Raw genomic sequence first — 55793 nt, forward strand, 5'->3', positions numbered from 1 at the left:
CCCGTCCCCCTACCCCTCCATACACACCAAAGCTCGCCCCCCCCCCCCGGGGGGGGGGCCCCCCCCCCCCCCCCCCCACGACCGGCGTATAGCGCAGGATGATCGCATGCCGAATTCCGTCCTCGGATGCGTTGGGGGAAAGGTGGTTACGGCCGCACGCCCGCGCCGGCTACGACAGCGTTGGTGAGGCGGCCGGTGATGAGTTCCTCGGCCTCGCGGACCATGCGCGCGATGAGGTCGGCGCAGGTGGGGATGTCGTGGATCAGGCCTTGGCATTGGCCGGCGCTCCAGATGCCGGCGTCGAGGTCGCCGTCTTCGAAGACCTTGCGGCCGCGGGCGCCGGCGACGAGGTCGCGGACGTCGTCGAAAGTGCCGCCTGCGCGTTCGATTTCGACGACGCGGCGGCTGATCGCGTTGTCGGCGACGCGGGCGGTGTTGCCCATGGTGCGGAAGATGAGCTGGGTGTCGAGTTCGGAGTTGGCGACGATCTGCTCCTTCACCACCTGCGCGACCGGTGATTCGGCGGTGCACAGGAAGCGGGTGCCCATGTTGACGCCGTGCGCGCCGAGGGCGAGCGCCGCGACCAGGCCGCGGGCGTCGGCGAAACCGCCGGAGGCGATCATCGGAATCTCGATCTCGCGGGCCGCGGCCGGGATCAGGACCAGGCCGGGAGTGTCGTTCTCCCCGGGGTGGCCCGCGCATTCGAAGCCGTCGATGCTGATGCCGTCGACGCCGACCTGCTGCGCCTTGACCGCGTGTTTCACGCTGGTGCACTTGTGCAGCACCTTGATCCCGGCGTCCTTGAGATAGGGCAGGTGGGTGGCGGGATTGCCGCCCGCGATCTCCACGATCTTCACCCCGCCGTCGATGATGGCCTGCCGGTACTCGGCGTAGGGCGGCGGCGAAATCGACGGCAGGATGGTCAGATTCACGCCGAACGGCTTGTCGGTCAGGTCGCGGGTGCGGGCGATCTCCTCGCGCAGCGCGGCGGGGGTGGGCTGGGTCAGTCCGGTGACGATGCCGAGCCCGCCGGCCTGTGACACCGCGGCGGCGAGTTCGGCCCGCCCGGCCCACATCATTCCGCCCTGCACGATCGGATGTTCGACACCGAAGACCTCGGTGAATCGGGTGCGCAGCATGGGCCCTCCATCGGGTCGGGGCATGTCTTCCCGCTCGGCTGCCGGGGTTCCGGTACCTATGCAGCGGGGGAGAATCATGATTAACTTACCGAGAATGGAGATTAACTTAACGGCGCCTCGGCGAGCCTGTCAACGCCTGATATCGCGGATGTTCCGGCCCGCCCGGACGACTGCCGAGTCTCGTGCGGCCCGGCTGTCCGACAGGAACCGACAGTCACAGACGCCGACCCACAGAGCAGAGGAACCAGTGCATGGGCACCGAATTCACCCAGGAACAGCAGGACTTCGCGGCCGCGGTCACCGACTTCGCCAAGCGCGTGGCCGGCACCCGCGACCGGCGTGACGAACTCACCGATCACGATGAGCACCAGCACAATCCGGGCGTCTACGCCGCGATGGCCGAGCTCGGCTGGCTCGGCCTGACCGTCCCCGAGGAGTACGGCGGATCCGACGCCACCCTGGTCGACATGTGCATCCTGCTGGAGGAGAGCATGCGCGGCATGCTGCCGATCGGTGCCATCGGCCCGACCCTGATCACCGGCGGCGCCTACGCCAACTACGGCACCGCGGCCCAGCAGGAGACCGTGCTGCGCGGCATCGTTCGCGGTGCGTCGCAATCGATCTCGATGTCGGAACCCGAGGCCGGCTCGGACGTCGGCAACCTGTCGACCCGGGCGGAGCGGACCGCGGACGGCTGGCTGATCAACGGCCAGAAGACCTGGTGCTCCAACGCGCACATCTCCGAGAACATCCTGTTGGTCGCCCGTACCGACCGCAGCGGCGGAAAACACGAGGGGCTCACCATGTTCCACGTGCCCGCCGGCACTCCGGGCCTCACGATCAACCCGATCGAACTGATGGGCAATCAGCGCGAGACCAACGACCTGTTCTTCACCGACTGCCTGCTGCCCGCGGACGCGGTGGTCGGCGAGGTCGGCAACGGCTGGCGCCAGCTCATGACCGGCCTCAACTTCGAGCGCCTGATCCTGGCCGCCATGAGCCTGGGCGCCGCCGAGCGGGCCTTCGAAGATCTGCTCGGATTCGTCACGCAGCGCAAGCAGTTCGGCCGCGCCATCGGCACGTTCCAGGCGCTGCGGCACCGCATCGCCGACCTGGCCACCGAGATCGAGTGCACCAAACTGCTGGTCTACAGCGTCGCCCGGGAGGCGGACCGCAACCCCGGGCGGATGCTGCCGCGCGAGGCGTCGATGGCCAAGCTGAAGGCCACCGAGACCTCGAAGCGGGTGGCGCTGGAGGGGATGCAGATGATGGGCGGCTACGGCTACGCCCGCGAGTTCGACATGGAGAAGCACGTGCGAGGTGCGCTGGTATCCACCATCTTCGGCGGCACCAGCGAGATCCAGCGCGACATCATCGGCAAGACCTACGGGCTCTAGGGCCGGTATCGCGACAGCGGGCCGGAGCACCGAGGGGTCTCCGGCCCGCACGTCGCCTCCCGCTCAGGCGCGGGTGCTGCGACCGCCCTTCGACATCGTCACCATGCTCACCGGCACAGTGACTTTGGTGCTCATCTTCGCGACCGGGATCGGGCTGCCGGTCACGCTCTCCTTGTAGAACACCGCGGCCCGGCCCTTCAGATACCACCGCTTCGGGGTGTCGTCGGCGTTGGTGAACTGGACCACCGCGTCCGCGCGGCCCAGGCTGACCGGCTGATGGAAGTACCCGAACCGGAACGGCCGCACCGGCTTTCCGCGCAGTTCCCGGGTGATCGCCACGGCCGTGTAGGCGGCGGTGGGTATGCCGCTCTGGCAGGTGCCATGGATGCGGCCCCAGCCCATGGTGATCGCCGCCGCGTCGCCGACGGCGTGGACGTTCGGGTGCGACACCGAGCGCAACGTCGCGTCCGTGACGACGAGTCCCGCTGCGTCGGTGGCGATTCCGGCGTCGGCAGCCAGGGGGAAACCCGGACCCCGGTAGTCCACAGGGTGAGATCCGAGTCGACCAGTTCGCCGTTGTCGAGTTCGACCGCGTCGGGCAGCACCTTGGTGGCTCGCAGTCCGGTCCGCCGCACGATGCCGAGCCGGTCCAGGGCGGCGTTCAGGTGCGCGCGGGCCTTCTCGCCCATCATGGCGCCGATCTCGCCGGCGCTGATCATGGTGACCGTCAGCTCCGGGAAGCTCTCGGCGATCTCGGTCGCCGCCTCGATCCCGGTCAGCCCACCGCCGCAGACGGTCACCGTCCCGCCGCCGGCCGCGATCTCGGCGAGCCGCCCGGCGAGGCGATGGGCCGAGCGCGGATCGTTCAGCGTCCACGCGTGATGGTCGGCGCCGGGCACCGCGCTGGTGTCGGTGGTGCTGCCGAGCGCGTAGACGAGGGTGTCGTAACGCAGCGTCGTGCCGGAGTCGAGGGTGACCAGCTGGGCCTCGGGGTCGACGGACGTGGCCGCCGCCCGGTGGAATTCGACTCCGGTACCGGCGAGCAGCGCCGGAATGCGATGGTCGGCGAGCTCCCGGCCGGTCGCGATCTGGTGCATGCGCAGGCGCTCGGTGAAGCGGTCGGACGGGTTCACCAGGGTGATGCGGACCGGGAGCTTGCGGGTCCGGTGGGCGAGGCTCGCGGTGGCGATCATGCCGGTGTAACCCGCGCCGAGGACGACGATCTCGTGGATATCGGTGGTGTTCATCGGTACTTCCGTTCTGTGTGTCGAGCAGAGTGGTCGGTGGTGAGGTGGCCGCGCTCGGCCAGTCGCCGAGCGAAGCCGGGCCACACCGGGACGAAGGTGGACTGCGGTACCAGGTCGAGCACCCGGACCCACAGGCTGTAGGGAATGAGCGCGCGGTCGTGGTCGGGCGGATAGGGTTCGAGCCCGATCACCCCGACGGGGTTGCGATGCAAGCGCAGCTCGCGCAGCGCCGACGCGATGCCGTAGGCGTTACATCCGGTCCGGGTGTCCGCCCACGGAATCGCACCCGGGTTGTCGCGCAACGCGATCGGTGTGCCGACGCGCGGCAGCACTGTCACCGCGACGGCACCGCCGGTGAAGTAGGTGTCGCCGTAGACCAGTAACCCGTCGACGTTCTCGGCGTCCATGAGGTCGCGGCCCAGCGCGCGGCGGCGGTCCCGCTCGGCCCGGGTGTCACTGTCGTCGTTCACAGGGAGAACGCTATGGCGGCAGGCGATGTCGTCGCGTCGGACAAATGCCTTACATCTGCCGGACATCGGACACTGGCAGACCGGACGGTCGGCTATCTTCGTGGTCGTGTCGGCTCCACTCGAAGTACCCCGCCGCGCCGCCGCGATCTCGGCGGTCCTGTTCGTGCTGGACGTGGCGTTCGCCGCGTTCGGCCCGCTGTACCGTCGGGCGGCGAGACCGCCTGCGCGACAATCGAATCGGTACGCCACATCGAGCACCCCGGTGGGGTCGGCGTGCTGATCGGGCGCGACCGGGAACTGCGCGACATCGACGAACTGCTGCAGCTGGCCCGGACCGCGCGCAGCGGTGCGGTGCACCTGGTCGGCGATCCGGGCATCGGCAAGACGGCCCTGCTGGATTACGCTGCCGAGCACGCGGATTCGCTGCGGGTGCTACGCGCGTCCGGAGTGGAGAGCGAGGCCGAACTACCGTATGCCGGGCTGCAGATGCTGCTGTGGCCGCTGCAGGACCGCATCGACGAACTACCCGCACCGCAGGCCGCCGCAGTGCGGGCCGCGTTCGGCCAGGCGGCGGGCGAGGGAAGCGACCGGTTCCTGGTCGGTCTCGCGACCCTCACGCTCTTGGACGCCGCCGCCCCGGTGCTGTGTCTGATCGACGACGCGCACTGGCTCGACCAGGCCTCCGTCGACGCCCTGCTGTTCACCGCCCGCCGCCTGGCCGGTGAGGGGATCGCGATGGTCCTGGCCTCTCGACCCGAATTCACCGCTCCCGGACTGCGGCAGCGTCCGGTGGCTGCCCTGGACGCCGCGGCGGCCCGGCGGCTGCTCGACGAGCAGGCGGCGGATCTCACCGGTCCGGCGCGGGACCGCGTCCTCGCCGAGGCGGCGGGCAATCCGCTTGCGTTGCGCGAACTTCCGGCCGCACTCGACGATCCGCCGGCCACCGGCCTGCTGCCGCTGCCGCACCGGCTCGCCGAGGCCTACCATCGCCGGATCTCGGCACTGCCCGGCCCGGCGCGGACCCTGCTCCTGGTGGCGGCCGCCGAGGAGACCGGCAATCTGAGCGTGATCGGTGCGGCCGCCGCCCGACTGGACGTGCCGCTCGCGGCCGTCGGCGCGGCAGAGGCCGCGGGACTGGTCGACGTGGCCGCACCCATGCTGCGGTTCCGGCATCCGCTGATGACCGCCGCCGCCTATCACAGCATGACCTATGCCGAGCGGCTCGCGGTGCACGGCGCCCTGGCCGAGGTGCTCACCGACAGCGCGGACGCCGACCGTCGCGCCTGGCATCTGGGCTGTGCCGCAACCGGATTCGATCCGGAGGCGGCCGCGGCGCTGGAGGCCGCCGCCGACCGGGCCCGCCGCCGCACCGGTTACCGGGCGGCCGCGACCGCCCTGCTGCGGGCCGCGCAACTGACTCCGGAATCCGCCGATCGTGGTCGCCGGCTGATCGCCGCCGCCGAGGCCGCCGAGACCGGCGGACAGCGCGAATTCGCCGCCGATCTGGCCGACCAGGCTCGGCGGTTCGGCACCGACCTGCGGTCGACCCTGCTGCGCACCCGCCTGGCCTTCGACAGCGGCTCCCTGCGGGATGCATTCGAAACAGCTTTGGGCGCAATAGATTCCGATGATCCGGCCGCCGTGGCAACCCTGCTGGCCGAAGCCGCCCGGATCGCCTTCTACGCCGGGGAACTCGACTGGGCACGCCGCGTCCACGAACGCTTCACGGCCCTGGGGTTCGGCGACGACCATCCGGCCGCGCCGACCGTGACCGCGAGCTACCAGTGGCTCATTGGCGATACCCACCGTAGCCTGGCTCGCTGCCGGGCCTTCGTGGCCCGGGAACGGCACGCCGCAGACAGCCCGCTCGAGCTGCGCAGCAACGCCGCCTCGCAGGCGCTGCTGGCGGGAGACTTCGACACCTGCCGTGCCTTCGCCCTCGAGCTGACCGAGCGCTGCCGCATCGACGGCAGCATCGGCCGAATGCCGTTGCTGCTCATCACGCTGGCGGTGGCCGAAGTGTATCTGGGCCGCTTCCGGGACGGCGCGCTGGCGCTGACGGAAGGGGTCGCGATCGCGCAGGACACCGGTCAGTCGCACCGGCTCGCGCACCTGTACGGGGTGCAGGCCTGGCTCGCCGCGGCCGCGGGCGACGAGGAGCGCTGCCGCGAGCTGGCGGGCAGGAATCTGGCGCATTTCGCCGCCGATTCGGTCGCGACCAGCGGTGCGTGGGGCGAGTGGGCGCTGGCTCTGCTCGATCTCGGTTCCGGTCGCTGGCAGGCGGTGGTCGACCGTCTCGCCGCGATACCCGATCCGATTCGCCACCAGATCCACGCTGTCTGTTTCGCCCCCGATCACGTCGAGGCTGCCGTCTACCTCGGCGACAGCGCCGGGGCCGCGGCGCCGTTCGAGCGCTTCCGGAACTGGGCCGACGCCGCGCAGCAGCCGTGGGCGGACGCGGTGCTGCACCGCTGCCGGGCGCTGCTGACCTCGGACGAACAGCACTTCGCCGCCGCGCTCGCCTGCCCGGACCGTCCCTTCGAACAAGCCCGCAGCCACCTCGTCTACGGCGAATGGTTGCGCCGGGCCCACCGCCGCGTCGACGCCCGCACCCAGCTGCGCGCCGCCCAGGAGATCTTCGAACGGCTCGGCGCGGACCTGTGGGCCCGCCGGGCGGCGACCGAACTGCGCGCCACGGGTGAGACCCGCGGTGCCCGAGGACGATCCACCAGCGCGGTGGCCGCGTTGACGCCGCAGGAACTGCAGATCGTGCGGCTGGCCGCGACCGGCGCCACCAACAAGGACATCGCCGCGCGCCTGTTCCTGAGCCCGAAGACCGTGAGCCACCACCTGTATCGGGCCTTCCCGAAACTGGGTGTCACGGTCCGCACCGAACTGGCTCACCTCGATCTGGACTGACGGACGCGGCTGCGTGTGGTGAGCGGCTGCGGCCGAGCGGGCTGACGCCCCCGGCGGCCGGCATGGCCGAACCAGCTATCGCCGATCATTCGCTGTGGATGCAGGTTGCTTCTGCAGCAAACTCGGTGCAAACAGAGTGCTGGGTAGCGTTGCGCGAATACGGTTCGGCGCGTATCGATTTGCGTGGACGGACGCAGCACGGTCCGATCGGTGCGGGCGACACGCGATGGAATAGCTAAATGTTTGCCGCTTCCGGATCGGTTATCTACGTTTGCTGGCGACCCAGTCGGATCGGCAGCGAAGGATGTCGGCAGTGAGCTTTGGTGCTCGAGCGCGGATCGTGATCGTGGGAGCGGGATTCGGCGGATTGGCCATGGGATCGGCGTTACGCAGAGCCGGCATCGACGACTTCGTGATCGTCGAGAAAGGACAGGACGTCGGCGGCGTGTGGCGGGAGAACACCTACCCGGGCTGCTCGTGCGACGTCCCCTCGCACCTGTACTCCCTGTCGGCGCGCCCGTACCGCAACGCGCGTACCCGGCACCCCTCGCAAGCTGAAATCCTCGACTACCTACGCGATTTCACCGCTGCGGAGGGTTTGCGGCCGCACCTGCGGCTGGGCACGGCCCTGACCGGCGCTCACTACGACGACAGTTCCGGTACCTGGACGCTCACCGTCACCGGTGGTGGCGAATACCTCGCCGAGACGGTCGTTTTCGCGGTCGGTCAGCTGCATCGGCCGTTCCGGCCGGACATCCCCGGCCTGGACTCGTTCGGTGGGGCGGCGTTCCACTCCGCCCGATGGGACCACTCGGTACCGCTGGCCGGCCGCAAGGTGGCGGTGATCGGCACCGGATCCAGTGGCGCACAACTACTTCCGCACGTCGCGGCGGTCGCGGACCAGGTCACCGTCTATCAGCGGACCCCGCACTGGGTCCTGCCCAAACCGCGAGCGGAGTTCGGGCCGGTGCTCCGGCGCGCGCTCGCCGTGCCCGGAATGCACAGCGTGTACCGGAAAGCGCTGTACTACGGCGCGGATCTGACCCTGACCCCGCTGCTGCGCGGCGGCTGGTCCGCCGGCCTCGCCGAGCGCATCGCGCGCACGCACCTGCGCCGTGAGGTGCCCGATCCGGCGCTGCGTGCCGCACTCACCCCGGGGCATCCGATCGGCGCGAAACGGATCCTGTTCGACAGCACCATCTATCGCGCGCTCCAACGCGACAACGTCGAGCTGGTCACCGATCCACTGCGCCGGATCACCGCCGACGGCATCGAAACCGGGGGTGGCCGGCACCGGCCGCACGACGTGCTCGTCTTCGCCACCGGATTCCGGGCATCGGAGTTCCTCACGCCGATCACGGTGCGCGGGCGGGGCGGAGCGCTGCTCGGGGAACGGTGGCGGACCGCACCCGACGCCTACCTCGGGCTGGCGGTGCCGCAGTTCCCGAATCTGTTCCTCATCGCCGGACCGAACTCCTTCATCAGCACCGGCTCCAATCCCGAGATCAAGGAACGGCAGATCGCCTTCATCCTGAAATGCCTGCGCTGGCAGGAGGAATCGGGGCTGCGGGCGATCGAGATCAACCCCGTGGCAGCCTCCCGGTACCGGCAATGGTTGCAGGGCCGGCTGGATCGCACGGTGCTGGGCGCGGATGTGCCGAGCTGGTACAAGAACGCCGATGGCGCGGTGACGAACCCGTGGCCGGCGTCGGCGCGGCAATTCGCCCGGATGACGGCGACGCATCCGGCCGAATCCTTCCACGCGGTCCAGCTCAGCCGTTGTACCTGCGCTGGTTGAGCGCGTCCCACGAATCGGTCGGTGCGAGCGCCAGCTGCCGGACCCGGCGAATCTCCAGCGGACTGAATTGTCCCATCCGCTGGACGGTTTCCGCGCTGGCGCCGCACCGCAGGGCCTCCGCCGCGGCTTCGATCTTGCGGCGCGCGGCGTCGGCGTAATCGGGGTCTTCGGGCGGCATCAACTGCAGCGTCATCACCCACGATGCGAGAATTCGCAATGCCTCCGCGCGATGCACGACACTGTCCTTCCGGCTGTTGGGGAATTCTCGGCGAGGTGTTTCGTCAGGGTACCCCGTCGTGCCGTAGATCGTGTGCCATATGGAAGTATCGGGCCGATCCGGACTCGTCGGTCATGGTCAATCTTGTACTGTCGCAGGAAGGATCGCCGCACGACCACCGACCGTTCGCTTACCGGCAGCGCCCGTGAGACGGGTTGTATGAGGAGCCAGTATGTCCGCCGAGCCCAATACCGAAATACGCACCGACATCCCGCACTCCGCCAGAATCTGGAACTACTGGATGGGTGGCAGGGACAACTACGAAATCGACCGGGTGGTCGGTGACGCCAGCCTCGAGATCGACCCGGACATTGCCACCATGGCAATCGAGAGCCGCAAATATCTGATCCGGGCCGTCACCTACCTCGCCGAGTCCGCCGGAATCGCGCAGTTCCTCGATATCGGCACCGGGCTGCCCACACAGCGCAATACGCACGAGGCGGCGCAGGCGGTCGTTCCGGCCGCGCGGATCGTCTACGTCGACAACGATCCGCTGGTGCTCACCCACGCGCGGGCGCTGCTCAAGACCGACGCCGCCGCCAGCGGCGTCACCAAGTACGTCGAGGCCGACTACCACGAGCCCGAGAAGATCATCGCCGCCGCGCGCGAGGTGCTCGACTTCGAGCAGCCGATCGCGGTCATGTTCATGGGTGTGCTCGGGCACGCGCGGTCCTACGACGACCTGCTGCGGATCGTCCGCACGGTGCTGGCCGCGGTCCCCGCCGGCAGCTACCTCGTCTACTGGGACGGTACGGTCGACAGCGAGGCCTATGCCACCCTGTGCGCGGAATACGCCAAATCGGGTGGGGTGCCGTATGTTCCGCGCACCCAGAAGGAACTCGCCGCGGTCTTCGACGGCCTGGACCTGCTCGAGCCCGGCTTCGGCCCGATCGTGTCCTGGGGCATCCCGGCCGACCAGCAGGAGGGCCTGCCCGAGATCGCCGCCTACGGTGGGGTGGCGCGCAAGCCCTGACGCGCCCAGGTCGGCAGCCAGATCTCGGTGTCGGCGGCGATGTCTCGCGTCGAGCGGAGAAACGCGCGCAGGGTGGCCAGCGCGGGATGCGGATTGCCGGTGCGCCAGATGATCGACATCGGGTACACCGGTGCCGGGTCGCGGACCGGAATGCGCCGCAGGTCGTAGCGGTCCGGCCACAGATACCGGGTGCCCGCGCCGATCAGGGTTGCCAGCTCGGCGGATTCGGCGATCTCGTCCAGCAGCGACTCCTTGGCGAAAACGGGTCCGACGGTGTCGATGGTGAATCCGAAGGCCGAGGTGAGCGCCCGGTAGTAGTCGGCCACTTCGCCGCGCGCCGGCAGTCCGGGCATCCGGATCGGGTACCCGGCCAGCTCCGCCGGTGTGACCGCGGGGCGATCGGCCAACGGGTGCCGGGGACCGACGAGCAACTCGTGGTGTTCGTCGAACGCTCGTGCGGCACTCAGGGTGCCGGGCAGCCGATGGTGGGCCGGGACGGCGTGGAAGGTGGCGTCGATCGCGCCGGCGTCGACGGCGGCACCGGCCGCGTCCAGGTCGGCGTCCGACAGGGTGACGACGTCGAGTGCGATCCCGGGGTGCCGGCGATGGAAGTTCTGCAGCAGCACCGAGGTACCGATCCGCCGTGCGACCACGTCCACCCGCAGCGCGCGCCGACCGGGACGCACGGCGGCCGCGGCGCGATCCGCAACAGTTCCCGGGCATGGGGGAGGAACGCGTGCCCGTCGGCGGTGAGTTCGATCCCGCGGGGAGTCCGGACGAACAAGCGGACGTCGAGAGAGCTCTCCAGTGCCGCAATACGTTTGGAGACCGCCTGCTGGGTGACCGACAGCAGCGCGGCGGCCTCGGAGAACTGGCCTTCGTCGGCTGCGGCGACGAAGGTGCGCACGGCGACGAGGTCCACGCGGAACAGCCTACGGGTACAACCTAGGGTTGTGGCTCGCCGCCGAATCGGTTGTTCGACCGCGCTGCCCGCGCTCTGCTTCGATAACAGCCGATTCACCGTGGGCGAGCGAGGCGGAGGTACATGGTGGCGGAGGGCAGACGATCCCTGGGCCGGCGGTTCGGCTGGTTGTGGGCGGCCTACGCGGTCAGCGCCTACGGCTCCGGGCTCGGGTTCGGCGCCCTGCCGCTGATCGCCGTGCTGGCGCTGCACGCGGAGCCGGGACAGGTGGCCGCGCTGTCGGCGATCGGGCCGGCGGTCGGTGCGCTCGTCGCGGTGCCGCTCGGCCCGTGGGTGGAGTTCCGCGGTAAGCGGCCGGTGCTGATCGCCATGGATCTGGTGCGATTCGCGGCCATGCTGTCGATCCCGCTCGCGTACGCCTGCGGTCGGCTGGGATTCGTACAGCTGCTGGTGGTCTCGGCCGTGGTCGCGGCGGCGAAGATCGCGTTCAACGCGGCCAGTGGCGCTTACCTGAAAAGCCTTGTGCCCGAGGGTGATCTGCTCGTCGCGAACGCGCGGTTCGAGTCGACGACGTGGAGTTCGATCGCGATCGGCCCGCCGCTGGGCGGGGCGGCGATCGGTCTGTTCGGGCCGGTGGTCACCGTCGCGGCCGACGCGCTGAGCTACCTGCTCTCGGCAGCGGCGATATTCGCGATCCGCGGCGGGGAGCAGTCGCCGCGGCCCGCCGAACGGCGGCGGCTGCGCGTCCCGGACCTGTTCGACGGCTGGCGGTATCTGCTGGGCCACCCCGGACTGCGGGCCCTCTACCTCAACGCGCTGCTGGTGAACGGGCTGATCATGGCCACCGAGCCGCTGCTGGCCGTAGTGCTGCTGCGCGAACTCCGTTTCCCCCCATGGCAATACGGGCTCGCGTTCGCGGCGCCGTGCCTCGGCGGGCTGGCCGGATCCCGGCTGGCCCCGCGGGTGGTGGCCCGCTTCGGGACGCATCGGACGCTGCGGACGGTCGGCACGCTGCGGGTGATCCCGCTGCTGGGGCTCGCGTTCGTGCCACCGGGTATCGCCGGGCTGCTGACGGTGATCGTCGTCGAACTCGCGATCATCGTCAGTATGAGCCTGTACAACCCGGTTTCGGCTACCTATCGCCTCGAGCAGACCGCCACGGACCGGGTGGCCCGCACCCTGTCGGCATGGTCGATCGGCACCAGCGCCGCCATCGCCGCACTGAGCGCGCTCGGCGGGCTGCTGGCGGACGTGACCAGCCCCCGCACCGCGCTCGCGGTCGCCGGACTGCTCATCCTCGCCAGTCCGCTGCTGCTGCCGCGCCGCGCGACACCGGCAGCCGAACCCGAATTCGCCGCAGCGCGGCAGTGATCAGCCGATCGTGCGCTGCGCGCCACCGAGCGACATGGACGGCACCGTCCGGATCGAGCAACCCTCCGGCGCGGGCTGTCCCGCCGGGCGGTCATCGACCCGCCGCGTGGCCGCGGGGATAGCGGCGACCTCGAGACCGGGTTGTTCGCTGAGTTCGTCCCGCGGCAGACGGGGCGCGCCTACGGCAGTTGCCCGAACAGTGTGACGCCGAGCAGCTGCACCACCCGGGGCTGTGGGCAGATCCCGTCGTCGCCGAAGACCCGGCCCAGTCCGATGACCAGGCCGAACGCCGCGTGGACCAGAATGCGGGCCTGCCCGATCGTCAATTCGGGTCGGACCGCGACCACCAGCTTGGCCCACTCCGCCACCACCTGGTGCTGTAGGTGCCGCAGCGTCGCGCGGTCCTCGGGGTCGACGTGGCTGAATTCGGAGTAGTACACGTAGGTGAGCGCCCGGTCCTCGAACGACCCGGCGACATAGAGCTCGATCAGGGTGGACAGCGCGTCCGCGGGGGTCGACGCCGCGGCCACCGCGGGCCCGATCGCGCCCGACACCCGGTCGCCGGCCCGCCGGAACGCTGCCGCGAGCAGAGTGCTCTTGCTGCGGTAGTAGCGGTATACGGCGGACGCCGCCGACAGGTCCGCGGCGGACGCGATATCCTCCATGCTGACGTTCGCGTAGCCGCGATCCTTGAACAGGTCCACGGCTTTCTTCAGCAGCAGTTCGTGTTTGAACGATTCCGGGATCTCCACCGGCGGCGGTGGCTCGGGCGTCGAATCCACGGCGGGCAGATCGGTGCGGATCAGGGCCCAGCTCGTCGACTTCAGCAGCTGGGTCAGCGGTTTCGCCGGGATGGTGGTGTGGTGGTCACCGATGCTGCTGATCACGCTGAAGATCGCGACCGCGCGCACCGCGCGGTCGTGGCCGTCGAGTTCCGGGCGCAGTTCGCCGATCAGGCGGCGCAGCGCGGTGGTGGCGGCCGCGAACTGCTCGTCCATGGCCTTGCGGTCGGCGCGCTCGAGGTAGCGCTGCTCCCAGCGCGCCAGCGCGACCGTTGTCCGGTTGGCGAGCATGGTGGCGATTGTCGCGGACAGCACGTGGTCGATCCGCTGCTGCGGGGTCCAGGCGGCGGCCTCCTCGGGCAGCACCGTCGCCGCCAGATTCACCTCGGCCAGCCGCTGCAGTTCCTCCCGGAACAGCGCGTACTTGCTCGGATAGTGGCGGTACAGCGCGGCCGAACTGATGCCCAGGCGGCCGGCGATGTCCTCCATGCTGACCCCGTGATAGCCGGAGCTGCCGAAGGCCGCCGCGGCCTCCGCGGCGATCTGGGCCCGGCGGTTCTTGGGGCGGCGGCGGACCACGCGCTGCTCGCCGTTTGCCGGGGAGCGGCGCCGGCCCACGGTCCCCGCGCTGCGACCGCCCTCGACATCCATGTCTGTCATCGTAGCGACCTGGTGAAATGTGGCCGAATCGCTGCCGCGCTCACCGCTGGTTCAGCGCGGCCAACGGGGAGTCGACCTTGTTCACCAGCCACCGCCCACCGGCGCGCTGCAACCGCATCACCATCGACAGCTGACCGGGCTTGGGCTGGTTGTTCGTGCCGACGCTGGTGATGGTCTGCCCGATCACCACGATCGCCTCCGCCGAGTCGGTATCGCCGGTACGGACGGCGCACTGCACGTCGGTGACCTTCGACACCACCTGTCCGGCGGTCAGCACATCGCGCAGATCCTTACTGGTGGAATCGAACTGGGTCTTCCAGTCGCCGGTGGCGCCCGCCAGCACCGCGCCGAAATAGGCGTCGAGGTTCTTGGCGTCGTAGGTCGCCAGAGTCGGCGCGTACTTGCAGGCCGCGGCCTGGGCGTCGTCGTGCGCGGCCAGCAGGTCCCGATTGTGCTTGTTCTGCACGAACAGGATGACCGAGGTGCACAGTGCCGCGCCGAGCAGCAGGGCGACGGCGGCGCGGGCGGCCAGCGCACGGGACTTGGGGGAGCCCGGGAGCGTGAACCGGCGCGTCGACCCGGTTGCCGGACCGTCGGACGGGGCTGCCGGATCGTCCGCGACCGGGTCGGACTGCGCCGCGGTTTCGGCGCCGGAACTGGTCGCCCCGTCCGAGTTCGCCTGGTCGGCAACGGAATTCGGCTGCGCGGCGGCAACGCTCGCCGATCCGCCGGGTTCAACGGAGCCCGAATCGGGCTGGGCTACGGCGGCGGTCGAGCCGGTGGCGGCGGTGGCTTCGGCCGCATCGCTCACTGATCCGCCGGCGTCGGCGGACCCCGAATCGGGCTGGGCTACGGCGTCGGTCGAGGTAGGGTCGGCCGTTTCGCTCGCCGAGTTGCCTGGGGCGTCGGAACCCGGCGGCCGTCCACTCGCCGTCGGCGCCACGGAATCGGTCGTGGCGGAACGGGTCTCGGACGTGTCGGTGTCCGGATTCGCGGTGACGGTGCCGGCCGGGCTTGCGGTGTTGCTCATGGTGTTCGTTCCTATCGGGCGGGGACTGCGGGGACGGAGAGTTCGTTGCCGGTCACACCCGGTGGGGGACCGGCGCCGTCGTCCCCGGCGGGGCGCGGCGCGTTCGCGGAGCCACGCACCTGCAGGGCCGGATCGGTGGTGACGCAGTAGTTGTAGAGCCGCACCCGGGTGTCGGTGGTGGCCAGCGTCGGGACGACCGGAATGGTGTCGTAGTCGCAGGTCGGGCGCGGCCACGGGTCCACCATGGTGAAGAAGCCGCCGTCGTGCGCCGGGACACCGAGGGCCTTGGCGCCGTCGCGCAGCGCCGGGAACAGGGCCTCGATCCCCGCCTGGTGCAGCTTCGCCGATTTGGTGATCGCCACGAAGTCGGTCACCAGATCGGTGATCGGGTCCTGGTTCTGGGAAATGAAGGTGCCCACCGTGTTCAAGTCGCCGGGACCGGTTTCGAGCAGGTGGCGCACCTCCTGATCGGCGGCCGCGGCCTGCTGGAACAGCGTGCTGCCCGCCCGGGTGAGGGTGGACAGGTCGGGCTGGGCGTGCGAGGTGGTCTCCGAGATCACCTCGAGGTTCTCCAGCAGCTGCTTGGTCTGCGGCAGGACCCCGGTCAGGCCGGCCATCGCCCGGCTGATGCCGTCGATCAGGTCGCGCATCCGGTCCGGGCCGCCGCCCAGCGCCTTGTCCAGCTCGTCGATGATCACGTCCAGCCGCTGCGGATTCAGGCCGGAGAACATGGCACTGGTGTCGGCGAGCACGGCCTGGATCGTCACCGGCACGCTGGTGTGGGCCCGGTCGATCACCGCGCCGTCGCGCAGGTAGGGGCCGGTGTCGGAGTCCGGCCGGAAGTCCAGGTACTGCTCACCGGCCGCGGACAGCCGCCCGACGTGGACCGTGCCGCCGACGGGAATCCTGGTGCCGCTGTCGATCTCGGCGACCGCGACAATGCCGTCGCCGGACACCCGGACAGCCGAGACTTCACCGACCCGGCTGCCCCGGAAGGTCACGTCCCGGCCCGGCGACAGGCCGCCGGAGGCCGCCAGCTCGACGGTGACCGTGTAGCTGTGCCGGAACGGATTCCAGCGCAGTACAACGGTTCCCACATAGAGGCTGCCCGCCGCCAGCACCACCACCAGTCCGAGGTTGGCCACCACGATCCGGTGCCGCACCAGGCGCTGCCACAGCGGCGTCAGCAGCCGCAGCACCCGGTCGCCCGTGCCCAACAGATCGTCGGTGCGGCGTCGCAGTCGGTCCGTCATCGGTTCCCTCCTGATTGCTGCGGCGTGCCGTCGGGCGAATCCGGTTGCCGCGGTGGGCTGCCCAGCCGGCCCAGCACCTTGGCGATCACCTGGGCGAGGCTGCCCTGGAAGGCGCCCAGATCACCGAGGTCCGGCGGCCGGCTGCCCTTCGGGTCGGTGAGCGAACCCACGTCCAGATACGAGACGGTCGCCGCCACCGCCAGACTCGGGCCGCGCAGCGACGCCATCGCGCCCGGATAGACGGCGTCCAGGCCCTGCAGGGTGCCGGTCAGGTCGTCGCCCATGCCGGCGAATCCGGCCATCAGCTTCTGGATGCTGTCGAACAGGCCGACGAACTGCGGGCCCGTCGTGTCGGTGAAATCGCCGAGCGCCGTCATGGTCACCGCGATCTTGCGCAGCAGGTCGGCGATGCCCTGGTTGTTCTCGGCCAGCAGGCCGATCAGCTGCGGGAAATTGTCGGCGGCGGAGGCGAGTTCGGCCTTGTGCGCGGCGAGTTCGCCGGTCAGCGCGGACATCCCGCCCAGCGTGCGGTCGATATCGCCGGTGCGCTGGTTGAGCGCGGTGATCGCCTCGGTCAGCTCCTTCAGTAGGTCCTGGAACTGTGGGGCCCGCCCGGACAGCATCGAGTCCAGGTCCGAGGTGATCCGCCCGGCCTGCTCCAGCCCACCGCCGTTGAGCAACAACGACATCGACATCATCAGCTGCTCGACCGAGGCCGCGGTGGCGGTGTGGTCGGTGCCGATGGTGTCGCCGGCGCGCAGCGGCTCGCCCGCGTTCGCCTTCGACGGCAGGGTCATGGCCACGAACACATCGCCCAGTGGGGTGGCCTGCCGCAGTTCGGCGGTGGTGCCGCGCGGCAGCACGATGTCGTGCCGGATCTCCATGGTGATGTCGGCGACGAAGTCCGCGGAGCTGATCTCGGTGACCACCCCGATATCGGTGCCGCCGATCTTCACGTGCGCGCGCTCGGGCAGGTTGAGCGCGTCTCGGAACGCCGCGTGGATGGTGTAGCCGGGCCCGCCGATACCGGGCTCGGGCATCGGCAGATTGCTCGCGGTGACCGTGCAGCCGGAGACCGCCACCACCGCGACCGTCGAACCGAGGGCGGCGAGAAGCCTTGTGCAGCCGATCATTTCGTGATCCCGAGCAGTGCGGCGGTGAGCCCGAGGTCGGGTCCCAGGTCCGCGAGCTTGCCGGTGCGGCAGCCGTCGAGCCGCATCTGCACGCGTTCGCAGAACGTCGCCAGCGCCTCGCCGTCGAGCGCCGACTTGTCCAGCAGACCGTGCAGGCGGACCGCCTGTTCGTCGGTGCTGACCGCGTTCGACAGGTTCTGGAACATGAGCGGACCCACGTCCACGATCTCGGTCAGGCCGCGGGCGTTGGCCCGCATCTGCGCCGCGATCGCGTCGAACCGGGTCAGCGCGCCCGCCAGTTGGTCCTGGTTCTGTCCCACCAGGGCCGAGGTGTCGGTGACGAAGCTGTCCAGCTGGGCCAGCACCGCCTGCAGACCGGGGGACTGCTGACCCATCAGGTTCAGCAGATCGGTGAGGCTGCCGCTGAAATCGCGCACGGTCACGTCGTTGTCGGCGATCACCTGCGTGATCTCGTTGAGTTTCTCGATGGTGTCGGCGATCTGGTCCTTGTTCGCGAAGGTGACCTGGAACGCCGAGGACAGCGCGTCGAGGGTGGCGCGCAGCTTATCGCCGTTACCGTCCAGCAGCGGGAACAGCACCCGCGACGACAGCGGGCCGTCGCGGTCGTCACCCTGCAACGCCGCGCCGAGCTGGTCGAAGTTCTGCAGAATGCGGTCCAGTTCGACCGGAGTCCTGGTGTGCTCCAACGGAATATGCGCGCCGTCGGCGAGCGTGGGCCCGCTTCCGGTGTAGGCCGGGGCCAGCTCCACGTGCCGGTTGGTGATCAGCTGCGGCGAGATCAGTGCCGCGACCGCGCCGGCGGGAATCTTCACGCCCCGGTCGATCGACATCTCCACCCGGACGTAACTGCCCTCGGGCGTCACCTTGTCCACCGTGCCGACCGGCACGCCCAGCACCGCGACCTGGTTGCCCGCGTAGAGGCCGGCGACGTTCTCGAAGTCGGCGCTGATGTGCTGATGCGAGCCCACATAGTGCCCGGCCAGGGCGGAGACGCTGTCGGGCAGCAGAGTACAGCTCGACACCACGGACGCGGCCAGGCACACGATCGCGGTTCGCAGGAAGTCACGCAGTCGCATCAGTCACACCCCGGAACGGCCTGGGCGAAGCACAGCCAGTTGTCGGGAAAGACCCACGGCGCGTACACATCTCCGTACGGGCCGTTGCCGAGCGCATTGTCGAACTGGCGCAACGCCACCGGCATGATCTGGTAGAGCCGGTCGAGGTTGTCCTTGTTGCGGGTGAGCCCGTCGGACATGGTGTTCAGGTTCTGGATCAGCGGCCCGAGCTGGTTCTTGTTCTCCAACCCCATGTCCTGCAACAACTTCGACATGGCGGCCACATTGTCGAGCAGCTGCTTCAACAGGGTTTCCCGCTGCTGCACCGCGTTTCCGATCGCGGCACCGCGAGCGAGCAGCAGCAGCACGCTGTTCCGGTTGTCCGACACCAGATCCGACACCTGATCCATGCTTTTCAGCAACTGGTCCACCTGGTCGCGCCGGTCGTCGATCACTTTCGCCAGCGAGCCGATGCTGTCGAGCGCCTGCACGGTCAGGGCGGGGGAGTCGCCCATCTGCTGATCGAGGGTGTCGAGGGCCTGCCGCAGCTTGCCCGGGTCGATCCGCTCGATGTGCTCGAAGGAGGACTTGTAGGTGGGGTCGAGGATCACCTTGCTCAGGTTGTACGGCACCGAGGTCGCGGCGAGCGGAATCCGATTGCCGGGCAACCCTTTCCCGTTGCCCGGGGTCAGGTCGATATGCATCCGGCCCAGAATCGTCGACATCTTGATCGCGGCCGCGGCGTCGGGGCCCAGGCGCAGATCGTGCCGCACCCGCATCTCGACGACGACCTTGTCGTTGTCCAACGCCACCGAGCGCACCGCACCGACTTCGATCCCGGACACGTCGACCGTTGCGCCCGCGGCCAGACCCGCGGCCTGGGCGAACTCGGCCTGAATCGTTTTGTCGCCCACGTGCATTGCCGCGACCAGACTGGAGCCCGCCAGCAGCGCCGCGACCAGGACCGCGGTGATCAGCCCGAGCCGCAGATGCCGGTTGGCCAGCAACGGGCGCACCAGCGGCAGGTCCGGGACGCGCCGGACACCGGGGATCCGCCGCGGCGCGGGGAGCCGGATCCCGGATAGTCGTGTCCGGAAACTCATCTGCACACCTCCGATTGGGAATTGCCGCCGACCTGCGAGAACACGCCCGGTGGCAGCACGACGTTCCACAGCGACACGTCGAGCCGACAGATATAGGCGTTGCCGTAGGTGCCGTAGCTGGTGAACCGGGCCAGGCCGTTGAGGAAGTCGGGGAGCTGGACCGCGGCGCGGTCCAGGGCGGCACCGTTGGCCAGCAGCAGCTCCACGCCGGCGGTGGCGTTGTCCTGCGCGGTGGCCATGCCCGGCTTCACCTGTGCCAGTAGCGAAACCAGGGAGTCGGTCGAGGTCGCGACCCGGGTCACCGAGCTCTTCAGCGACTCGCCCTGGGCGTACAGCCCGTCCATCAGGGCGCGGGTCTGGGTGATCAGGGTTTCCAGATCGCCGCTGCGGTGGGCCAGGCCGGACACCACGCTGCCCAAATTGGTGAGCACGTCACCGAGGATCTTGTCCCGCTGGCCGAACGTGGACGCCAGCGTGGCCGCCTGGGTGATCAGATTCGACAGCGACACCTGATTGCCCTGCAACGCCTGGATCAGCGTCTCGGACAGATCGTTGATCTGTTGCGGCTGCAGCACGCTGAACAGCGGCTCGAAGCCCGACAGCAGCGCCGACACGTCGAACGACGGTTCGGTGCGCTGCACCGGGATCTGCGACCCGGCCGGCACCCGGTGCCCCGGATCGGCGCCCGCGACCAGCGCCACATACCGCTGGCCGATCAGATTCTGGTAGCGCACCAGGGCTTTGGTGGTGTCGGTGATGTGCTGGTCGGCCTCCATCCGGAAGTCGACGCGAGCCTGATAGCCGTCGGTGAAGTCGATGCCGTCGATCCGGCCCACCCGCACCCCGGCCATGCGGACGTCGTCGCCGACACGCAGCCCGAGCACGTCGGAGAAGATCGCCGAATAGCTCTGGGTGGGCCCGGCGACGGTGCGTTGCAGGGTCGACCACATGGTGTAGGTCAGCAGGACCGCGACGACGGTGAAGAGGCCGAATCCGGCCAGGGATCTGCCGACTTTCATTGTTGCGCATCACCTTCCGTGGTGTCCGGGACGACGGTGGCGTCGCCCACGACGGGCCCCAGCAACAGCAGCTGGGCGGTGTTCGGGGTGCCGCCGACCAGCGCGGCCACCGCACCGGGGCCGGTGAGCGGGTCCGGGGCGGTCGCCGCGGCCGGCTGGGCGGCGGGCGCGGGGCCGTGGTCGGCGGCGGGTGCGGTGATGCCGGGAACGGCCGGCAACCCGGGCAGCCCCGGCAGCCCGGGGATGCCCGGCACGTCGGCGCCGGGGACCGGCGCCGGGGCGGGCGCGGGACCAGCGGCATCGAGCCAGCGCGGCACCATCTGCGGCGGATACTGTTGGGGCGGAGCGCTGTCCGGCACGGTCGGGCCGCCGCAGCGCGGGCCGTAGAGATCGCCGTAGTGCGGGCAGTCCTTGGCGGTGTACTGCTGGAACGGTGTCGCCGAGACGATCATCTTCCAGGCCATCTGGTGGTGTGGGCCGAAGGTGAACACCTGCTGCAGCCGCCGCAGCGACGTATTGAGGTTGGCCGCGGTGTCGGCCAGCGCCTGCGGGTCGCGGGCGATGCCGCCGAACAGCTGGTCCAGCCCGGACACCAGCACCTTGCCCGAGTCCGGGTTGGCCGCGAAGAGGTTGTTCACCGAGTCGATCGTGGCGTTGCCGCCGGCCAGCAGCGCGATCACGTCGGTGCGGTGCTGGTTCAGTGTGCGGGCGGTGGTCACCGAATCCGCCAGCACCCCGACCAGATCGGGCGCGGATTCGCTGAGCGCCGTGGCCGCCAGGCCCAGATTGTGCAGCAGGTCCCCGATCCCGGGGATGTCGTGCACCTGGGTGATCCAGTTGTCGAGCCGCTCGATCGTCGAACCCGGTGCCCGCCCGGACGGGTCGAGCGCCGCGGACAGCGTCGCGAGCACCCGGCCCAGCTTCTCCGGTTCCATCGCGTTCAGCACGGTGCGCAGCGTGTTCAGTGTGGTCTGCAGCTGGACCGTGGCGTTGCCGGTGTCCTCGGGAATGACCGCACCCGCGGTCAGGGTGGCCGATGTCGGTGCCTGGTCGACCAATTCGATGGCGCTCACCCCGAACACGTTGCCCGGGATCACGCGTGCGGTGACGTTCGCCGGAATCGTGCCCGCCACAGCGGGATCCAGATCGATACTGGCGTGCTGTCGTTCGCCGGCCGCGACGACGTCGACCGCCGCCACCGAGCCGACCACCAGGCCGCGGAAGGTGACGTCGGCATGGCCGGGGAGTCCGTCCCCGGTACTGGTGAGCTCGGCCGACACCCGGACGTGGTGGTCGAAGTACCCGGTGTAGCGCAGGCCCAGCAGGCCCAACAGGGCGGCGACGGCCGTGGTGGTGGCCAGGCCGGCGACCGCGAGCCGCCGCGCGCTGGGCCCGCGGCCACTGGGATCGTGGATCATGCCGCCCCTATCCCGAGATCCGGAATCCGGGGTCGATGCCCCAGATGGCCAGGGTCAGACAGAGATTGGTGAAGACCATCACCACGATGACCACCTTGATCGCCCGGCCGGCCGCGACACCCACACCCTCGGGGCCACCGGTGGCCGCGTAGCCGTAGTAGCACTGGATGAACGTCGAGATCAGCACGAACACAACGACTTTGAGTAGCGAGAAGAACACGTCCGGGCCGAGCAGGAACTGGTAGAAGTAGTGCTCGTAGGTGCCGGCGGTCGTGCCGCCGAGCAGCAGCACCGCCACCTCGGTCGCCAGGTAGGCCACCGACAGCCCGATGGTGTAGAGCGGGATGATCGTCAGCGTGGCCGCGATCATGCGGGTCGACACCAGGTACGGCAGCGGCCGGATCGCGATCGACTCCAGTGCGTCGATCTCCTCGCAGATCCGCATCGAACCCAGCTGTGCGGTGAACCGGCAGCCGGACTGGATGGCGAACGCGAGGGCGCCCAGGATGGGCGCGAGCTCACGGGTGGTGGCGAATCCGGAGATGGCGCCGGTGAGCGGGCCCATGGTCAGCAGGTTCAGCGCCGTGAAGGACTCCATGCCGACCGTGATGCCGCCGAAGGCGCACAGGATGACCACGACCCCGACCGTGCCGCCGCCGACCACCAGCGACCCGTTTCCCCAGCCGACGTCGGCCACCAGCCGGGCCACTTCCTTGCGATAGTGCTTGAGCGCGAACGGAATCGCGAACAGTGCGTCCAGAAAGGTGAGCGCCTGGTGGCCCAGTTCCTGGTTCATGCGCAGGGGCACCGCGAGCGCGCGGCCCAGGGACCGCCAGGGCCGCACGAGCGGCGGAACGTAGCTGCTGCTCACCTCACACCACCTTCGAGGGGAAGAAGGTGTTGTACAGCTGGGTCAGCACGATGTTGGTGGCGAACAGCATCAGCGCCGAGCTGACCACCGCGGAGTTCACCGAGTTCGCGACCCCGCTCGGGCCGCCCTTGGTGTGCAATCCGGTATCGCAGGCGATGACGGCGGTGAGCAGCCCGAAGATCATGGCCTTGACCAGTGCGAGCAGCAGGTCGTCGGCCACCGCGAACGAGGCGAACGAGCCGATGAACGAGCCCGGCGTGCCGTGCTGGGCGAAGACGTTGAACGCGTACGCGGTGGCGAAGCCGACGAAGACCACGAAGCCGCACAGCAGCATGCTGACCAGGACCGCAGCCGCCAGCCGGGGCGCGACCAGCCGGCGGACCGGATCCACGCCCATCACCATCATGGCGTCGATCTCCTCACGGATGGTGCGGGAGCCCAGGTCGGCGCAGATGGCCGAGCCGACGGCGCCGGCGATCATCAGCGAGGTGACCAGCGGCGCGCCCTGCCGGATGATGCCCAGGCCGGCCACCGCGCCCACGAAGGTCGTCGCGCCCACCTGATTGACCAGGGCGCCGACCTGGATGGATACCACCACCGCGATCGGGATGGCCACGAATACCGTGGGCGCGGCCGAGACGCCGGTCATGAACGAGCACTGCCGGATGAATTCCCGGTAGGGGAAACGTCTCTGGAGCACCGCGAGGACCAGTTGGGTGATCGCCTCGCGTCCGAGCAGGACCTGGCGGCCCAGGGTCTCCAGGGAGCGCTGTGGGTGGTCGCGCCACAGGGCGGTGCCGGCGGTGACGACCCGGCGCACCTCGGTACCGGGTGCGTCGGGTGGTGGTGCCGGTTCGATCGCGGTCATCGCGCACCCCCGACCTGCCGGTGCGGTCCGGCCGCCGACCGGCGGTTCCCGGTCGCGTCGAGTGGGGAACTGCTGCGCTGGGCCTGCATGATGTGAATCCTTGTTCTCGTGCGATCGATCCACTTGGCGTTCGGTGCCGCTGGCCTGCCGGCGATCTGTCGGGCACGACCGTCCGGGCGGCTGAAGTGGTTGATCATTTCAGTACGGGGGCGAGCACGATCCAGACCGCGGCCACGCCCGCGACGACGGCGCCGAGCGTCGCGCCCCACAGGCCGAATTGGACTGTGGGATGGACCTTTCGGCGCCCGGACAGAATGTCCAGCGTGACCGTGCCGAGGTCTATGAGCCAGACCAGCAGCATCATCGGGCCGCGCACCCGTCGGCCGGGCCGGGCGCTGCGGTGGCCGGCGGGCGGTGCGGTGGTCTGTCGAGCCGGTGGAACATGGTGGAGCCGATCCTTCCGAGTGCGGTCGAGGTCGGTATGTTAATGCAGATTCTGCACACCTGCCGATCGAAGTGGGCGGAATTCGGAGAATTCGCGACCGGTGGTTTCGGTTCCGTCCGCTCGCCGGGCCGATCGGCCGGGTCCGCGATAAGTTACTGACCATTCTCGCGCTGTGCGGTGAATCGTGGCATCATCGCTCTGTCGAAAGAACGGGAGAGGCAATGACATCCGCAGCGAGCCGGCCCCGGGAACCGCTGACCACCGAGCAGACCCGGATCCACATCTCGGCCGAGCGCCGCATCGCACCGGGCCGGGAGGTCCGGCTCCGCGACGCCCTCGACTTCTGGCAGTTCGCCGGCGCCGCGGCCAATGTCGCCATGCAGATGGCCCGGCCGGGCGTGGGCTACGGCGTCGTCGAGAGCACCGTCGAATCCGGCTCGCTCATGGCACATCCCTGGAAGCGGGCCCGCACCACCACGCAGTACCTCGCCGTCGCCATCCTCGGCAGTGAGCAGGAGAAGCGGCGCTTCCGCGAGGCGGTCGACGTCGCCCACCGCCGGGTGCACTCGGCGCCGGGAGCGCCGGTGCGCTACAACGCCTTCGACCGCAACCTGCAACTGTGGGTCGCGTGCTGCCTCTACATCGGCTTCGAGGACGCCTACCAGCTGCTCAACGGGAAACTCGATGCCGCGCAGGCCGAACTCTTCTATCAGAGCTCGCCCGCGCTGGCGACCACCCTGCAGGTTCCGGCCGACCTGTGGCCCGCCACCCGCGCCGAGTTCCAGGACTACTTCAATTCCGCTGCCGCACTGGCCGTTCCGGACGAGATCGTCCGGAACTACGTCGACGACCTGCTGAACCTGCGGATGATCGCCTGGCCGCTGCGCGTGCTGTTCGGCGACCTGCTGAAGTTCCTCACGATCGGCTTCCTCGGCCCGTACTTCCGCGATCAGTACCGGGTCGAATGGCGGGCCATCGACCAGCGCCGGTTCGACAACCTGTTCCGCTTCGTCGGCTTCGTGAACCGGTTCATCCCGCGCTTCGTGCGCTTCGGGCCGACCCTGCTGCTCATGGCCGACCTGCGCCGCCGCATCCGGCGCAGTCGCCCGATCATCTGATCGATGGCGAAAACGGTTGTGGGGCGGCCCGATAGGGGCGGCCCACAACCCGAGTAACAGGGCGCCCCCCCAGCTACACGGTCACGACGACCGTCTTGAGTAGCTTGTCGGCGAACGTCTGCCGCTTCTCGTCCCACAGCGGCCAGAACCAGCCGAGATAGCAAGGGATGCTGTCGACGATGTGGGCGATCCGGCGCACGAAGGCCATCCCGAACCCCATCACCTGGCCGTCCTGTTCGCGGATCAGCTTGATCCCCAACAGTTTCTTGCCCCAGGTCTGGCCGGTGGTGCCCTCCAGGTAGGTCAGGTACAGCCCCAGGCCGATCGCGACGATGTACCCGAGCGTGATCAGTGTCAGGCCGGCGCCGTTGATCGTGGTGATGCAGTTGCCTTCCGAGTCCACCCGGGTGCAGTCGGTCGAGCTGCCGACTCCGAACCCGATGCCGTACAGGATGCCGCTCGGGATGGCGACGATCAGGAAGTCGACCAGGAACGCGCCGACCCGGGCGAACCAGGTCGCGTAGTTGCCCGCGCCGAAGCCGGGTTCGGGGTAGCCGTATCCGGCCGCCGAATAGCCGGGCTGCGGGTATCCGGGCTGCCCGCCGTACTCGGGCTGCTGCGCGTACCCCGGCTGCTGCCCGTACCCCGGCTGCTGGCCGTACCCCGGCTGCTGGCCGTACCCCGGCTGCTGGCCGTACCCCGGCTGCTGGCCGTACCCCGGCTGCTGGCCATATCCAGGTTGCTGTCCGTACCCCGGTTGTTGCCCGTATCCGGGCTGCTGTCCGTATCCCGGTTGTTGCCCGTATCCGGGCTGTTGGCCGTATCCAGGTTGCTGTCCGTATCCGGGCTGTTGGCCGTATCCAGGTTGTTGCCCGTATCCGGGCTGTTGGCCGTATCCAGGTTGTTGTCCGTACCCCGGCTGCTGTCCGTACCCGGGCTGCTGGCCTCCGGGCGGCTGCTGTCCCTGTCCCGGCTGTGGCTCGTCGTGTTGCGGCTGCTCTCCTGGCGGCGGCGGCGGATACCCGCCGGGCTCAGGTTGCTGCGGATCGTTCGGGTCCTCTGGGTTGCTCATGCGTAGCCTCCGGGTCGGTGGGGCGGCGAGTCGAGCGGGTGACCGATTGCTCACACTAGCGCGACCGGTGGCGGATTCCGGTCATGCTGGAACGTGCCGCAGCGCCGCGGCTACGCGCCCTTGCGGGCCTTGTGCGCCGTCTTCTTCGCCGGCGCCTTGGCGGCCTTCTTCGCGGGTGCCTTGGCCGTCTTCTTGGCGGCCTTCTCGGCCGTCTTCTTGGCGGGCACCTCCTTGCCCGCCGCCTCCAGGCTGCGCCGCAGCGCCGCGACCAGGTCGACCACCTCGGCATCGGCCTGGGCCGGGGCGGCCGCCTCGGCATGCTTGACCGTGCCGCCCGCCGCGATGGCCTCGTCGAGCAGGCGCTGCAGCTCGATCTGGTACTCGTCGGTGTACTCGTCGGGGTCGAAGTCGCCGGACATGCTGTCCACCAGCGTCTCCGCCATGGCGATCTCCTGCGGCTTGGGTGCGGTGGCGTCGTCGAGCACGGGGAATTCCGCCGCGCGGACCTCGTCGGGCCACAGCAGGGTCTGCAGGACCAGGACGCCGTCGCGCACCCGCAGCGCCGCCAGCCGGGTCTTCTGCCGCAGCGTGAAGTGCACCAGCGCGAGGCGGTCCACCTGCGCCAGCGTGGTGGCCAGCAGGACGTACGCCTTGGGGGTGTTCGAGTCCGGTTCCAGGTAGTAGCTCTTGTCGAACAGGATCGGCTCGATCTGCTCGCTCGGGACGAACTGCAGCACCGGGATCTCGTGTCGTTCGGCCGCGGGCAGCTTGGCGAAATCGGCGTCGGTGAGGATCACCACGTCACCGTCGGGTGATTCGTAAGCCTTGTCGATATCGGCGTAGGGGACCGATTCGCCGCAGACCGTGCATTTGCGGTCGTATCGGATGCGGCCACCGTCCGCGGCGTGGACCTGGTGGAACCGGATGTCGTGGTCCTCGGTGGCCGTGTAAACCTTGACCGGCACGTTGACCAGACCGAATGCGATGGAACCCTTCCAGATGGATCGCACCCCTCGATGGTAGGTGCCCGCGCAAGCGATACCAGGCAAAACGCCCCAGCAATGTCCGTTATGTCACGTTCGTGGACCCGGGGGCGGCCGGTCGGCTCGTCCCCTCCTGCCCGGCGAGCCGGCGAGCCGCTCCCCGGGCAGCCGGACGGTGCCGCCCCACTGCCCGGGGTCCGCGCCGTTCCAGGGAAGCTATCGTCGCTCGCCGCCGATCCGTTCCACCCGAGAGCGAATTCGGTCGCGGGACTACACAATCGGGCCCATAGCGGTCATCAGGGTTCGGCGCAGTCGCGGTGGGACCGTGCCGAACAGCGCGGCCATCGTGGCCGCGGTTCCGGGCAGGTCGGCGCGGCCGGACAGGTAGGCCCGCTGCCGCTGAGTGGGCAGCGCGAAGAACGCGTCGAAGAAGACCGGGACGTCGGCGGGGGACAGTCGCAGCAGAGCGCGCAGTCCGGCCAGGCGCAGCGCGTGCACCGCTCGGGTCGCCGGGGTCGCGGCGGGCGCACCGCCGGCGACGGCGTCGGCGGCCGCCAGCACGGGGCCGACGCTGTATCCGGTGGCGGGATGGATGTAGGCGCCGGCGGCCCCGAACCGGTTCGCGCCCGGACGCGCTCCCTGGACCGGGAAACGGACCTGCTCGACGGGAATATTGTTGTCCGGCACCGTGATTCCGCGCCGTTCCAGTCGGGCCAGCAGGCGTCGCCGTAGCTCGTTCGCGGACAGCGCGGGCCGCCCGGCCAGGCAGGTCTCCTCATAGAGCATGCGGCCGCCGCCGAGCGGGATCGCGTAGAGGAACGTCGGTGTCGTGTCCGGCGCGGCACCGTTGTCGGCCCGCCAGTCCATGAACAGCGCCTCGTCGTCGGCGGGCAGGCTCAATCCGTAGGCCGTCTGTTCGGCGCGGCCGGGTGCCCGCCCGAGTCCGCGGGCGTCGACGACCCGGGCGGCCGTCAGCTCCCGGCCGTCGTGCAACCGGACCGCCGCCGGCCGCCCGCGGCGCGCGGCGGTGATCCGGACGGCACGGCCGCGGATCGTGCCGGGCGCGGGAATCGTCAGCGCGTCCTGCAGTGCGCCGGTATCGAGCACGGCGTACGGCCGGTCGAGCACCGCGCGGCGGGTGCCCCACACCACCGGGCGGCCCACGGTCGCGGCGACCACGTGCCCGGGCAGCCAGTGCGGCAGATCATCTGTCCAGGTGGCGTACGTGGCCGCCCACCGCCGGTCCGGCCTGGGGTCGACGGCGATCACCCGCATCCCGTGCACAGCTGCGCGGTGTGCCAGTGCCCGCCCCGCCGGGCCGAGTCCGCACACCAGGAGATCGGCGATCATGACGGCGATTGCATCACAGTCCAGTTTCGGTAAGGTTCAGCTAGCCCGTGACGTGCCCGCATCGGGTGGGGAGCGGCCGGGTGATGGAAGGTAGCTAAGCAGATGACGTATCCGCCCGGCTTCGGGAGCGGCTCCGACGACCAGGGCGGTCAGCCACAACCCGATTGGAGCATGGCTCCCTCGAGCAACGGTGTGTGGGGCGCTCCCGTCGCGACCCTGGCCGACCCGGCGCCGCGCGCCGCCTGGGGTGAGCAGTCCGACCCGGACGGCTGGCCCGCGCATCTGCCCCCGCCCCCGCCGCAGCGGGTGGACTCCACCTGGAACGAGCCGAAGGCCGCGCCGGCCGCCGGAGCCGACGACCTCGGCGCGCCCCCGAAGGCGAAGCCCGCGGTCATCGCCGCGATGGTGGTGGGCCTGGTGGCCATGATGGCCGCCGCCACCGGTGTCGTCGTGGCCATCAGCCACAGCCACATTCGCGGCAACGCCGCCCAGTCCGCGGCGCCGACCACCACGGCACTGGTTCCGGCCACCTCGACCGTGGCGCCGGTACCGACCACCACCCCGGCGCCGCCCGCGCGGTTCAGCTTCACCGAGCAGGCCAAGGACTGGGACATCACCAAAGAGGACACCACGCTGCACGCGGAATGGGTGGAGGGCATCGACCACCCCGACTGCGGCGAGATCGACGCGAGCGGCAAGCTGGCGGCGCTGGGCTGTCAGTACGCGGCGGAGATGGTGTACCGCGGCGAGGGCGGCGACCTCATGATCACCGAGTTCGTGCTGGGCATGGGTACGCCGGAAGCGGCGACCGAAGCGGCGGCCCCCGGGCAGCTGGCCGATACGGACATCGTCCTGCGCCCCGAGAGCTACATCTCCGACTACGGCAACGGCGGCGCGAGCCGGTGGAAGGCCGACGCCCAGGGCAGTTTCGTGGTCTACACCGTCGTCACCGCCGACTCCTACGTCAGCGAGGACACCGTGGACAAGTACGAGCGCTTCCGCCACACGGACACGATGTCCTCGCTGATGGTGCGTTAGGCGCCGAGACCACCGGTTGCCAGCAGGCCGCCGTCGACGGACACCACCTCACCGGTGATCCAGCTCGCCCGGTCGCTCGCCAGGAAGGCGACCAGGGCGGCGACATCCTCGGGCGCGCCCAGGCGCTTCATCGGGTAGGCGGCGGCGATGGCCTCGTCGCCGGCCGAGTACAGCGCCTCGGCGAATTTCGTCTTCACCACCGCCGGGGCGACCGCGTTGACGCGGATGGCGGGGCCGAGCTGCCAGGCCAGTTCCGCCGTGAGCCGGATGACCGCGGCCTTGGACGCGCCGTACGCGCCGATCACGCCGGTCGAGCGGATACCCGCGACGCTGGCCACGTTGACCACCGCGCCGCCGTGGTCACGCATCCACCCGTGATAGGCCAGCTGCGTATAACCCAGTGCGGCAACGACATTGACGTCGAAGATCTTGCGCACGGCCGCCAGGTCGGCATCCATGAGCGAGCCGTACACCGGATTGATGCCCGTGTTGTTGATCAGAATGTCCAGCGCGCCGAATTCGCCGATGGCGGCGTTCACCTGGTCGGCGCGGGCCTGCTCGTCGCCGGCGTTGCCCGCCACCGCGACCACCCGGCCCGGATGCCCGAGGTCCCGCAGTGCGCGCGCGGCCTCCTCGAGCGGTTCGGGTTTGCGGGCCGTGATGAGCACGTTCGCGCCCTGTGCGAGTAGTTCCGCTGCGATCGCGGCGCCGATGCCCCGGCTCGCGCCGGACACCAGAGCGGATTTCCCTGTCAGTTCACCCATGCTCGAAAGCTACCCCAGGAGCGAGCTGAGCGAGCGGTAGATAGGTGAGGGTGTCCGGGCGAGATCGACGTGCTCGAGAGCACCCCGAGGCGGGGCGGGTGCGGGCTCGGTGAGCGGGTAAAATCGGCTTTTCGTGTGTGCCCATCGGGGTACACGACCCCCTGCCCACGAGGAGTTTGTCTGTGATCACCGCGACCGACCTGGAGGTCCGGGCCGGAATCCGTACCCTGCTCACCGCGCCCGGCTCGGCGCTGCGGGTGCAGGCCGGCGACCGGATCGGGCTGGTCGGGCGCAACGGCGCCGGCAAGACCACCACGCTGCGCATCCTCGCGGGCGAGGGCGAGCCCTACGCGGGCACGGTGACCCGGTCCGGTGACCTCGGCTATCTGCCGCAGGACCCCCGCGAGGGCAATCTCGACGTGCTGGGCAAGGACCGGGTGCTCTCGGCCCGCGGCCTGGACAGCCTGCTGCGCGAGATGGAGAAGGCGCAGGCGCTGATGGCCGAAGCGGTCGACGAGACGGTGCGTGACAAGGCCGTTCGCAAGTACGGTCAGCTCGAGGACCGGTTCGCCGCGCTCGGCGGTTACGTCGCCGAGAGCGAGGCGGCCCGCATCTGCAACAGCCTGGCCCTGCCCGAGCGCGCGCTGGAGCAGCCGCTGCGCACCCTGTCCGGCGGTCAGCGCCGGCGCATCGAGCTGGCCCGGATCCTGTTCTCCGCTTCCGACGGCAGCGGCGGCAAGTCCGACACCACGCTGCTGCTCGACGAGCCCACCAACCACCTCGACGCCGACTCGATCACCTGGCTGCGCGGCTTCCTGCAGAACCACGACGGCGGCCTGATCGTCATCTCCCACGATGTGGAGCTGCTCGAGGCCGTGGTGAACAAGGTGTGGTTCCTCGACGCGGTGCGCGGCGAGGCCGACATCTACAACATGGGCTGGAAGAAGTACCTCGACGCGCGTGCCACCGACGAACAGCGCCGCGTCCGTGAGCGCGCGAACGCCGAGAAGAAGGCGTCCGCGCTCAAGCAGCAGGCCGCCAAGCTCGGTGCGAAAGCGACGAAAGCCGCTGCGGCACACCAGATGGTGCGGCGTGCCGAGAAGCTGATGGCCGAGCTCGACGATGTGCGTGTGGCCGACAAGGTGGCGCGGATCCGGTTCCCCGAGCCCGCGCCGTGCAGCCGCACACCGTTGATGGTGAAGGACCTGACCAAGCTCTACGGCTCGCTGGAGATCTTCACCGGCGTGAACTTCGCGGTCGACAAGGGCAGCCGGGTCGTGGTGCTGGGGCTCAACGGTGCCGGTAAGACCACGATGCTGAAGCTGCTGGCCGGGGTGGAGACCCCGACCGCGGGCGGTGTCGAGCAGGGCCGCGGCCTCAAGGTCGGCTACTTCGCGCAGGAGCACGACACCCTCGACGATCAGGCCACGGTGTGGGAGAACATCCGGCACGCGTCGCCCGACGCCGGTGAGCAGGAACTGCGAAGTCTGTTGGGCGCCTTCATGTTCTCCGGTCCGCAGCTCGAGCAGCCGGCCGGCACGCTGTCCGGTGGTGAGAAGACCCGGCTCGCGCTGGCCGGACTGGTGTCCTCGGCGGCGAACGTGCTGCTGCTCGACGAGCCGACCAACAACCTCGATCCGGTCTCGCGCGAACAGGTGCTCGACGCGCTGCGCAGTTACGCCGGTGCCGTGGTGCTGGTGACGCACGACCCGGGTGCCGCCGAGGCGCTGAACCCGGAGCGGGTGATCATGCTCCCCGACGGTACCGAGGACCACTGGTCGCAGGACTACCTGGAGCTGATCCAGCTCGCCTGAGTGCGTCAGGGCCGGAGGCGGCAGCGAAGCGTAACCACGCAGGCCCAGCACTCGGGCGCGATGTCACTGCCCGAGTGCGTCAGTACGGTCGTGAGTGGTGCACTCCGAACCCTGCAGTGGACTCTTTCGTGATACGAATCACAACTGGGCGTTGATCACGAAGGTACGAGTGTCTAGCCTGGAATGAGGCTGCAGGGCAACCGGAGGAAGCCATGAGTGACAGGCCCGCACAAGGGAAGTCCACATTGACCAAGGGCACACGCGTCACGGGGAAGTCGAGAGACCGTCTCCAGACTCAGCTCAAGAAGCAATACGAGGCCGGCGCGAGCATTCGATCGCTCGCACGCGAAACCGGCCGTTCGTACGGGTTCATTCACAACGTGCTGGTGGAGTCGCACGTGCAACTCCGCAGCCGCGGTGGTGCGAATCGGCGCAAGGCCGCCCCGGCGAAATAGCGTCCGCCCTCACACTGTGGCGTCGCCGCAGACGAGGAAATTCGCCAGACTGGCGACGATGGGCAGTCCCGTCTTGATCTCCAGATACGCGAACTGGCCCTGCGGGTTCACCTCGAGGAAGTAGTGCTCGCCGTCCGCGCCGAGCCGGATGTCGACCACGCCGAAGGCCAATCCCAGCGTTCCCATCAGGGTGGACAGCGACCGGCTGACCGCGGCGGGCAGCCGGTCCGGTGCGAAGTCCACCGTGGTGTCCAGGCGGGAATCCACCCGCCCCGCACCCGATTGCGAATCGATTCGTACCGTCCACTCCGTGCCGTCGATCCAGACCACACGCAGATCGCAGGCAGCCTCGATGTAGTCCTGGAACGTGGTCGGAGTGCTGCGGATCGTGTCGAGCCGGTCGAGGTCGGGCTCGGAAACCACACGCGTTTCGGAGAATTCGGCACGACCGGTGCCGGTGCGCTTGTAGATCACCGCGCCGGACCGGGATTTCACGAACCGGCGGGCTTCCTCGGGATCGTTGGTGACCAGGGTCTCGGGGATGCGCAGGCCGGCGTGGACGGCCGCCTCGAGCTGGACCAGTTTGCGGGTCGCGGTGCGGTCGGCACCGGGGTCGTTGACCCACACCGCGGGCATCGACCAGAGCAGACCCTGCAGGAATCCGTCGCATTCGGCTTGCCGGAATTCGTTGTCGGCGCTGCGGATTCCGGTCGGCACCCGGCAGCGGTGCGGCCGCCGCCACCAGACCGCGCCGACGCCGTCGAGCCCGAGCACGTGGGACAGGGTGCGTTCGGAGCGGCTGGCACCGATGCGGAATGTGCCGCTCTCGGTGGGGAAGTCGCGCATGTCGAGCCGAATCGGGTCGATTCCGTGCCGGTCTCGCATGACGGCGGCGACCGCGTCGGCGTGCAGGTCGCCGGTTTCGGTGACGATCAGCACCGAGCCCGGCTGTCGTTGTGGCATCCGGGGGCCCTCAGTCGAGGCTGTCGCAGGCCGCGCCGTCGTCGCTGTGCGCGTACGAGCGGGTCTGCAGGAACGTCATGGTGGCGCCGGGGACGCCGGGCCGGGTGTCGAGTCGCATTCTGCGCAGCCAGGTTTCGGTGAGTCCGCGCAGCGCGTCGTCGCCGGGGGTGACCGAAGGCTGTGGTGCCAGCGTCATCGGGCGTTCGGTGAGTTCGACGCGCAGGCGCCGGGTGTAGTCGGCCATGGCGCCCGGGCGGATTCGCACCGACACCTCGCGGCCGCCGGTCCGGCGGGCGGGGTCGGTGTGCTCGCCGTCGGTGACGTCGAGGACGTCGGATCGGTCGAATGTCCAGGTGCCTTCGCCGACCCGCAGGCTGATCGCGGTATCGGTCTCGGCCACCAGATAGCCAGATAGTGGCGGTACGGCCCGATCGGTCTCTGGAACGCGATGGGGGGTGGTGATTGTCATGGTTGCTCCGATCTGCTCGGTGTTTGCCATGTAATCCGGGTGGAGTGGATCATAGCCCGCCTGGCGGCCGGAACGGTGAACATCGACAGATTTGCTGAGCGCGCAGATTGTCCGAATTGATCTAGCTATGAAGGGCTTTCGGGAACGATTCGGGCGCGACAGCATCCTCCGAGCTAATGATTGCTAAGAGGTTGCTGAAGTCGCGGACCAGAGCTGTTTCAGAATCGGCTCACAGCCGTTCGAGCAGTTGGGGATCATCACTGAGCCGCAGGAAAGCGGCGCGCGCGTCCGGGAGCAGTTTGCGGGCGGTGAGATCCATGACGCCGCAGACAACGCTGATCTCCGCGGAGAGCCGGCCGTCGGCCTTGCGGATCTCCTGCTCGAACCGAAAGACCTTGCCCTCGCCCCAGATCGGCGTGCACGTCACGGTGATCTCGTCGCCGATCCGCAGCTCACCGCGGTATTTGATGTTCTGCTCCAGCACGATCGGGGCCGTGCCACCGCCCACCACCGTCTGGTCGATCCCGATACTGCTCAGATATTCCCACCGGGCGTGTTCCGCGTACTTCGGGTACACCGACTGGTTCACGTGGCCGAGCGAATCGAGTTCGTAACCGCGCACGCGGATCTGGACAGAAAAGGTCATGCAACGTCCAACGACCTGGCGGAATGCCGAATTCCGGACCCGGTGGTGGGCTGCGACACATCAGCGCGCGGTGCGGACCGAGGCTTCGACCAGATCCAGTACGGCCTCCAGATTGTCCCCGGCGTGACCCGAGGCGATCCGCGCGATCAGCCCGTCCAGCACCAGATCCAGATAACCGAGCAGCACATCGGTGGGCACGTCGTCACGCAGTGCGCCGGCCGCCTTGCGGCGTTCCAGGCGGGCCAGTGTGGCAGCGGTCAATTCGGCTGACCGCTGCGTCCAACCGGCCGCGAACTCGGGGTCGGTGCGCAGCCGGCGCGCGATCTCGAGCCGGGTGCCCAGCCAGTTGTACTGGGCCGGATTGGCGAGCATCTCGCGCATCACCTGCACGATGCCCTGATTGGCCGCGACATCGGCCATCCGCTCGGCGTCCTCCTGGGCCAAGGCCAGGAACAGCGCGTCCTTGTCGCGGAAGTGATGGAAGATCGCCCCCCGGGACAGGCCGATGGCCTCCTCCAGGCGGCGCACGGTGGCGCCCTCGTAACCGAATTCGGCGAAACAGCGGCGCGCGCCGTCGAGGATCTGACTGCGCCGGGCGGCGAGATGGTCGTCACTGACCTTCGGCATGAATTCCTCCCACGGTAGATACGCCGACCCCCGCCCCGGTGTCGACACCGGAGCGGGGGCAGAGCGTTGTGCGAGCCGCGAAATCCCTTCCGGGACTTAGCCGGCGGCGATCATGTTCCGCAGCACATACTGCAGGATGCCGCCGTTGCGGTAGTAGTCCGCCTCACCGGGGGTGTCGATGCGCACGACCGCGTCGAAGACGACCTTCTCGCCGTTCTCCTTGGTCGCGGTGACCTTCATGGTCTCCGGCGTGACGCCCTCGTTCAGCTTGGTGATGCCCTCGATGTCGAAGACCTCGGTGCCGTCCAGACCCAGCGACGCGGCCGACTGGCCGGCCGGGAACTGCAGCGGCACAACGCCCATGCCGATCAGGTTCGAGCGGTGGATGCGCTCGAAGGACTCGGTGATGACGGCCTTCACACCCAGCAGGCGGGTGCCCTTGGCGGCCCAGTCACGCGAGGAACCCGAGCCGTACTCCTTACCACCCAGCACGACCAGCGGGATGCCCGCGGCCTGGTAGTTCAGCGAGGCGTCGTAGATGAACGCCTGCGGGCCACCGGGCTGGGTGAAGTCACGGGTGTAACCACCCGAGACGTCGTCGAGCAGCTGGTTGCGCAGCCGGATGTTGGCGAAGGTGCCACGAACCATGACCTCGTGGTTACCACGCCGCGAGCCCAGCGAGTTGTAGTCCTTGCGCTCCACGCCGTGGGCGTCGAGGTACTGCGCGGCCGGGGTGCCCGGCTTGATCGGACCGGCCGGGGAGATGTGGTCGGTGGTGACCGAGTCGCCCAGCAGCGCCAGCACGCGGGCGCCCTTGATGTCCTCGACCGGGGCCGGGGTCAGCGGCATGCCGTCGAAGTACGGCGCCTTGCGCACGTAGGTCGAGTCCTCGTTCCACGCGAAGGTGTTGCCCTCCGGGGTGTCCAGGTTCTTCCAGCGCTCGTCGCCGTCGAAGACGGTGGCGTAGGACTTGCGGAACATGTCCTGGCTGATCGCCGACTTGATGGTGTCGTCGATCTCCTGGGCCGAGGGCCAGATGTCCTTCAGGAACACCGGCTTGCCGTCGGTGTCGAAGCCCAGCGGCTCGGTCTCGAAGTCGAAGTCCATCGTGCCCGCGAGCGCGTACGCGATGACCAGCGGCGGCGAGGCCAGGTAGTTCATCTTGACGTCGGGGGAGATGCGGCCCTCGAAGTTACGGTTACCCGACAGCACCGCAGTCACCGCGAGGTCGTTGTCGTTGATGGCCGCGGAGATCTCCTCCGGCAGCGGGCCGGTGTTACCGATACAGGTGGTGCAACCGAAACCGCCCACGTAGAAGCCGAGCTTCTCCAGGTACGGCCACAGGCCGGCCTTCTCGTAGTAGTCGGCGACGACCTGCGAGCCGGGCGCCATGTTGGTCTTGACCCACGGCTTGCTCTCCAGGCCCTTCTCGACCGCGTTGCGGGCCAGCAGGGCCGCACCGATCATGACCGACGGGTTGGAGGTGTTGGTGCAGGAGGTGATGCCGGCGACCACCACGGCACCGTGGTCCAGCACGAACTCGCCGCGCTCGGACTTGACCTCGATCGGCTTGTGCGGGCGGCCGTTGGCGTCCGAGATGGCGGCCGAGTCCGACGCCGGGAAGGTCTCCTCCAGCGCCTCGTCCAGCGAGCCGTGGCCCTCGACGTAGTTCAGGATGTCCTTGCGGAACGCGGACTTCGAGTCGCTGAGCAGGATGCGGTCCTGCGGGCGCTTCGGGCCGGCGATCGAGGGGACCACGGTGCTCAGGTCGAGCTCCAGGTACTCCGAGTACTGCGGCTCGTGGTCGGCGTCGTGCCACATGCCCTGCTCCTTGGCGTACGCCTCGACGAGCGCGAGCTGCTCGTCGCTGCGGCCGGTGAGGCGCAGGTAGTTGATGGTCTCGCCGTCGATCGGGAAGATCGCTGCGGTGGAACCGAATTCGGGGCTCATGTTGCCCAGGGTGGCGCGGTTGGCCAGCGGCACCTCGGCGACGCCCTTGCCGTAGAACTCGACGAACTTGCCGACCACACCGTGCTTGCGCAGCATGTCGGTGACGGTGAGCACGACGTCGGTCGCGGTCACGCCCGGCTGGATCTCACCGGTGAGCTTGAAGCCGACGACGCGCGGGATCAGCATGGAGACCGGCTGGCCCAGCATGGCGGCCTCGGCCTCGATGCCACCGACACCCCAGCCCAGCACGCCCAGGCCGTTGACCATGGTGGTGTGCGAGTCGGTGCCGACGCAGGTGTCGGGGTAGGCCTGGCCGTTGCGGACCATGACGGTGGGGGCCAGGTACTCGATGTTGACCTGGTGCACGATGCCCATGCCCGGCGGGACGACCTTGAAGTCGTCGAAGGCGCCCTGGCCCCAGCGCAGGAACTGGTAGCGCTCGCCGTTGCGCTCGTACTCGAGCTCGACGTTGCGCTCCAGCGCGTCCGCGCGGCCGAAGACGTCCAGGATCACCGAGTGGTCGATGACCATGTCGGCGGGGGACAGCGGGTTGACCTTGTTCGGGTCGCCGCCGAGGGTGGCGACGGCCTCACGCATGGTGGCGAGGTCGACCACGCAGGGCACACCGGTGAAGTCCTGCATGATGACTCGGGCCGGGGTGAACTGGATCTCGATGCTCGGCTGGGCGGTGGGGTCCCAGTTGGCGATCGCTCGGATGTGGTCGGCGGTGATGTTGGCGCCGTCCTCGGTACGCAGCAGGTTCTCGGCGAGAACCTTCAGGGCGTAGGGCAGCTTCTCGGTGCCGGGCACGGCAGCGAGGCGGAAGATCTCGTAGGACTGATCTCCGACCTCGAGGGTGCCCTTGGCGCCGAAGGAGTCGATGCTCGTCATAAGTTCAGCTCCACTCGTCGTTGTCTGTTTGGCGAGGCCGGCCTGCGGCGGGGCTGTGCCGAGGAGGCCTGGTCGAGGGCGCAGTCTGGGCTGTGCGCCTCGTGATTCGAGCCTAACAGTACGCTTGTCCTGTGAAATACCCGGGGGACGTGGTGCGCGTGCCGTGCAAGTATCCCGCATCGGCGCGGCGACCGGCACCGCGCCCGGGAGCCGGGAACGAAGCCGCCGCCATGGTCCGGAGCGGCATCGCGGCTGTGGTCATGAGCGGGACCGCCGCTGTGGTCATGAGCGGCGCCGTCGCTGTGGTCATGAGCGGGACCGCTGCGGTGGTCGCGTAGAGTGCTCGCAGCCCCTCCCCGACGATCCGGATGGACGATGACCGCCTCGCACACCTCGGTTCTCCTGCCCTGCGCCGCAGAGTTCTACCGACCTTCGGCTGCGCCCCTGCTGGCCCAGTTCGTGCGCCCCGCGGCCACCGAGATCCCGCCGGACGTCCACATCACCGCGATTCTGGCGGAACTGGCCGAGGGCGACCATGTCGCGGCTCCGGCCGGCAAGAAGCACGACAAGCTGGTGGCCATCGCCGCCGACGCCCGCGAGCACGGCATCGACCTCAGTATCGTTGTGGTGCCGGGCAATCCGGCTCGCGACTCCGATCTGCGTGATGTCGCGACCACGGTCGGCCAGAGCGTGCACGGCACCGTGGCGGTGTTCAGCGACGACTGGGTCGGGACCTACAGCGATTCGATCTCGCGGGCCCGCCTGGAGTGGGCCGAGGACGGCGCCAAGTACACCGGCGGCCGCTCCGACGACGCCGCCCGGACCTTCGTCTCCCACCTCGAGCGTCCCGACCACATGTCGTGGCCGGCGGTGACGACGGTGCTGGTCGCCGGAACCGTGCTCGTGGCCGGCGGACTGCGCTGGGTCAAGGCGCGGCGGGCCGCGGCCCCCGCCTGACCCTTCCGCCTTTCGGTACACCGCGCTCGCGATGAGCGCGCGATCCGTCGGGCCTGCACCTGCCCGCCAGCGGCGCATTTCCGCGCCCGGCCGCAGCCAATTCGGACAGTACGTGACGACCGGTTCGTTTCTCTCGAGCAATTCCACACCGATATCCGGCAATTAGCCAGAAACGTACAAATTTCTCGCCTGTCGTGTCCGGAAAGGTGTTTTCCCAGCGACAAAAGTGCCGTACGGTCTGGAATGACACTCCTGGGGAAGGAGTGCCGAATGTGTCACCGGCGGATCTTGTTATCCATTGTTTCTGCTGGTGAGCATGAGGTGACGGCGAGCGGGCCAGCTTTCCCGTGGACGGGACGCCGGTGATTCCTCCCCCGGGGCGGCGACACGTCCTGGAGGTGTGAAGCGCATGTCCGTACGACGACCGGGGGGGTCGGTTCGGGTCGCTCTGGGGTTGCTGTTGTCGGGTCTGGTCACGGTCGTGGTGATGCCGTTGTCCGCCGCCGTGCCCCCGCCGCCCCCCAACCCCACTGACGGCGACATCGCCGCCGCCGGCGCCCAGGTACAGGCCTCGATCGGCCAGGTCGGCGACCTGATCAACCAGGTGGCCACCGCGCAGGCGCAACTGCAGCAGCTCGACGACGCGGTGGGCGCCCGCCGCGAGGCCGTGAACAAGGCGCTGGTCGACCTGCAGAACGCCCGCGCGGCCGCCGACGTCGCCGGTGCCGCCGCGGCGCAGACCCAGCAGGATCTCGCCGCCGCCGGCGACCGGGTCGACACCGTGCGCAAGGACTTCGACGCGGCCGCGCGCGAGTCCTATATGCGCCCCGGGACGCACTCGGTCCTGACCTATCTGTCCGGCGACGCCGCCGGATCCGATGTGGCACTGGACCGTTCGATGGTCATGAGCTCGGTCTCCAAGTCGCAGACCCAGGTCCTCGACGAGCTGCGGCGCGCCCAGCTCGACCAGGCCAACAAGGACTCCAGTGCCCGCGCCGCCAAAGAGGCCGCCGACTCCGCGGCCGCCGCGGCCGATGCCCAGCGGATCGCCGCGATCGCCGCGGTGAGCACCGCGCAGGCCGCCGCCGACCAGCAGGCGGCCAAGCGCAACGACCTCACCACCAAACGCGACTCCGCCCAGCAGCAGCTCGACGCCGCCCGCGACACGGTCTCGGGCCTGCAGGGCCAGCGCGACGCCTACCTGGCGTGGGACCGGCAGCGCCAAGCCGAGGAAGCGGCCGCCCGCGTCGCCGCCGCGCAGGCCGCGGCCCGAGTCGCCGCCGACCGCGCGGCCGCCGAGCGGGCCGCCCAGGCCGGATCCGGCCAGTACCCGCACACCCAGCTCGGCGCCGGCGGCGCGCACGGCAGCAAGACCGTGCCGACCCGGCCGTCCGGCAGCCGCAGCGACCTCATCGAAACGGTCGTCGACCGGGCCATGTCGCAGCTCGGGGTCACCTACTCCTGGGGTGGCGGCGACGAGGAGGGGCCGACCCTGGGCATCCACGACGGTGGCGTCGCCGACAGCTACGGCGACTACAACAAGGTCGGATTCGACTGTTCCGGCCTCATGGTCTACGCGTTCGCCGGTATCGGGGTGTCGCTACCGCACTACAGTGGGTACCAGTACCAGATGGGAACCCGGGTACCGGTCGGTGACCGCCAGCGCGGTGACATGCTGTTCTGGGGCTCCAACGGCAGCGAACACGTGGCCCTCTACCTTGGTGGCGGCCAGATGATCGAGGCGCCGGAATCCGGTGAGGTGGTTCGGGTGACGGCGGTGCGCGAAGGCGGCATCATGCCCTATGCGGTCCGCATCGTCACTTAGCGCGCAATCGAATTCGACGCCGTACGCGGGCCCGGAATCAGTGTTGTGCCGGGTCCGCTGCGGCAATTCTCAGCCACACCTGGAATAGTTGGGTCCAGCACGCACAGGACCAGAGCGAAAGCGGGGATTTTGGTGATTTCGACGGACGGTGTGAGCCCGGCGGCCACGGTGACCGACGCCGCGAAGCCGGCATCGGAAACACTCGAGCGCGACGTCGCCACCCTGGAACAGGCGATCTACGAAGTCAAGCGCGTCATCGTGGGCCAGGACCGCCTGGTCGAGCGCTTGCTGGTGGGTGTGCTTGCGCGCGGTCACGTGCTGCTCGAGGGTGTGCCCGGGATCGCGAAGACCCTCGCGGTCGAGACGTTCGCCCGTGTGGTCGGCGGGACGTTCTCCCGCGTCCAGTTCACCCCGGACCTCGTGCCCACCGACCTCGTCGGTACCCGCATCTACCGTCAGGGCCGCGAGGAGTTCGACACCGAACTCGGCCCGGTGGTCGCGAATTTCGTGCTCGCGGACGAGATCAACCGCGCGCCCGCCAAGGTGCAGTCCGCGCTGCTCGAGGTCATGGCCGAACGGCACGTCACCATCGGCGGCAAGACCTACCCGATGCCCGACCCGTTCCTGGTCATGGCCACGCAGAACCCGATCGAGAGCGAGGGCGTGTACCCGCTGCCCGAGGCGCAGCGCGACCGCTTCCTGTTCAAGGTGATCGTCGACTACCCCTCGGTGGAGGAGGAGCGCGAGATCATCTACCGCATGGGCGTCACCCCGCCCACCCCGCGCCGGATCCTGGAGCCCGCCGAGCTGAAGCGGCTGCAGGACGTGGCATCCGGGATCTTCGTGCACCACGCCCTGGTCGACTACGTGGTCCGGGTGATCGCCGCGACCCGCAACCCCGCCGAGTTCGGCCTGGCCGATGTGGCCGGCTGGGTCTCCTACGGCGCCTCGCCGCGTGCCAGCCTCGGCATCATCGCCGCGGCCCGCGCGGTGGCCCTGATCCGCGGCCGCGACTACGTGGTGCCGCAGGACGTCGTCGAGGTCATCCCGGACGTGCTGCGCCACCGGCTCGTGCTGTCCTACGACGCGCTCGCCGACGACATCAGCCCCGACGAGGTGATCCGCCGGGTGCTGCAGACCGTCGCCCTGCCGCAGGTCGCCGCCCAGGCCAATGCGCCTGCGCCGCAACCGGTTCCGGCCGCTCCCGCGGTGCCGGCCAACGGTCAGGCGGTCGCGGGCCCGGCCGGTCGGTGACCGCGGCGTCGAATCCGGGTGCACCGGTGACCACTGTGACCCACGCGCCGCCGTCGTTCCAGGCCGGGCAGCTGTCCGACCCGCGGCTGACCGCGGCGCTCAAGACACTCGAACTCACCGTGCGGCGCCGCCTCGAGGGCGTCCTGCACGGTGACCACCAAGGCCTGATCCCGGGACCGGGTTCCGAGCCCGGCGACGCCCGGCTCTATCAGCCCGGTGACGATGTGCGGCAAATGGATTGGTCGGTCACCGCCCGGACCACGCACCCGCACGTGCGGCAGATGATCGCCGACCGCGAGCTGGAGACCTGGCTGGTCGTCGACCTGTCGGCCAGTCTCGACTTCGGTTCGGCCGCGGTCGGCAAGCGCGATCTGGTGGTCGCCGCTGCCGCCGCGATCACCCATTTGACCAGCGGCGGCGGCAACCGGATCGGTGCCGTGATCGCCACCGGCGACCGGCTCTACCGGATCCCGGCACGCAGCGGCCGGATGCACGCCCAGACCCTGCTGCGCCGCATCGCCACCACGCCGCGCGCCGCCGACGGTGTGCGCGGCGACCTGCGCGGCGCCATCGAGTCGCTGCGCCGACCGCAGCGCAAACGTGGTCTGGCCGTAGTGATCTCGGACTTCCTCGGCGAGATCGACTGGCAGCGTTCGCTGCGCGCCATCTCCGGCCGCCACGACCTGCTGGCGGTGGAGATCCTCGACCCGCTGGACCTGGATCTGCCCGATGTCGGCGATGTGGTGCTGCACGACCCGGAGACCGGTCACACCCGCGAATTCACCGTGACCAACAGTCTGCGGGCGGATTTCGCGCAGGCCGCGGGCCTGCACCGGGTCGAGGTGGCGCAAGCGCTGCGGGGCTGCGGTGCCCCGGTGATGAACCTGCGGACCGACCGGGACTGGATCTCCGACGTCGTCCGATTCGTGTCCACCCGGCGCCACACCCTGGGCGCCACGAGCGGGCGGGTGCCCAGGCAGTGAGCACGCGACAGTGAGCATTTCCCACTTCACCAACGCGATCTGGCTGACCTTCCTGGTCGCCGTCGGGGCGATCGCGGTGCTGTACCTGGTGGTGCAGCGGCGGCGCAAGCGGCACATGCTGCGCTTCGCCAATATGGAGGTCCTGGAACGGGTCGCGCCGAAGGGGCCGAGCCCGTGGCGGCACGCGCCGGTCGCGTTGCTGCTGGCCGGGCTGATGCTGCTGACGGTCGCCGCGGCCGGGCCGCAGGCGGCCAAGCAGGTACCGCGCAATCGCGCCACCGTCATGTTGGTGATCGACGTGTCGCTGTCGATGGAGGCCACCGATGTGCCGCCGTCGCGGATCGATGTGGCGCGCAAGGCCGCCAGCCAGTTCGTCGACGGACTGACCCCCGGGATCAACCTGGGCCTGGTCACCTTCGCCGGGACCGCCTCGGTGCTGGTGTCGCCGACCACGAATCGGGAGGCGGTCAAGCACGCCATCCAGACGATGAAGCTGGCCGAGCGCACCGCGACCGGTGAGGGCATCTTCAGCGCCATGCAGGCCATCGACACCCTGGGTTCGGTGCTCGGTGGCGCGGAGACGCCGCCGCCGGCCCGGATCGTGCTGATGTCCGACGGCAAGCAGACGGTGCCCGACGACAAGGACACCGAGAATCCCCGGCACGGTTTCGTCGCCGCCCGGCTGGCCAAGGAGAAGGGCATCCCGGTCTCCACCATCTCGTTCGGCACGACCTGGGGGACGGTGAGCATTCCCGACCAGGACGGGAAGGGCACCCAGACCGTCCGGGTGCCGGTCGACGACGACGCGCTCAAGCACATCGCCGACCTCTCCGGCGGCGAGTTCTTCACCGCGTCCTCGCTGGAGGAACTGTCGAGTGTGTACGCGACGCTCGACAAGCAGATCGGCTACGAGATGCAGATGGGTGACGCGAGCCGGCCGTGGCTACTGCTGGGTCTGCTGGTCTCCGCTGCGGGCGTGGTGACCGGGTTGCTCTATCGTCAACGGCTGCCGTAACGCACGGTAATTCGGCACCCGGACGCGACCCACACCCACAACCAGATAGGTTTACGCGCATGTCGAACATCACATCCCGTTCTGTCCTCGTGACGGGCGGCAACCGGGGCATCGGCCTCGCGGTAGCCCAGCGCCTGCTCGCCGACGGCCACAAGGTCGCTGTCACGCACCGTGGTTCGGGTGCGCCGGAGGGCCTGTTCGGGGTCAAGTGCGATGTCACCGACACCGAGTCGGTCGACCGGGCCTTCACCGAGGTCGAGCAGCACCAGGGCCCGGTCGAGGTGCTGGTCGCCAATGCCGGTATCACCGACGACACCCTGCTGATGCGCATGACCGAGGAGCAGTTCACCAAGGTTCTCGACGCCAACCTCACCGGTGCGTTCCGCTGCGCCAAGCGCGCCAACCGGGCCATGCTGCGCGCCCGCTGGGGCCGGATGATCTTCCTGGGTTCGGTGGTCGGCATGGCCGGCCAGGCCGGTCAGATCAACTACGCGGCCTCGAAGGCCGGTGTCATCGGCCTGGCGCGCTCGGTCACCCGCGAGCTGGGTTCGCGCTCGATCACCGCCAACGTCGTGGCGCCCGGTTTCATCGAGACCGACATGACCGCGGATCTGCCGGACGACCTGCGCGAGATGGCGAAGAAGTTCATCCCGTTGCAGCGCGTCGGCCAGCCGGAGGAGGTCGCGGCCGTGGTCAGCTTCCTGGCCTCGGAGGACTCCCGGTACGTCTCCGGCGCGGTCATCCCGGTCGACGGCGGTATGGGTATGGGGCACTAGCTCCCACTGGGCCTCGGAACGACCGGGGCCACAACCCTTTCCGTCACCCCTGTAGCTCTTCTCGAGGAGAACCCCGAACCCATGACTGGACTGCTGGCCGGTAAGACCGTCCTGATCACCGGCATCATCACCGACTCGTCGATCGCGTTCCACGCCGCCAAGGTGGCGCAGGAGCAGGGCGCCAAGGTGCTCATCACCGGGATCCCGGAACGGCTGCGGCTGATCGACCGGATCGCCAAGCGGCTGCCGCAGGAGGTGCCGCCCGCGATCGGTCTCGACGTGACCAGCGAGGACGACCTGGCCGGTCTCGCCGACAAGCTGCGTGTGCTGGCGCCCGAGGGCATCGACGGTGTGCTGCACTCGATCGCGTTCGCGCCCCGCTCGATCATGGGCCCCGGTGCCGCCGCGTTCCTCGACGGCCCGGCGCCCGACGTCTCCAAGGCGTTCGAGATCTCCGCGTGGAGCTACGCCTCGCTCGCCCGCGCGGTGCTGCCGGTGATGAACGGCGGCGGCTCGCTGGTCGGCATGGACTTCGACCCGCGCACCGCGATGCCCTACTACAACTGGATGGGTGTGGCCAAGGCCGCGCTGGAATCGGTGAACCGGTACGTGGCGCGAGAGGTGGGCGCGGCGAAGAAGATCCGCTCCAACTTGATCGCGGCCGGCCCGATCAAGACCCTGGCCGCGAAGGCCATCGCGGGCACCGCGACCGACGACGCCAAGCAGCTCAGCCAGCTGGACACCTATTGGGACGGCGCCTCGCCGATCGGCTGGGACGCCGACGACCCGACCGTGGTCGCGAAGTCCATCGTCGCGCTGCTGTCGGACTGGCTGCCCGGCACCACCGGTTCGATCATCTACGTCGACGGTGGCGCCAGCCACAACACCTGGTTCCCGGAGAACTTCACCGGCAACTGATCTCGGGACGGCCGCCCGGTACCCGGTTCGGGTACCGGGCGGCCGTTCTCGGTGTTCGACGGCGTTTCACCTGGAGGTTGGCATGACCTACGACGCACTGTTGCTGCTGTCCTTCGGCGGACCGGAGCGGCGGGAGGACGTGATCCCGTTCCTGGAGAACGTGACTCGCGGGCGCGGGGTACCGCCGGAGCGGTTGGCCGAGGTCGCCGAGCACTACTACCACTTCGGCGGGGTGTCGCCGATCAACGCGGCCAACCGCGCGATCATCACCGCGATCGAAGCCGAGTTCCGGCGGCGCGGAATCGAGCTGCCGGTGTATTTCGGTAATCGCAACTGGCACCCGATGATCGAGGCCACGGTCGGCGAAATGGCTGGCGCCGGAATCGGTTCCGCGCTGGTGTTCCCGACCTCGGCGTGGGGTGGGTACTCGGGATGCCGACAGTACGACGAGGACATCGCCCGGGCGCGCACGGCGGTCGGCGCGGACGCGCCCGCCCTGACGAAACTGCGCCAGTACTTCGATCATCCGGCGTTGATCCACGCCTTCGAGGACGCGATCCGGGTGGCGGTCGAGGAGATCCCCGCGGATCGTCGCGACGATATCCGCCTGGTGTTCACCGCCCACTCGATCCCCGACGCGGCCGATATCGCCGCCGGCCCGCCCGCCGACGGTGGCCGCCTCTACAGCCGACAGGTCGCCGAGGCCGCCCGATTGTGTGCCGCCGGAATCGGTTTCGCGGAATACGATGTGGTCTGGCAGTCGCGTTCCGGTCCGCCGCAGGTGCCGTGGCTGGCCCCCGACATCCTCGATCACCTCGACGCGCTGGCCGCCGACGGTGTGCGCGCGGTCGTGGTGTGCCCGGTCGGCTTCGTCTCCGACCATCTCGAGGTGATCTGGGACCTCGACAACGAGGCGAGCGCGCGAGCCGCCGAGCACGGGATGGCCTTCGCGCGCGCCGCCACCCCCGGCACCGACCGGCGCTTCCCGGAACTGGTCGCCGACCTGGTGGAAGAGCATCTTTCCGGCGCCGAACCGAAGCGTCTGGGCGCGGTGCCCGGCTACGGCTGCACGGTCGACGGCGCGTTGTGCGCGGTCGGCTGCTGCGAACCGGCCCGGCGGCGGCCGCCGGGCGCGACGCAGCCCGGCTGATCCTCGGATCGGGCGACCGTCGGCGCCGCCGCTGCCGGTGCGCTTCGTTCAGTGATGCGCCGGTGTGCGGGTTGCCATCGGTTGGGCGGCCGGCCTGCGGTACAGGAACCCGTGCAGGAGCCGCACCCACACACTCCAGCGGGCGGGTGTCGCCGGTGGGTGGCCGACGGCGGTGGCGGTGCGGTCCAGGAGTTCCTCGATGACCGCGTCGTGGCACCAGCGGATGACCAGGGCCCAGGCGAGGCGGCCGGTGAGGTTGCGCGGGCGGGCGACGACGATGTGCCGGACCAGGCAGCGGTCCGGTCCGAGGTCGAGGATGTCGAAGGCGTGCCAGCCGTCGAACGGGGTGCGCGGGCCGAAGGCGAATTCGGCGCGGCGTCCGGTCTGATAGGCGGTGCAGGAGTAGCGGATTCGGCCGTGGCCGCCGTCCGCACCGACCGCGAGCGGGCGGTCCAGGACCATCGGCGGCCAGTTCGGTGTGGGCCAGAGCGGATTGCCGGGTTCGGCGACGCCGTCGAGCAGCGGGCCGACCCGGGTGGCGGGGACGGGCAGGACGCGCTGATGCGAATTGCAGATCATGGTCACCCTCTTCCATACGGCACCGTACGGTGCTGTCCATACGGTAACGTATGGAACCGTGGCCGGGAAGAGTCGATCGAGACTGGGGCGCGACGACTGGATCGCGGCGGCCCTGACTGCGCTGGCCGCGGGTGGCCCGGCCGCCGTGGCCGTCGAACCGCTCGCCGCCCGGTTGGGCGCCACCAAGGGCAGCGCGTACTGGCACTTCGCGAATCGCGACGACCTGCTGCGGGCGGCGCTCGAGCGTTGGGAGGCCGACGAGACCGACGCCGTCATCGCGGTGGTGGAGGTCGAATCCGATCCGGGTGCGCGGCTGCGGGCGCTGCTGGCGCGGGCTTTCGCGCGACCCGACCACAATCTGGCCGCGGCCCTGGCGGGGTCGGCGGATCCGGTGGTCGTGGCGGTGCTGACCCGAGTGACCGAACGGCGCATCGACTACCTGACCACGTTGTTCGCCGACGCGGGGTTCCCGCCGGCGGCGGCGCGCGACCGCGCGGTGCTGATCTACTCGGCCTATCTGGGGGCCGCTCAGCTGTGGCGGACGGTGCCGACGGCATTACCGTCCACCGATTCGGCGTGGGAACACTTTCTCGCGCAAGCGGATTCGATGCTGCTGCGCTGAGCGCTGCTATGGTCGCGCGAACCGGGCGGGGGAAGTGAAACACCCCCTACACAGAGCAGTCCCCGGTATATGTCGGTCGATTCCTTTGTCTCGGTCGTCGCCGAGGAGTTCGACCGGCTCTGCCGGGGGCCTGGCCGAAAGTGCGATGAGAGCTTTGGAGTCGTCCGACGTCTCCGGCGGTTCTTCCACTCTCCGCTGCTTTCGGTGTACTACCAGTGTCCTCCGAAATCGTCGCCAGTCAATAGCTGGAGCTCATGATTCTCAAGATTTTCGTTCAGCCACGTGGCTGGATGCTGCCGATTCCCAGCAGGATCACCTTGCCGCTACAAGTTTGCTGGTTGCGTAGGGTGACGAACATGGTGCGGGCGTCGTCGGGCGGATAGATCCGTAGGCCGGTGACGTCGACCGGATCGCACTCGTCGGCCGGGACACTGCTGTAGTCGACCACTCGCAGCCGGGACTGGGCGAAACCGCCGGGGGTCAGCGTGACCTGTGGTGCGGTGGCACCGTCGCGGTCGGCCGGCGGCCCGACGGGGTCGCCGTCGGGGCCGTCCGCGTAGGACACGCCCGGGAAGCCCTGCATGGTGCAGGTCCGGGATCCGCTGTCGGTGAAGACGAGCTGCAGTGTGGTGGTGTCGCCGTCGGTGTCCGCGCGGCCCAGCGTTGCCGACAGATCGCTCGTCGTGCATTCCGGGGCCACGGCCGCCGAGGACAGGATGTTCGACCCCGCGGGAAGGGTGCTGTCCGGCGTCGGGCGGCCGGTAATGGGTGCCGCCGACTTGGCCGCTGGGCCGGCGCACGCCGCGACGGCGATCGCCGCCGGAATCAGCAGCCATGCGGCCGCATCACGAAGCCGCATCGGCACACCTCCTCCAGAACCTGCTCCGGAGACGATATTCGACCGCGGACCGAGTGGCGGACCGAATGGTCGCAAATGTCCGCCTGTGCGACAGCTCGGCTACATCGGCTGGACCGGGCGGACCGTGAGCAGATGCATCGGGCCGGTGCAGATCTTGCGATCCCAGGGCAGCGCCAGCGAGTCGGTGTTGTCCGGCGGGTAGACCCGCAGGTGGTCGGTGGATTTCGGCGCGCACGTGTCCGGGTAGTTCTGCCAGTTCGAGGTGAACAACAGGAACTGGGCGGCGCCGCCCGGGGCGAGGGTGACCGGGACTACCTTCGCGAGCGAGCTGGTGTCGCGGTCGGCGGGCGCGCCGACCGGGTCGCCGGTCGCGCCGACGGTCTGCGACACTCCGGCGTAGCCCTGCATCACGCAGGCGGCCGGGCCCGTATTGGTGAAGATCAGTTGTGCCACAAAGGTTCCCATGCCGCCGTGGTCGCCGCCGTTGTCGCCCTGGGACAGGGTCAGCTGGGCGGTTCGGCACACCGGAGTACCGCCGGCGGTCTGCGGTGCGGCGCCGTTAGCGGTGGGTGTGCCGGTGGAACCGGGCGAACCGCCGGTCCCGGTCGGGGCTGCCGCGCCGGTGACCACCGTGACCGTGGTCGGCCCGGAGGACGGGATATCGCCCTCGCATCCGGTCAGCGCGAATGTCCCGGCCAGGGCGAGCAGAACCGCCGTCGTCGAGTAGCGCGTCATGTGCCGTCTCCCTCCTGCGATGCGACCGCCGGGGTGGTCGACCGTCCCGTCGGCGGCCGGTGTGCCACGGTGGCCTGTTGCCCGTTCATCGCGTGTACTCGGAGCTGCGTTAATCTCGGCGCGCCGGACCGGGATCGGTTCCTGCCGTTCAGAATTCGACGTCCGTGGGAACTCGCGAGTAGATGGTCGGGTAGCCCGGCGTGGCGATGCCGTGCGACCAGGCGCAGAGGCCGACGACCTTGCCGTCGACCAGGATCGGTCCGCCGCTGTCGTATTCGGCGGTGTCAGCGGTGGTGGAACCGGCGCACAGCTGCGTGGCCGGGTCGAAATCGGTTCCGTAGGAGGCACAGCCGTCCTCGGCGAGCAGCGGCACCGTGGCACTGCGCAGCAGCGGATTGCCGTCGTCGGTCTCGGTGGCACCCCAGCCCAGGACGGTCGCCGTGGAACCGTGTGCGGTTCCGACCGGTGCGGTCGGTCCGGGGATCGTCCGGTCCAGGCGCAGAATCGCGACATCGTGGTGGAAGTCGACGTCACCGTCGTCGAACAGTCCGGCCCGGAACCGTGGATCCATCCGGATCTCGGTGACATGCGCCGTGGTGCCCTCGGTGCTCTCGAGGTTGCTGCGGCCGAAGGTGACCGTGATCAGGTGCGGGAAGGCCAGCCCGACCGCCGCGCAGTGGGCGGCGGTCAGCACCTCGTCCGGTGTGATGAGGACACCACCGCAGAAGTTGCCACCCGGGCGCAGGGGGAAGATCGGGGTGCCGATCGCCGCGAGCCACGGGTAGTCCGATGCGGTGGCCGGCGTGCCGCCGTACACCGTGTGCGCCGGCCCGGATACGAGCGCCTGCGCCGGTGCGGCGGCTAACGCCGAGCCGAGCACGGCGACCGCGAGGAGTGCGGCGCGAACGGATGAGCGCATGGGCTACCACCTTTGCGGGGTACGGATCCGTCGGCATATTGAAGCAGATACGCGGGCTGCACGTGGTGCCTCGGGCGATTGCCGGGCGCGATGTGGGGCGCGTGCGCCGGCCCGAAGCTGTCGGTGCCCGGGTCTATGTTCCCACTATGACATCGTGGAGTGAATTCCGCCGCGCGGCCCCGCGAATCGGCGCGATCTTCGAACGGCGCCATGCCGCGACCGGGCAACTGTGCCTGCTGGCCACCACCCGTTCCGACGGCTATCCGCGGATCAGCCCGATCGAGCCGACGATCTTCGAGGACGAACTGTGGCTGGTAGGCATGCCCGGCACCACCAAGTTCCGCGACCTGGGCCGCGACCCCCGGTTCTGCCTGCACACCGCCACCGTCGACACCCAGGTGGGCGACGGTGACGCGAAGCTCTTCGGCACCGTATACCACGTCGAGGACCGGGAACGGCAGGCCCGCTGGGCCCAGGATTTGTTCGACCGCACCGGATTCGACACCCGCGCAGAGGTTTTCGATCCGTTCTACGCGGTGGACGTCACCGGCGCCTCGGCGGTGGAACTGACCGACGGCCACCTCGAGATCGTGATCTGGAAGCCGGGGGAAGAGGAACGCGTGGTGCGTAAGCACTGACCGCGGTACGGAGGGATACGACCCGGTCAGGTGCCGGGCGATTCCCGGGGTGCGACCGGTGCGTGGATCGCCGCCAGGCGGGCGGCGCGGATCGCGTTCCACAGCGGGCGCAGCAGTGTCTCCTGGGCCGCCATGGCGCTGGCCGAACTCGGTGCCGAGGCGGGCTCGCGCTGCGCCACGGTGAGAATGGCCGCCACGTGGTCGGCGCTGTCGAGGATGCGCCGGGCCCGCAGCGGGACCGTGTCGGGGTAGGTGTGGCGGGCGTATTCGGCGAGCTCGGCCTCGATGAGCTCGCGCGGGTCGCCGCCGCCGCTGCGATCGGTGGTGTGCAACCGGGCCAGCGCCTCGGCCGCGTCGCGCACCGCCCGGCGCATGGCGAATTCGGCTTCGCCCAAAGGCATATCGGGCTCGGTGCCGGCCGGGACCGCGGTGCGGTAGACGGTCCACTGCAGGGTGCTGTCGTCGATCCACTGCGGCACCACGCCGGTGCCCTCCCCGCCGGGCGCGCCGAGCACGATGCCTTCCTCGGCTTCCATTGCGGCGGCGGCGAATTCGCCGCCGGGCGGCAGGCCGCGGACGTCGCCGGGCACCGGCAGCACCAGCCGGACCCGGGCGCCGGCGGGCGTGCGCGCCTCGCGAATCAGCTTGAGCAGCGCCATGATCCCGGGACCGGACGCCGCGGGCAGGATCTCCCCACCGGGCCACGGCAGGCCGGTGTGTCCTCCGGTGACCGGGTCGCCCGCCGCCACCAGCTGGCGCGGCGCCCAGGCGCGCAGTGCGTCCAGCACATCGTCGGGGGCGCTGCGACCGGCCAACCAGGACTCGGCCCAGGCTGTCAGCGTCGCACTGGGAGAACACATGATTCGAGCATAACTACGCCGTTGCCTGGTCAGTGCCGGGTGGCCGGACTGCAACCGGTAATCGGGACCTAGTGGTCCGGGGTTTCGTCCTCGGTGACGAAATCGATGAGTCGTTCGACCGCGCCGATCAACGGCGATTCCAGGTCGCGGAACGAGTCGACCGCCGCGTAGACGCGCCGCCACCCGTCCTGCGGCGTGCCCCAGCCCAGCCGGCGGCAGACCCCCATCTTCCAGTCTTCCCCGCGCGGTACTTGCGGCCACTCCCGGATCCCCACCGCCTGCGGCCGCACCGCCTGCCACACGTCGATATAGGGGTGGCCGGTGACCAGGACGTGCGGCCCGAGCCCGGTGGTCAGGCCGGTCTCCTTGGACCCGGTGACCAGATGGTCGACCAGGACGCCGACCCGCCGACCGGGGCCCGGATCGAAGGCACTGAGCCGGGTCGCGAGGTTGTCCAGGCCCTCGAGCTGCTCGACCACGACCCCCTCCACCCGCAGGTCGTGACCCCACACCCGTTCGACCAGGGCCGCGTCGTGCACGCCCTCGACCCAGATCCGGGCCGCCCGCGCGACCCGGGCGCGCAATCCCTCGACCCGGGTGGACCCGGACGCGGACCGGGTGGGTGCGGCCGGCGCGGCGGCCCGGGGGCGAGTCAGGGTGACCGGTTGCCCGTCGATCAGGAACGCCGCCTCCCGCATCGCGAACAACCGGACCCGGCCGTTGCGGTCCTCGAGTTTGACGAAGTCGCCGTCGTAGGTGCGTTCGAAACCGACCACCGCACCGCAGAATCCGGTCGCCGCGTCCTCGGCGACGAGATCGCGGTCGGCCGCCACCTGCGGCACGACCCGCTTGCGGGTGCGGCTGTGGCCGCCGAAGATGTCACCGTAGTCCCCACTCACACCGTCGAAAATACCGGCAGGGCACGACAACCCGTAGCGCGCGACACGTCGGGCCGGGTTGATCCACCCGGCCCGTTCGGACCGGGCAACGGGGTACGGTTGATGATGTGGCCGCAATCGTGTGGCTGGTCGCGGGGATCCTGCTCACGGCAGCCGAGATACTCACCGGTGACTTCACGCTGCTCATGCTGGGCGGTGCCGCGCTGGTGACGGCGGGCGTCGCGGGCGTCTTCGATCCGCCGCTGGTGGTCGACGCGCTGGTGTTCGGCGCCGCGGGGCTGAGCCTGCTGTTGCTGGTTCGCCCGATGATGTTGCGCCGCTTCACCGGGGGTCAACCGCAGCTCACCAATACTGCCGCCTTGCCGGGTCGCTCCGCGACCGTCCTCGAACAGGTCGACGCGCACGGCGGCCGGATCAAGATCGGTGGCGAGGTGTGGAGCGCGATCCCGATGGACTCCACGGAGCTGTACGCCGCGGGGGAGACCGTCTTCGTCATGAAGATCGACGGCGCCCACGCGGTCGTCTGGAAGGGCGTGTAGGGCGCTCACGCGCAGACATGCCGCGCCGCCTGAACGACGGCATCGCGCGGCGGGTCAGCCGGCGAGTTGCTCGGGCGGGGGTGCCGCCGATTGCCGCTCGGTCTCCATCCACTGCCGGTGCCGCTCCTGCACCTGGGTGAAGAGGTTGACCAGGAGTCCGTTCGCTGTGGCGGCGAGTTCCTTGCAGCGGCCCTCCACGACCGCCAGTTCGAGTTCGCTGCGCGGTCCGAGCGGGGCCGGGTAGCCGGCGCAGCGGATCATCGGCCAGAGCTGGACCCCGACCGGCGCGTTGTCGGGCACATTGCACCAGTGGCCGTCGAAGCTGCGGACGAAGACCTCGCCGACGAACCGCCCGAATCGTTCGACGGTGGCCCGGTTCTCGGGGGCGATCACCGCCCGGTGGTCGGGGAGCAATGTCCGCGCCGTGGACACCGCCAGCACCAGGCCTTCGAAGGTCCACGGATCGGCCAGGGCGGCGACGGCGGGGGCGTCCGATCGCAGGAACAGCGCCAGCGCGGCGTCGTGGCCGCCCATCCAGTCGGTGAATTGCAGGTCGGGCGACGTTTGCGCCGACGGTGCGAGCTGAGCAGTGTCCATGACGGCCCTCCGAATCCACACCCCGAAACGAACCGATCAGTCTGTAAAACATAAGGGCGCGGTCGTGGCCGGCGAATCGGCCGAGACCGGATGGCAATCGGACAGTCATCGAGGTGTCATCGGATACCACGGGCTGGGCCTTCGACGGACATCCCGTGCCAGCCGGGTCAGGGGCGATAGCGCAGGGTCAGATCCCGGAACTCGGCCGGGCTCATGCCGGTCTCGGCGCGGAACACGCGGTAGAACTGGCGGTCACTGCTGAATCCGCACGCGTGCGCCACGGCGGCCACGGTCTTGTCGGGGGAGCGCAGGAGCTGGTCGCGCGCGCGTTCGATCCGGAGCTGCCGGACCAGCCGCATCGGCCCGCCCCACGGCTCGGCGAGCAGCCGGTGCAGGGTGCGCCGGGACAACTGACAAGCCTGGGAGATGGCCTCCACATCCAGGTCCGGATCGTCGATGTGCTGGGCCAGCACGGCCAGCACCCGCTCGTGTTCGACCACCCGGGCCGCGTCCCCGCCCGGCGGCCCACCGTGGACCGATGTCATTGCGGCGCCGAGTAATTCGATCCCCGCGCGCAGCAGTGCCGGTGCCGCCGCCGCGGGCACCGGCTGGGTCGCGAGGCGACGGAAATAGTCGATCACCAGGGCGCCGTGCCCGGTCGGCTGCAGCACCGCGCCGGCCGGGAAGCTGTCCTCGTCGAGACCGGCTGCCGTCATCACCAGGTCGCGGTCCGCCCGGATCATCACCCCCTTGAACGCCCCGGTCCGGACGTGCTGTTCGCGGTCGGCATCGAGGAAGAGCATCGATCCCGCTGGAGTGCGCAGCCGCAGCTCGCCGATCGTCGCGTCGCAGTCGCCCGCCAGCAACAGCATGGCCATCAGCGACGGCCGCGCGGACCGGGCGATATGGCGGGCGTTGCGCCGGGAGAGTTCGGGTGAGTTCTCCACCACGGCGATCGTGATCGCGTCCGAGTCGATCACCGGGGTGAGCGCGGCGTGGAACGGGTCGTCCGACACCGGTTCCATCGAGCACGGCGTCAAGCCCGCACTGACGATCGATGCCCACCATTCGAACGAATCTCGTGACGACACATCGGCGGTCGACACGGTGTCGCCGCCCAGCACCACACCGTCCATTCCCGCCAGTATTCCGCACGAAGTACCGATCCGGGTGTGTTCCGACCTGCGCCGATCCGGTTTCCGGCGTTCACCCGGCGGCAGGGCGGCCCGGCCGGTGACGAAGGTTGCCCAGGTCGCCGGATCGAAGGCCCGCCCCAACCGGTGTCCGCCGACCCCAGGTCGCAGCCTGGCGTGCCGCACATCACGCGCGGGCCTGACCCCGGCCGACACCCCCGATA

General features: G+C 69.6%; 55 protein-coding genes and 1 pseudogene. 21 read left to right on the forward strand and 35 right to left on the reverse strand.

From position 1 onward, the window contains the following. Nucleotides 1–146 precede the first annotated feature (146 nt). Nucleotides 147–1139, reverse strand: coding sequence for an NAD(P)H-dependent flavin oxidoreductase (locus EBN03_RS21900; protein WP_122189978.1), 993 nt, complete (start codon nucleotides 1137–1139; stop codon nucleotides 147–149). A gap of 251 nt (nucleotides 1140–1390) precedes the next feature. Between EBN03_RS21900 and EBN03_RS21905 the strand changes: the two genes are divergently transcribed. Further along, the gene (locus EBN03_RS21905; RefSeq protein WP_122189979.1) at nucleotides 1391–2536 is read left to right on the forward strand and encodes an acyl-CoA dehydrogenase family protein; all 1146 of its coding nucleotides are present in this window, start codon (nucleotides 1391–1393) and stop codon (nucleotides 2534–2536) included. Between the two features lie 63 nt (nucleotides 2537–2599). Here EBN03_RS21905 and EBN03_RS35175 read toward each other — a convergent pair whose 3' ends face one another. The 3 genes from EBN03_RS35175 to EBN03_RS21915 are packed head-to-tail and all read right to left on the reverse strand — an operon-like array spanning nucleotide 2600 to nucleotide 4253. Further along, nucleotides 2600–2782 carry a hypothetical protein gene (locus tag EBN03_RS35175; RefSeq protein ID WP_233608529.1) on the reverse strand — a complete coding sequence of 61 codons (183 nt, stop codon included), beginning with the start codon at nucleotides 2780–2782 and terminating at the stop codon, nucleotides 2600–2602. Further along, the gene (locus EBN03_RS21910) at nucleotides 2734–3783 is read right to left on the reverse strand and encodes an NAD(P)/FAD-dependent oxidoreductase (RefSeq protein WP_233608530.1); all 1050 of its coding nucleotides are present in this window, start codon (nucleotides 3781–3783) and stop codon (nucleotides 2734–2736) included. The genes EBN03_RS35175 and EBN03_RS21910 overlap by 49 nt, the downstream gene beginning before the upstream one ends. After that, nucleotides 3780–4253, reverse strand: coding sequence for a hypothetical protein (locus EBN03_RS21915; RefSeq protein WP_122189980.1), 474 nt, complete (start codon nucleotides 4251–4253; stop codon nucleotides 3780–3782). Before EBN03_RS21915 ends, EBN03_RS21910 begins: the two co-directional genes overlap by 4 nt. Nucleotides 4254–4526: 273 nt before the next feature. On the opposite strand from EBN03_RS21915, the gene EBN03_RS21920 reads away from it, so the two are divergent. After that, complete coding sequence (locus tag EBN03_RS21920; protein WP_199742909.1) at nucleotides 4527–7172, forward strand: helix-turn-helix transcriptional regulator; 2646 nt, start codon at nucleotides 4527–4529, stop codon at nucleotides 7170–7172. Between the two features lie 313 nt (nucleotides 7173–7485). Further along, complete coding sequence (locus EBN03_RS21925) at nucleotides 7486–8970, forward strand: flavin-containing monooxygenase (RefSeq protein ID WP_233608531.1); 1485 nt, start codon at nucleotides 7486–7488, stop codon at nucleotides 8968–8970. Here the strand turns inward: EBN03_RS21925 and EBN03_RS21930 are convergent. Then, nucleotides 8945–9205: a hypothetical protein gene (locus tag EBN03_RS21930; RefSeq protein WP_158675706.1), complete on the reverse strand. Its 261-nt coding sequence runs from the start codon at nucleotides 9203–9205 to the stop codon at nucleotides 8945–8947. The two genes, EBN03_RS21925 and EBN03_RS21930, sit on opposite strands and share 26 nt — an antisense overlap. 214 nt (nucleotides 9206–9419) lie before the next feature. Here EBN03_RS21930 and EBN03_RS21935 point away from each other — a divergent pair, with 214 nt between their 5' ends. Further along, nucleotides 9420–10220 carry an SAM-dependent methyltransferase gene (locus EBN03_RS21935; RefSeq protein WP_122189984.1) on the forward strand — a complete coding sequence of 267 codons (801 nt, stop codon included), beginning with the start codon at nucleotides 9420–9422 and terminating at the stop codon, nucleotides 10218–10220. On the opposite strand, the gene EBN03_RS21940 is transcribed toward EBN03_RS21935, so the two are convergent. Together EBN03_RS21940 and EBN03_RS35180 are read right to left on the reverse strand one after the other, a co-directional pair. Further along, nucleotides 10193–10873 (reverse strand): LysR substrate-binding domain-containing protein, encoded by a 681-nt coding sequence (locus EBN03_RS21940; RefSeq protein WP_233608532.1) that lies wholly within the window; start codon nucleotides 10871–10873, stop codon nucleotides 10193–10195. The two genes, EBN03_RS21935 and EBN03_RS21940, sit on opposite strands and share 28 nt — an antisense overlap. Nucleotides 10874–11016: 143 nt before the next feature. Further along, nucleotides 11017–11241: pseudogene (locus tag EBN03_RS35180) on the reverse strand (LysR family transcriptional regulator); the annotation flags it as partial. Nucleotides 11242–11265: 24 nt separating this feature from the next. Here EBN03_RS35180 and EBN03_RS21945 point away from each other — a divergent pair. Beyond that, nucleotides 11266–12513, forward strand: coding sequence for an MFS transporter (locus tag EBN03_RS21945; RefSeq protein ID WP_122189985.1), 1248 nt, complete (start codon nucleotides 11266–11268; stop codon nucleotides 12511–12513). A gap of 179 nt (nucleotides 12514–12692) precedes the next feature. Here the strand turns inward: EBN03_RS21945 and EBN03_RS21950 are convergent, their stop codons facing one another. The 11 genes from EBN03_RS21950 to EBN03_RS34625 all read right to left on the reverse strand — a co-directional run bounded on the left by EBN03_RS21950 (nucleotide 12693) and on the right by EBN03_RS34625 (nucleotide 24090). Continuing rightward, complete coding sequence (locus EBN03_RS21950; protein ID WP_325052091.1) at nucleotides 12693–13955, reverse strand: TetR/AcrR family transcriptional regulator; 1263 nt, start codon at nucleotides 13953–13955, stop codon at nucleotides 12693–12695. Nucleotides 13956–13995: 40 nt separating this feature from the next. Next, entirely contained in the window at nucleotides 13996–14985 is a 990-nt protein-coding gene (locus EBN03_RS34620; RefSeq protein ID WP_199742910.1) for a hypothetical protein, read from the reverse strand. Between the two features lie 11 nt (nucleotides 14986–14996). Further along, on the reverse strand, nucleotides 14997–16238 hold the full coding sequence (locus tag EBN03_RS21960) for an MCE family protein (protein ID WP_407671208.1): 1242 nt from the start codon (nucleotides 16236–16238) through the stop codon (nucleotides 14997–14999). Beyond that, nucleotides 16235–17371, reverse strand: coding sequence for an MCE family protein (locus EBN03_RS21965; protein ID WP_122189987.1), 1137 nt, complete (start codon nucleotides 17369–17371; stop codon nucleotides 16235–16237). Before EBN03_RS21965 ends, EBN03_RS21960 begins: the two co-directional genes overlap by 4 nt. Then, nucleotides 17368–18468 (reverse strand): MCE family protein, encoded by a 1101-nt coding sequence (locus EBN03_RS21970; RefSeq protein WP_122189988.1) that lies wholly within the window; start codon nucleotides 18466–18468, stop codon nucleotides 17368–17370. The genes EBN03_RS21965 and EBN03_RS21970 overlap by 4 nt, the downstream gene beginning before the upstream one ends. Beyond that, nucleotides 18468–19550, reverse strand: a complete 1083-nt coding sequence (locus EBN03_RS21975) for an MCE family protein (RefSeq protein WP_122189989.1) — start codon at nucleotides 19548–19550, stop codon at nucleotides 18468–18470. The genes EBN03_RS21970 and EBN03_RS21975 overlap by 1 nt, the downstream gene beginning before the upstream one ends. Next, nucleotides 19547–20569 carry an MlaD family protein gene (locus EBN03_RS21980; RefSeq protein ID WP_122189990.1) on the reverse strand — a complete coding sequence of 341 codons (1023 nt, stop codon included), beginning with the start codon at nucleotides 20567–20569 and terminating at the stop codon, nucleotides 19547–19549. The genes EBN03_RS21975 and EBN03_RS21980 overlap by 4 nt, the downstream gene beginning before the upstream one ends. Continuing rightward, complete coding sequence (locus EBN03_RS21985; protein WP_122189991.1) at nucleotides 20566–21987, reverse strand: MCE family protein; 1422 nt, start codon at nucleotides 21985–21987, stop codon at nucleotides 20566–20568. The genes EBN03_RS21980 and EBN03_RS21985 overlap by 4 nt, the downstream gene beginning before the upstream one ends. Before the next feature lie 7 nt (nucleotides 21988–21994). Next, nucleotides 21995–22858 (reverse strand): ABC transporter permease, encoded by an 864-nt coding sequence (locus EBN03_RS21990; RefSeq protein ID WP_122189992.1) that lies wholly within the window; start codon nucleotides 22856–22858, stop codon nucleotides 21995–21997. A 1-nt stretch (nucleotide 22859) separates the two neighbouring features. After that, nucleotides 22860–23726 (reverse strand): MlaE family ABC transporter permease, encoded by an 867-nt coding sequence (locus EBN03_RS21995; RefSeq protein WP_122189993.1) that lies wholly within the window; start codon nucleotides 23724–23726, stop codon nucleotides 22860–22862. A gap of 193 nt (nucleotides 23727–23919) precedes the next feature. Further along, nucleotides 23920–24090 carry a hypothetical protein gene (locus EBN03_RS34625; RefSeq protein WP_199742911.1) on the reverse strand — a complete coding sequence of 57 codons (171 nt, stop codon included), beginning with the start codon at nucleotides 24088–24090 and terminating at the stop codon, nucleotides 23920–23922. A 302-nt stretch (nucleotides 24091–24392) separates the two neighbouring features. On the opposite strand from EBN03_RS34625, the gene EBN03_RS22005 reads away from it, so the two are divergent. Continuing rightward, entirely contained in the window at nucleotides 24393–25289 is an 897-nt protein-coding gene (locus EBN03_RS22005; protein WP_122189995.1) for an oxygenase MpaB family protein, read from the forward strand. 73 nt (nucleotides 25290–25362) lie between these two features. On the opposite strand, the gene EBN03_RS22010 is transcribed toward EBN03_RS22005, so the two are convergent. The 3 genes from EBN03_RS22010 to EBN03_RS22020 all read right to left on the reverse strand — a co-directional run bounded on the left by EBN03_RS22010 (nucleotide 25363) and on the right by EBN03_RS22020 (nucleotide 28694). Then, nucleotides 25363–26361: an RDD family protein gene (locus EBN03_RS22010; RefSeq protein WP_199742912.1), complete on the reverse strand. Its 999-nt coding sequence runs from the start codon at nucleotides 26359–26361 to the stop codon at nucleotides 25363–25365. 110 nt (nucleotides 26362–26471) lie between these two features. Further along, a complete protein-coding gene (gene ku / locus EBN03_RS22015; RefSeq protein ID WP_122189996.1) occupies nucleotides 26472–27371 on the reverse strand; it encodes a non-homologous end joining protein Ku in 900 nt (299 codons plus the stop codon). 243 nt (nucleotides 27372–27614) lie between these two features. Beyond that, nucleotides 27615–28694, reverse strand: coding sequence for a lycopene cyclase family protein (locus tag EBN03_RS22020; protein WP_122189997.1), 1080 nt, complete (start codon nucleotides 28692–28694; stop codon nucleotides 27615–27617). Nucleotides 28695–28796: 102 nt separating this feature from the next. On the opposite strand from EBN03_RS22020, the gene EBN03_RS22025 reads away from it, so the two are divergent. Next, the gene (locus EBN03_RS22025; RefSeq protein ID WP_147471664.1) at nucleotides 28797–29732 is read left to right on the forward strand and encodes a hypothetical protein; all 936 of its coding nucleotides are present in this window, start codon (nucleotides 28797–28799) and stop codon (nucleotides 29730–29732) included. On the opposite strand, the gene EBN03_RS22030 is transcribed toward EBN03_RS22025, so the two are convergent. Next, entirely contained in the window at nucleotides 29729–30496 is a 768-nt protein-coding gene (locus EBN03_RS22030; RefSeq protein WP_122189999.1) for an SDR family oxidoreductase, read from the reverse strand. The genes EBN03_RS22025 and EBN03_RS22030 overlap by 4 nt on opposite strands. 182 nt (nucleotides 30497–30678) lie before the next feature. Between EBN03_RS22030 and EBN03_RS22035 the strand changes: the two genes are divergently transcribed. Then, nucleotides 30679–32310 carry an ABC-F family ATP-binding cassette domain-containing protein gene (locus tag EBN03_RS22035; protein ID WP_122190000.1) on the forward strand — a complete coding sequence of 544 codons (1632 nt, stop codon included), beginning with the start codon at nucleotides 30679–30681 and terminating at the stop codon, nucleotides 32308–32310. A gap of 212 nt (nucleotides 32311–32522) precedes the next feature. Further along, complete coding sequence (locus EBN03_RS35185) at nucleotides 32523–32765, forward strand: helix-turn-helix domain-containing protein (protein ID WP_122190001.1); 243 nt, start codon at nucleotides 32523–32525, stop codon at nucleotides 32763–32765. Nucleotides 32766–32774: 9 nt separating this feature from the next. On the opposite strand, the gene EBN03_RS22045 is transcribed toward EBN03_RS35185, so the two are convergent. The 5 genes from EBN03_RS22045 to acnA all read right to left on the reverse strand — a co-directional run bounded on the left by EBN03_RS22045 (nucleotide 32775) and on the right by acnA (nucleotide 38311). Then, the gene (locus EBN03_RS22045; RefSeq protein WP_122190002.1) at nucleotides 32775–33728 is read right to left on the reverse strand and encodes an MvdC/MvdD family ATP grasp protein; all 954 of its coding nucleotides are present in this window, start codon (nucleotides 33726–33728) and stop codon (nucleotides 32775–32777) included. Nucleotides 33729–33738: 10 nt separating this feature from the next. Continuing rightward, nucleotides 33739–34197: a hypothetical protein gene (locus EBN03_RS22050; protein WP_122190003.1), complete on the reverse strand. Its 459-nt coding sequence runs from the start codon at nucleotides 34195–34197 to the stop codon at nucleotides 33739–33741. A 229-nt stretch (nucleotides 34198–34426) separates the two neighbouring features. Then, complete coding sequence (locus EBN03_RS22055; protein ID WP_122190004.1) at nucleotides 34427–34843, reverse strand: acyl-CoA thioesterase; 417 nt, start codon at nucleotides 34841–34843, stop codon at nucleotides 34427–34429. A gap of 60 nt (nucleotides 34844–34903) precedes the next feature. Further along, entirely contained in the window at nucleotides 34904–35470 is a 567-nt protein-coding gene (locus EBN03_RS22060) for a TetR/AcrR family transcriptional regulator (protein ID WP_122190005.1), read from the reverse strand. Nucleotides 35471–35566: 96 nt separating this feature from the next. Continuing rightward, nucleotides 35567–38311 carry an aconitate hydratase AcnA gene (gene acnA, locus EBN03_RS22065; RefSeq protein WP_122190006.1) on the reverse strand — a complete coding sequence of 915 codons (2745 nt, stop codon included), beginning with the start codon at nucleotides 38309–38311 and terminating at the stop codon, nucleotides 35567–35569. A gap of 131 nt (nucleotides 38312–38442) precedes the next feature. Here acnA and EBN03_RS33810 point away from each other — a divergent pair, with 131 nt between their 5' ends. From EBN03_RS33810 to EBN03_RS22105, 9 genes are all read left to right on the forward strand, one after another. Next, nucleotides 38443–38649, forward strand: a complete 207-nt coding sequence (locus EBN03_RS33810) for a hypothetical protein (protein ID WP_147471665.1) — start codon at nucleotides 38443–38445, stop codon at nucleotides 38647–38649. A gap of 37 nt (nucleotides 38650–38686) precedes the next feature. Beyond that, nucleotides 38687–39268, forward strand: coding sequence for an Rv1476 family membrane protein (locus EBN03_RS22070; protein WP_122190007.1), 582 nt, complete (start codon nucleotides 38687–38689; stop codon nucleotides 39266–39268). A gap of 409 nt (nucleotides 39269–39677) precedes the next feature. Beyond that, nucleotides 39678–41093, forward strand: a complete 1416-nt coding sequence (locus EBN03_RS22075; RefSeq protein ID WP_122190008.1) for an NlpC/P60 family protein — start codon at nucleotides 39678–39680, stop codon at nucleotides 41091–41093. 150 nt (nucleotides 41094–41243) lie between these two features. After that, nucleotides 41244–42347: an AAA family ATPase gene (locus EBN03_RS22080; RefSeq protein ID WP_407671212.1), complete on the forward strand. Its 1104-nt coding sequence runs from the start codon at nucleotides 41244–41246 to the stop codon at nucleotides 42345–42347. Between the two features lie 26 nt (nucleotides 42348–42373). Then, complete coding sequence (locus EBN03_RS22085; RefSeq protein ID WP_122190092.1) at nucleotides 42374–43330, forward strand: DUF58 domain-containing protein; 957 nt, start codon at nucleotides 42374–42376, stop codon at nucleotides 43328–43330. Nucleotides 43331–43340: 10 nt separating this feature from the next. Further along, entirely contained in the window at nucleotides 43341–44345 is a 1005-nt protein-coding gene (locus EBN03_RS22090; RefSeq protein WP_122190009.1) for a VWA domain-containing protein, read from the forward strand. A gap of 59 nt (nucleotides 44346–44404) precedes the next feature. Then, on the forward strand, nucleotides 44405–45121 hold the full coding sequence (fabG1, locus tag EBN03_RS22095; protein WP_122190010.1) for a 3-oxoacyl-ACP reductase FabG1: 717 nt from the start codon (nucleotides 44405–44407) through the stop codon (nucleotides 45119–45121). A gap of 81 nt (nucleotides 45122–45202) precedes the next feature. Next, a complete protein-coding gene (gene inhA / locus EBN03_RS22100) occupies nucleotides 45203–46039 on the forward strand; it encodes an NADH-dependent enoyl-ACP reductase InhA (RefSeq protein ID WP_122190011.1) in 837 nt (278 codons plus the stop codon). Nucleotides 46040–46121: 82 nt separating this feature from the next. After that, nucleotides 46122–47189: a ferrochelatase gene (locus EBN03_RS22105; RefSeq protein ID WP_122190012.1), complete on the forward strand. Its 1068-nt coding sequence runs from the start codon at nucleotides 46122–46124 to the stop codon at nucleotides 47187–47189. Between the two features lie 48 nt (nucleotides 47190–47237). On the opposite strand, the gene EBN03_RS22110 is transcribed toward EBN03_RS22105, so the two are convergent. Then, complete coding sequence (locus EBN03_RS22110) at nucleotides 47238–47768, reverse strand: SRPBCC family protein (protein ID WP_122190013.1); 531 nt, start codon at nucleotides 47766–47768, stop codon at nucleotides 47238–47240. A gap of 58 nt (nucleotides 47769–47826) precedes the next feature. Here EBN03_RS22110 and EBN03_RS22115 point away from each other — a divergent pair, with 58 nt between their 5' ends. Next, the gene (locus EBN03_RS22115; protein WP_199742913.1) at nucleotides 47827–48390 is read left to right on the forward strand and encodes a TetR/AcrR family transcriptional regulator; all 564 of its coding nucleotides are present in this window, start codon (nucleotides 47827–47829) and stop codon (nucleotides 48388–48390) included. Nucleotides 48391–48664: 274 nt separating this feature from the next. On the opposite strand, the gene EBN03_RS22120 is transcribed toward EBN03_RS22115, so the two are convergent. The 3 genes from EBN03_RS22120 to EBN03_RS22130 all read right to left on the reverse strand — a co-directional run bounded on the left by EBN03_RS22120 (nucleotide 48665) and on the right by EBN03_RS22130 (nucleotide 50903). Further along, a complete protein-coding gene (locus tag EBN03_RS22120; protein ID WP_147471666.1) occupies nucleotides 48665–49249 on the reverse strand; it encodes a DUF4232 domain-containing protein in 585 nt (194 codons plus the stop codon). 99 nt (nucleotides 49250–49348) lie between these two features. Next, a complete protein-coding gene (locus tag EBN03_RS22125; RefSeq protein WP_122190016.1) occupies nucleotides 49349–49984 on the reverse strand; it encodes a DUF4232 domain-containing protein in 636 nt (211 codons plus the stop codon). A 148-nt stretch (nucleotides 49985–50132) separates the two neighbouring features. Next, nucleotides 50133–50903 (reverse strand): S1 family peptidase, encoded by a 771-nt coding sequence (locus EBN03_RS22130; protein ID WP_122190017.1) that lies wholly within the window; start codon nucleotides 50901–50903, stop codon nucleotides 50133–50135. A 146-nt stretch (nucleotides 50904–51049) separates the two neighbouring features. Here EBN03_RS22130 and EBN03_RS22135 point away from each other — a divergent pair, with 146 nt between their 5' ends. After that, nucleotides 51050–51541 (forward strand): pyridoxamine 5'-phosphate oxidase family protein, encoded by a 492-nt coding sequence (locus EBN03_RS22135; RefSeq protein WP_122190018.1) that lies wholly within the window; start codon nucleotides 51050–51052, stop codon nucleotides 51539–51541. Nucleotides 51542–51567: 26 nt separating this feature from the next. On the opposite strand, the gene EBN03_RS22140 is transcribed toward EBN03_RS22135, so the two are convergent. Next, complete coding sequence (locus tag EBN03_RS22140; RefSeq protein WP_122190019.1) at nucleotides 51568–52401, reverse strand: hypothetical protein; 834 nt, start codon at nucleotides 52399–52401, stop codon at nucleotides 51568–51570. Between the two features lie 68 nt (nucleotides 52402–52469). After that, nucleotides 52470–53300, reverse strand: coding sequence for a DUF3097 domain-containing protein (locus EBN03_RS22145; RefSeq protein WP_122190020.1), 831 nt, complete (start codon nucleotides 53298–53300; stop codon nucleotides 52470–52472). A 107-nt stretch (nucleotides 53301–53407) separates the two neighbouring features. Here EBN03_RS22145 and EBN03_RS22150 point away from each other — a divergent pair, with 107 nt between their 5' ends. Beyond that, complete coding sequence (locus EBN03_RS22150; RefSeq protein ID WP_122190021.1) at nucleotides 53408–53839, forward strand: NfeD family protein; 432 nt, start codon at nucleotides 53408–53410, stop codon at nucleotides 53837–53839. Nucleotides 53840–53893: 54 nt separating this feature from the next. Here EBN03_RS22150 and EBN03_RS22155 read toward each other — a convergent pair whose 3' ends face one another. Together EBN03_RS22155 and EBN03_RS22160 are read right to left on the reverse strand one after the other, a co-directional pair. Then, nucleotides 53894–54436: a hypothetical protein gene (locus tag EBN03_RS22155; protein ID WP_122190022.1), complete on the reverse strand. Its 543-nt coding sequence runs from the start codon at nucleotides 54434–54436 to the stop codon at nucleotides 53894–53896. Between the two features lie 167 nt (nucleotides 54437–54603). Next, nucleotides 54604–55572 carry a helix-turn-helix transcriptional regulator gene (locus EBN03_RS22160; protein WP_158675707.1) on the reverse strand — a complete coding sequence of 323 codons (969 nt, stop codon included), beginning with the start codon at nucleotides 55570–55572 and terminating at the stop codon, nucleotides 54604–54606. Nucleotides 55573–55793: the final 221 nt, after the last annotated feature.

The organism is Nocardia stercoris (genome assembly GCF_003696265.1).
In the GTDB taxonomy this organism is placed as follows: Bacteria; Actinomycetota; Actinomycetes; order Mycobacteriales; family Mycobacteriaceae; genus Nocardia; species Nocardia stercoris.

What these genes read in the sequence shown, in the direction of transcription:
- EBN03_RS34620 (WP_199742910.1), bottom strand. Translation starts at nt 14,985, where the DNA reads ATGAGCAACACCGCAAGCCCGGCCGGCACCGTCACCGCGAATCCGGAC.
- EBN03_RS21985 (WP_122189991.1), bottom strand. Translation starts at nt 21,987, where the DNA reads ATGATCCACGATCCCAGTGGCCGCGGGCCCAGCGCGCGGCGGCTCGCG.
- EBN03_RS21910 (WP_233608530.1), bottom strand. Translation starts at nt 3,783, where the DNA reads ATGAACACCACCGATATCCACGAGATCGTCGTCCTCGGCGCGGGTTAC.
- EBN03_RS22010 (WP_199742912.1), bottom strand. Translation starts at nt 26,361, where the DNA reads ATGAGCAACCCAGAGGACCCGAACGATCCGCAGCAACCTGAGCCCGGC.
- EBN03_RS22160 (WP_158675707.1), bottom strand. Translation starts at nt 55,572, where the DNA reads ATGGACGGTGTGGTGCTGGGCGGCGACACCGTGTCGACCGCCGATGTG.
- EBN03_RS22070 (WP_122190007.1), top strand. Translation starts at nt 38,687, where the DNA reads ATGACCGCCTCGCACACCTCGGTTCTCCTGCCCTGCGCCGCAGAGTTC.
- EBN03_RS34625 (WP_199742911.1), bottom strand. Translation starts at nt 24,090, where the DNA reads ATGATGCTGCTGGTCTGGCTCATAGACCTCGGCACGGTCACGCTGGAC.
- EBN03_RS21900 (WP_122189978.1), bottom strand. Translation starts at nt 1,139, where the DNA reads ATGCTGCGCACCCGATTCACCGAGGTCTTCGGTGTCGAACATCCGATC.
- EBN03_RS22050 (WP_122190003.1), bottom strand. Translation starts at nt 34,197, where the DNA reads ATGACAATCACCACCCCCCATCGCGTTCCAGAGACCGATCGGGCCGTA.
- EBN03_RS21935 (WP_122189984.1), top strand. Translation starts at nt 9,420, where the DNA reads ATGTCCGCCGAGCCCAATACCGAAATACGCACCGACATCCCGCACTCC.
- EBN03_RS22120 (WP_147471666.1), bottom strand. Translation starts at nt 49,249, where the DNA reads ATGCGGCTTCGTGATGCGGCCGCATGGCTGCTGATTCCGGCGGCGATC.
- EBN03_RS22110 (WP_122190013.1), bottom strand. Translation starts at nt 47,768, where the DNA reads ATGATCTGCAATTCGCATCAGCGCGTCCTGCCCGTCCCCGCCACCCGG.
- EBN03_RS21975 (WP_122189989.1), bottom strand. Translation starts at nt 19,550, where the DNA reads ATGAGTTTCCGGACACGACTATCCGGGATCCGGCTCCCCGCGCCGCGG.
- EBN03_RS21905 (WP_122189979.1), top strand. Translation starts at nt 1,391, where the DNA reads ATGGGCACCGAATTCACCCAGGAACAGCAGGACTTCGCGGCCGCGGTC.
- EBN03_RS21995 (WP_122189993.1), bottom strand. Translation starts at nt 23,726, where the DNA reads ATGACCGCGATCGAACCGGCACCACCACCCGACGCACCCGGTACCGAG.
- EBN03_RS22045 (WP_122190002.1), bottom strand. Translation starts at nt 33,728, where the DNA reads ATGCCACAACGACAGCCGGGCTCGGTGCTGATCGTCACCGAAACCGGC.
- EBN03_RS22155 (WP_122190022.1), bottom strand. Translation starts at nt 54,436, where the DNA reads ATGGACACTGCTCAGCTCGCACCGTCGGCGCAAACGTCGCCCGACCTG.
- EBN03_RS22060 (WP_122190005.1), bottom strand. Translation starts at nt 35,470, where the DNA reads ATGCCGAAGGTCAGTGACGACCATCTCGCCGCCCGGCGCAGTCAGATC.
- fabG1 (WP_122190010.1), top strand. Translation starts at nt 44,405, where the DNA reads ATGTCGAACATCACATCCCGTTCTGTCCTCGTGACGGGCGGCAACCGG.
- EBN03_RS22125 (WP_122190016.1), bottom strand. Translation starts at nt 49,984, where the DNA reads ATGACGCGCTACTCGACGACGGCGGTTCTGCTCGCCCTGGCCGGGACA.
- EBN03_RS22075 (WP_122190008.1), top strand. Translation starts at nt 39,678, where the DNA reads ATGTCCGTACGACGACCGGGGGGGTCGGTTCGGGTCGCTCTGGGGTTG.
- EBN03_RS22105 (WP_122190012.1), top strand. Translation starts at nt 46,122, where the DNA reads ATGACCTACGACGCACTGTTGCTGCTGTCCTTCGGCGGACCGGAGCGG.
- EBN03_RS21965 (WP_122189987.1), bottom strand. Translation starts at nt 17,371, where the DNA reads ATGATCGGCTGCACAAGGCTTCTCGCCGCCCTCGGTTCGACGGTCGCG.
- EBN03_RS21950 (WP_325052091.1), bottom strand. Translation starts at nt 13,955, where the DNA reads ATGACAGACATGGATGTCGAGGGCGGTCGCAGCGCGGGGACCGTGGGC.
- EBN03_RS22030 (WP_122189999.1), bottom strand. Translation starts at nt 30,496, where the DNA reads ATGGGTGAACTGACAGGGAAATCCGCTCTGGTGTCCGGCGCGAGCCGG.
- EBN03_RS21960 (WP_407671208.1), bottom strand. Translation starts at nt 16,238, where the DNA reads ATGACGGACCGACTGCGACGCCGCACCGACGATCTGTTGGGCACGGGC.
- EBN03_RS22025 (WP_147471664.1), top strand. Translation starts at nt 28,797, where the DNA reads ATGACGTATCCGCCCGGCTTCGGGAGCGGCTCCGACGACCAGGGCGGT.
- EBN03_RS22135 (WP_122190018.1), top strand. Translation starts at nt 51,050, where the DNA reads ATGACATCGTGGAGTGAATTCCGCCGCGCGGCCCCGCGAATCGGCGCG.
- acnA (WP_122190006.1), bottom strand. Translation starts at nt 38,311, where the DNA reads ATGACGAGCATCGACTCCTTCGGCGCCAAGGGCACCCTCGAGGTCGGA.
- EBN03_RS22140 (WP_122190019.1), bottom strand. Translation starts at nt 52,401, where the DNA reads ATGTGTTCTCCCAGTGCGACGCTGACAGCCTGGGCCGAGTCCTGGTTG.
- EBN03_RS22130 (WP_122190017.1), bottom strand. Translation starts at nt 50,903, where the DNA reads ATGCGCTCATCCGTTCGCGCCGCACTCCTCGCGGTCGCCGTGCTCGGC.
- EBN03_RS22020 (WP_122189997.1), bottom strand. Translation starts at nt 28,694, where the DNA reads ATGATCGCCGATCTCCTGGTGTGCGGACTCGGCCCGGCGGGGCGGGCA.
- inhA (WP_122190011.1), top strand. Translation starts at nt 45,203, where the DNA reads ATGACTGGACTGCTGGCCGGTAAGACCGTCCTGATCACCGGCATCATC.
- EBN03_RS22005 (WP_122189995.1), top strand. Translation starts at nt 24,393, where the DNA reads ATGACATCCGCAGCGAGCCGGCCCCGGGAACCGCTGACCACCGAGCAG.
- EBN03_RS35185 (WP_122190001.1), top strand. Translation starts at nt 32,523, where the DNA reads ATGAGTGACAGGCCCGCACAAGGGAAGTCCACATTGACCAAGGGCACA.
- EBN03_RS21970 (WP_122189988.1), bottom strand. Translation starts at nt 18,468, where the DNA reads ATGCGACTGCGTGACTTCCTGCGAACCGCGATCGTGTGCCTGGCCGCG.
- EBN03_RS21980 (WP_122189990.1), bottom strand. Translation starts at nt 20,569, where the DNA reads ATGAAAGTCGGCAGATCCCTGGCCGGATTCGGCCTCTTCACCGTCGTC.
- EBN03_RS22055 (WP_122190004.1), bottom strand. Translation starts at nt 34,843, where the DNA reads ATGACCTTTTCTGTCCAGATCCGCGTGCGCGGTTACGAACTCGATTCG.
- EBN03_RS21945 (WP_122189985.1), top strand. Translation starts at nt 11,266, where the DNA reads ATGGTGGCGGAGGGCAGACGATCCCTGGGCCGGCGGTTCGGCTGGTTG.